The organism is Endothiovibrio diazotrophicus (assembly GCF_054657215.1).
On the sequence record NZ_BAAHXB010000014.1, the window covers coordinates 1 to 56,512 of the forward strand.

The 56,512-nt window shown below is 67.0% G+C and carries 49 protein-coding genes and 1 pseudogene (1 of these 50 cut by a window edge); 32 read left to right on the plus strand and 18 right to left on the minus strand.

Annotation, left to right across the window (positions count from 1 at the left end; genetic code table 11):
- Positions 1-164 precede the first annotated feature (164 nt).
- Positions 165-1,316 (minus strand): EAL domain-containing protein, encoded by a 1,152-nt coding sequence (locus ACYQ2W_RS05820; protein WP_459864171.1) that lies wholly within the window; start codon positions 1,314-1,316, stop codon positions 165-167.
- Positions 1,317-1,341: 25 nt separating this feature from the next.
- Positions 1,342-1,620 (minus strand): hypothetical protein, encoded by a 279-nt coding sequence (locus ACYQ2W_RS05825; protein ID WP_459864173.1) that lies wholly within the window; start codon positions 1,618-1,620, stop codon positions 1,342-1,344.
- Between the two features lie 104 nt (positions 1,621-1,724).
- Here ACYQ2W_RS05825 and ACYQ2W_RS05830 point away from each other — a divergent pair, with 104 nt between their 5' ends.
- Together ACYQ2W_RS05830 and ACYQ2W_RS05835 are read left to right on the plus strand one after the other, a co-directional pair.
- Positions 1,725-2,018 (plus strand): SPFH domain-containing protein, encoded by a 294-nt coding sequence (locus ACYQ2W_RS05830; RefSeq protein WP_459864174.1) that lies wholly within the window; start codon positions 1,725-1,727, stop codon positions 2,016-2,018.
- 6 nt (positions 2,019-2,024) lie between these two features.
- Complete coding sequence (locus tag ACYQ2W_RS05835) at positions 2,025-2,555, plus strand: hypothetical protein (RefSeq protein WP_459864176.1); 531 nt, start codon at positions 2,025-2,027, stop codon at positions 2,553-2,555.
- A gap of 48 nt (positions 2,556-2,603) precedes the next feature.
- On the opposite strand, the pseudogene ACYQ2W_RS05840 reads toward ACYQ2W_RS05835, so the two are convergent.
- The 4 genes and pseudogenes from ACYQ2W_RS05840 to ACYQ2W_RS05855 all read right to left on the minus strand — a co-directional run.
- Positions 2,604-2,738 (minus strand): annotated as a pseudogene (locus ACYQ2W_RS05840) (AbrB/MazE/SpoVT family DNA-binding domain-containing protein); the annotation flags it as partial.
- Complete coding sequence (locus ACYQ2W_RS05845) at positions 2,735-3,592, minus strand: PA4780 family RIO1-like protein kinase (protein WP_459864178.1); 858 nt, start codon at positions 3,590-3,592, stop codon at positions 2,735-2,737. The gene ACYQ2W_RS05845 and the pseudogene ACYQ2W_RS05840, both read right to left, overlap by 4 nt.
- A 343-nt stretch (positions 3,593-3,935) precedes the next feature.
- Positions 3,936-6,344, minus strand: a complete 2,409-nt coding sequence (locus tag ACYQ2W_RS05850; protein ID WP_459864180.1) for a DUF3604 domain-containing protein — start codon at positions 6,342-6,344, stop codon at positions 3,936-3,938.
- Positions 6,345-6,742: 398 nt separating this feature from the next.
- Positions 6,743-8,302, minus strand: coding sequence for an SLC13 family permease (locus tag ACYQ2W_RS05855; protein WP_459864182.1), 1,560 nt, complete (start codon positions 8,300-8,302; stop codon positions 6,743-6,745).
- Positions 8,303-8,516: 214 nt separating this feature from the next.
- Between ACYQ2W_RS05855 and ACYQ2W_RS05860 the strand changes: the two genes are divergently transcribed.
- Positions 8,517-9,269 carry a Crp/Fnr family transcriptional regulator gene (locus ACYQ2W_RS05860; protein ID WP_459864184.1) on the plus strand — a complete coding sequence of 251 codons (753 nt, stop codon included), beginning with the start codon at positions 8,517-8,519 and terminating at the stop codon, positions 9,267-9,269.
- A 32-nt stretch (positions 9,270-9,301) separates the two neighbouring features.
- Here the strand turns inward: ACYQ2W_RS05860 and ACYQ2W_RS05865 are convergent, their stop codons facing one another.
- A complete protein-coding gene (locus ACYQ2W_RS05865; RefSeq protein ID WP_459864186.1) occupies positions 9,302-10,378 on the minus strand; it encodes a sulfotransferase in 1,077 nt (358 codons plus the stop codon).
- Positions 10,379-10,471: 93 nt separating this feature from the next.
- A complete protein-coding gene (cysC, locus tag ACYQ2W_RS05870) occupies positions 10,472-11,194 on the minus strand; it encodes an adenylyl-sulfate kinase (RefSeq protein ID WP_459864188.1) in 723 nt (240 codons plus the stop codon).
- Positions 11,195-12,179: 985 nt separating this feature from the next.
- Between cysC and ACYQ2W_RS05875 the strand changes: the two genes are divergently transcribed.
- From ACYQ2W_RS05875 to ACYQ2W_RS05885, 3 genes are all read left to right on the plus strand, one after another.
- Positions 12,180-13,061 (plus strand): phosphate/phosphite/phosphonate ABC transporter substrate-binding protein, encoded by an 882-nt coding sequence (locus ACYQ2W_RS05875; RefSeq protein WP_459864190.1) that lies wholly within the window; start codon positions 12,180-12,182, stop codon positions 13,059-13,061.
- A 102-nt stretch (positions 13,062-13,163) separates the two neighbouring features.
- On the plus strand, positions 13,164-14,822 hold the full coding sequence (locus ACYQ2W_RS05880) for a methyl-accepting chemotaxis protein (RefSeq protein WP_459864192.1): 1,659 nt from the start codon (positions 13,164-13,166) through the stop codon (positions 14,820-14,822).
- A 182-nt stretch (positions 14,823-15,004) separates the two neighbouring features.
- A complete protein-coding gene (locus ACYQ2W_RS05885; RefSeq protein ID WP_459864194.1) occupies positions 15,005-17,245 on the plus strand; it encodes a hybrid sensor histidine kinase/response regulator in 2,241 nt (746 codons plus the stop codon).
- Positions 17,246-17,509: 264 nt separating this feature from the next.
- Here the strand turns inward: ACYQ2W_RS05885 and ACYQ2W_RS05890 are convergent, their stop codons facing one another.
- Positions 17,510-18,199 (minus strand): MlaC/ttg2D family ABC transporter substrate-binding protein, encoded by a 690-nt coding sequence (locus ACYQ2W_RS05890; RefSeq protein ID WP_459864196.1) that lies wholly within the window; start codon positions 18,197-18,199, stop codon positions 17,510-17,512.
- A 283-nt stretch (positions 18,200-18,482) separates the two neighbouring features.
- Here ACYQ2W_RS05890 and ACYQ2W_RS05895 point away from each other — a divergent pair, with 283 nt between their 5' ends.
- Positions 18,483-19,661: a flagella assembly protein FlgT middle domain-containing protein gene (locus tag ACYQ2W_RS05895; protein WP_459864198.1), complete on the plus strand. Its 1,179-nt coding sequence runs from the start codon at positions 18,483-18,485 to the stop codon at positions 19,659-19,661.
- Positions 19,662-19,812: 151 nt separating this feature from the next.
- Here the strand turns inward: ACYQ2W_RS05895 and ACYQ2W_RS05900 are convergent, their stop codons facing one another.
- Both ACYQ2W_RS05900 and ACYQ2W_RS05905 read right to left on the minus strand, forming a co-directional pair.
- Positions 19,813-20,334 carry a nitroreductase family protein gene (locus ACYQ2W_RS05900; RefSeq protein WP_459864200.1) on the minus strand — a complete coding sequence of 174 codons (522 nt, stop codon included), beginning with the start codon at positions 20,332-20,334 and terminating at the stop codon, positions 19,813-19,815.
- A gap of 46 nt (positions 20,335-20,380) precedes the next feature.
- The gene (locus ACYQ2W_RS05905) at positions 20,381-21,205 is read right to left on the minus strand and encodes an outer membrane protein assembly factor BamD (RefSeq protein ID WP_459864202.1); all 825 of its coding nucleotides are present in this window, start codon (positions 21,203-21,205) and stop codon (positions 20,381-20,383) included.
- A 155-nt stretch (positions 21,206-21,360) separates the two neighbouring features.
- Between ACYQ2W_RS05905 and rluD the strand changes: the two genes are divergently transcribed.
- From rluD to def, 4 genes are all read left to right on the plus strand, one after another.
- On the plus strand, positions 21,361-22,335 hold the full coding sequence (gene rluD, locus ACYQ2W_RS05910) for a 23S rRNA pseudouridine(1911/1915/1917) synthase RluD (protein WP_459864204.1): 975 nt from the start codon (positions 21,361-21,363) through the stop codon (positions 22,333-22,335).
- Between the two features lie 493 nt (positions 22,336-22,828).
- Positions 22,829-23,566 (plus strand): peptidoglycan editing factor PgeF, encoded by a 738-nt coding sequence (gene pgeF / locus ACYQ2W_RS05915; protein WP_459864206.1) that lies wholly within the window; start codon positions 22,829-22,831, stop codon positions 23,564-23,566.
- 194 nt (positions 23,567-23,760) lie between these two features.
- Entirely contained in the window at positions 23,761-24,285 is a 525-nt protein-coding gene (locus ACYQ2W_RS05920; RefSeq protein WP_459864208.1) for a glycine cleavage system transcriptional repressor, read from the plus strand.
- 40 nt (positions 24,286-24,325) lie between these two features.
- Complete coding sequence (gene def, locus ACYQ2W_RS05925; protein WP_459864210.1) at positions 24,326-24,829, plus strand: peptide deformylase; 504 nt, start codon at positions 24,326-24,328, stop codon at positions 24,827-24,829.
- A 165-nt stretch (positions 24,830-24,994) separates the two neighbouring features.
- Here the strand turns inward: def and ACYQ2W_RS05930 are convergent, their stop codons facing one another.
- The 3 genes from ACYQ2W_RS05930 to ACYQ2W_RS05940 form a co-directional block, all read right to left on the minus strand.
- Positions 24,995-26,140, minus strand: coding sequence for an HD-GYP domain-containing protein (locus ACYQ2W_RS05930; protein WP_459864212.1), 1,146 nt, complete (start codon positions 26,138-26,140; stop codon positions 24,995-24,997).
- Positions 26,141-26,374: 234 nt separating this feature from the next.
- Positions 26,375-28,009, minus strand: coding sequence for a methyl-accepting chemotaxis protein (locus ACYQ2W_RS05935; RefSeq protein WP_459864214.1), 1,635 nt, complete (start codon positions 28,007-28,009; stop codon positions 26,375-26,377).
- 230 nt (positions 28,010-28,239) lie between these two features.
- Positions 28,240-30,039: an ABCB family ABC transporter ATP-binding protein/permease gene (locus tag ACYQ2W_RS05940; RefSeq protein WP_459864216.1), complete on the minus strand. Its 1,800-nt coding sequence runs from the start codon at positions 30,037-30,039 to the stop codon at positions 28,240-28,242.
- A gap of 288 nt (positions 30,040-30,327) precedes the next feature.
- Here ACYQ2W_RS05940 and ACYQ2W_RS05945 point away from each other — a divergent pair, with 288 nt between their 5' ends.
- Positions 30,328-31,917 carry a CAP domain-containing protein gene (locus tag ACYQ2W_RS05945; RefSeq protein WP_459864218.1) on the plus strand — a complete coding sequence of 530 codons (1,590 nt, stop codon included), beginning with the start codon at positions 30,328-30,330 and terminating at the stop codon, positions 31,915-31,917.
- On the opposite strand, the gene ACYQ2W_RS05950 is transcribed toward ACYQ2W_RS05945, so the two are convergent.
- Positions 31,863-33,482 (minus strand): hypothetical protein, encoded by a 1,620-nt coding sequence (locus ACYQ2W_RS05950; protein WP_459864220.1) that lies wholly within the window; start codon positions 33,480-33,482, stop codon positions 31,863-31,865. The two genes, ACYQ2W_RS05945 and ACYQ2W_RS05950, sit on opposite strands and share 55 nt — an antisense overlap.
- Before the next feature lie 36 nt (positions 33,483-33,518).
- The gene (locus tag ACYQ2W_RS05955; protein ID WP_459864222.1) at positions 33,519-34,895 is read right to left on the minus strand and encodes a DUF4139 domain-containing protein; all 1,377 of its coding nucleotides are present in this window, start codon (positions 34,893-34,895) and stop codon (positions 33,519-33,521) included.
- Positions 34,896-35,132: 237 nt separating this feature from the next.
- Here ACYQ2W_RS05955 and ACYQ2W_RS05960 point away from each other — a divergent pair, with 237 nt between their 5' ends.
- The 20 genes from ACYQ2W_RS05960 to ACYQ2W_RS06055 all read left to right on the plus strand — a co-directional run bounded on the left by ACYQ2W_RS05960 (position 35,133) and on the right by ACYQ2W_RS06055 (position 53,584).
- Entirely contained in the window at positions 35,133-35,339 is a 207-nt protein-coding gene (locus ACYQ2W_RS05960; RefSeq protein ID WP_459864224.1) for a hypothetical protein, read from the plus strand.
- 67 nt (positions 35,340-35,406) lie between these two features.
- Complete coding sequence (gene trmJ / locus ACYQ2W_RS05965; protein WP_459864226.1) at positions 35,407-36,162, plus strand: tRNA (cytosine(32)/uridine(32)-2'-O)-methyltransferase TrmJ; 756 nt, start codon at positions 35,407-35,409, stop codon at positions 36,160-36,162.
- 220 nt (positions 36,163-36,382) lie between these two features.
- Positions 36,383-37,204, plus strand: a complete 822-nt coding sequence (cysE, locus tag ACYQ2W_RS05970; RefSeq protein WP_459864228.1) for a serine O-acetyltransferase — start codon at positions 36,383-36,385, stop codon at positions 37,202-37,204.
- A gap of 57 nt (positions 37,205-37,261) precedes the next feature.
- On the plus strand, positions 37,262-37,735 hold the full coding sequence (iscR, locus tag ACYQ2W_RS05975) for a Fe-S cluster assembly transcriptional regulator IscR (protein WP_459864230.1): 474 nt from the start codon (positions 37,262-37,264) through the stop codon (positions 37,733-37,735).
- 17 nt (positions 37,736-37,752) lie between these two features.
- Positions 37,753-38,871 (plus strand): cysteine desulfurase family protein, encoded by a 1,119-nt coding sequence (locus ACYQ2W_RS05980; RefSeq protein ID WP_459864232.1) that lies wholly within the window; start codon positions 37,753-37,755, stop codon positions 38,869-38,871.
- 48 nt (positions 38,872-38,919) lie between these two features.
- A complete protein-coding gene (locus ACYQ2W_RS05985; protein WP_459864234.1) occupies positions 38,920-40,134 on the plus strand; it encodes an IscS subfamily cysteine desulfurase in 1,215 nt (404 codons plus the stop codon).
- A gap of 102 nt (positions 40,135-40,236) precedes the next feature.
- Positions 40,237-40,617: a Fe-S cluster assembly scaffold IscU gene (gene iscU, locus ACYQ2W_RS05990; RefSeq protein WP_459864236.1), complete on the plus strand. Its 381-nt coding sequence runs from the start codon at positions 40,237-40,239 to the stop codon at positions 40,615-40,617.
- Between the two features lie 12 nt (positions 40,618-40,629).
- Complete coding sequence (iscA, locus tag ACYQ2W_RS05995; protein WP_459864238.1) at positions 40,630-40,953, plus strand: iron-sulfur cluster assembly protein IscA; 324 nt, start codon at positions 40,630-40,632, stop codon at positions 40,951-40,953.
- Positions 40,954-41,103: 150 nt separating this feature from the next.
- The gene (gene hscB / locus ACYQ2W_RS06000) at positions 41,104-41,631 is read left to right on the plus strand and encodes a Fe-S protein assembly co-chaperone HscB (RefSeq protein ID WP_459864240.1); all 528 of its coding nucleotides are present in this window, start codon (positions 41,104-41,106) and stop codon (positions 41,629-41,631) included.
- Positions 41,632-41,939: 308 nt separating this feature from the next.
- On the plus strand, positions 41,940-43,811 hold the full coding sequence (gene hscA, locus ACYQ2W_RS06005; protein ID WP_459864242.1) for a Fe-S protein assembly chaperone HscA: 1,872 nt from the start codon (positions 41,940-41,942) through the stop codon (positions 43,809-43,811).
- 134 nt (positions 43,812-43,945) lie between these two features.
- On the plus strand, positions 43,946-44,287 hold the full coding sequence (gene fdx / locus ACYQ2W_RS06010) for an ISC system 2Fe-2S type ferredoxin (protein WP_459864244.1): 342 nt from the start codon (positions 43,946-43,948) through the stop codon (positions 44,285-44,287).
- 133 nt (positions 44,288-44,420) lie between these two features.
- Positions 44,421-44,615 (plus strand): Fe-S cluster assembly protein IscX, encoded by a 195-nt coding sequence (iscX, locus tag ACYQ2W_RS06015; protein WP_459864305.1) that lies wholly within the window; start codon positions 44,421-44,423, stop codon positions 44,613-44,615.
- A gap of 248 nt (positions 44,616-44,863) precedes the next feature.
- A complete protein-coding gene (rlmN, locus tag ACYQ2W_RS06020; protein WP_459864246.1) occupies positions 44,864-45,964 on the plus strand; it encodes a dual-specificity RNA methyltransferase RlmN in 1,101 nt (366 codons plus the stop codon).
- Positions 45,961-46,746 carry a type IV pilus biogenesis/stability protein PilW gene (gene pilW / locus ACYQ2W_RS06025; protein WP_459864248.1) on the plus strand — a complete coding sequence of 262 codons (786 nt, stop codon included), beginning with the start codon at positions 45,961-45,963 and terminating at the stop codon, positions 46,744-46,746. The genes rlmN and pilW overlap by 4 nt, the downstream gene beginning before the upstream one ends.
- Positions 46,736-47,779: a RodZ domain-containing protein gene (locus ACYQ2W_RS06030; protein ID WP_459864250.1), complete on the plus strand. Its 1,044-nt coding sequence runs from the start codon at positions 46,736-46,738 to the stop codon at positions 47,777-47,779. The genes pilW and ACYQ2W_RS06030 overlap by 11 nt, the downstream gene beginning before the upstream one ends.
- A gap of 32 nt (positions 47,780-47,811) precedes the next feature.
- Positions 47,812-48,900 (plus strand): flavodoxin-dependent (E)-4-hydroxy-3-methylbut-2-enyl-diphosphate synthase, encoded by a 1,089-nt coding sequence (ispG, locus tag ACYQ2W_RS06035; protein ID WP_459864253.1) that lies wholly within the window; start codon positions 47,812-47,814, stop codon positions 48,898-48,900.
- 93 nt (positions 48,901-48,993) lie between these two features.
- Positions 48,994-50,259, plus strand: a complete 1,266-nt coding sequence (gene hisS / locus ACYQ2W_RS06040) for a histidine--tRNA ligase (RefSeq protein ID WP_459864255.1) — start codon at positions 48,994-48,996, stop codon at positions 50,257-50,259.
- Positions 50,260-50,428: 169 nt separating this feature from the next.
- A complete protein-coding gene (locus ACYQ2W_RS06045) occupies positions 50,429-51,079 on the plus strand; it encodes a YfgM family protein (RefSeq protein WP_459864257.1) in 651 nt (216 codons plus the stop codon).
- 5 nt (positions 51,080-51,084) lie between these two features.
- The gene (gene bamB, locus ACYQ2W_RS06050; protein WP_459864259.1) at positions 51,085-52,287 is read left to right on the plus strand and encodes an outer membrane protein assembly factor BamB; all 1,203 of its coding nucleotides are present in this window, start codon (positions 51,085-51,087) and stop codon (positions 52,285-52,287) included.
- A gap of 88 nt (positions 52,288-52,375) precedes the next feature.
- Positions 52,376-53,584, plus strand: coding sequence for an SPOR domain-containing protein (locus tag ACYQ2W_RS06055; protein WP_459864262.1), 1,209 nt, complete (start codon positions 52,376-52,378; stop codon positions 53,582-53,584).
- A 258-nt stretch (positions 53,585-53,842) separates the two neighbouring features.
- Here the strand turns inward: ACYQ2W_RS06055 and ACYQ2W_RS06060 are convergent, their stop codons facing one another.
- Positions 53,843-55,222: an HlyD family type I secretion periplasmic adaptor subunit gene (locus ACYQ2W_RS06060; RefSeq protein ID WP_459864264.1), complete on the minus strand. Its 1,380-nt coding sequence runs from the start codon at positions 55,220-55,222 to the stop codon at positions 53,843-53,845.
- A 163-nt stretch (positions 55,223-55,385) separates the two neighbouring features.
- Positions 55,386-56,512: the 3' portion of an ABC transporter transmembrane domain-containing protein gene (locus tag ACYQ2W_RS06065; protein ID WP_459864266.1), read on the minus strand. Its footprint extends 1,495 nt past the window's final position; only the last 1,127 of its 2,622 coding nucleotides appear in the window; its start codon lies beyond the right edge, outside the window; its stop codon occupies positions 55,386-55,388.

A 56,512-nucleotide genomic window follows, 5' to 3' on the forward strand; every position in this document is an offset into this window, starting at 1 on the left:
TTAAGTTAAGAGCAGCTCTCTGAATGTAGGGCGTATTAGCGATCGCGTAATCCGCCAGATCGGAGCCGATTCCGGCGTAAGTGCCTTCGTTTCCGGCGGATTACGCTATCGCTAAGCCGCGGGCGCGGTTGTCGGCCGCCTGATTCACCTGTTCCGCAGTCGCCCTAAAGCACCTCGTCGACCGGAGCCGGCCTCCCGTAGAGCCACCCCTGGGCGAGCTCGATCGGGCACTCCGCCAGCGGGGTGTGCTGCGCCTCGGTCTCGACCCCTTCGGCCAGCACCCGGCAGCCCAGGTCGACCAGTTGCTGCGCGGTCTCCTGGATCGGCGCGATGAACATGGTGCCCTTGTCGGCGTTGCGGACCACGGTGATGCAGAGTTTGACGATCTCCGGGTGGAGTATCCGCGCGGTGTCCAGGTCGGCGAAGCCGCAGCCGGTGTCGTCGAGGGCCAACCTGATCCCCAATGCCCGTAGCCGTGCCACCGCCTCGGCCAGCCCCTCGGCCTGGTTCAGCGGCAGGTGTTCGGTGAGTTCGAACAGCACTTCGTTTCGACCGGTCAGGGGGAGGGTGTCGGCGGCCAGGGCCAGTGCCTCGGGTCCCAGGTTGATGGTCAGGAAGGTGTTATCCGGCAGTCGGTCGCGGGTGCGCTCCAGCGCCAGTTCGGCGCACAGCAGCTCCATCTCGATGGTGCGGCCGGCGGCGTGGGCCGCTTCGAACAGACGATCGGGGTACTCCAGGGATGATCCCACGGGGCCGCGGGTGAGGGCCTCGTAGCCGGCCACCGCCCGGTCGCTCAGGCGCACGATCGGTTGCAGCACGGTGCGTACCGAGCGTTGGGCGAGGATCGTTTCCACTTCCGGGGACTCCGTGGCCTGTTCGTGCAGCGCCCGGTGGCTGCGCGAGGCCAGTTGGGCCTCGATCCAGGGGAGTGGGCAGTCGTCACCGATCTGCGCGTCGGGTTCCAGCGGCAGGACCGCCAGCAGGATCGGCACGCGCATCCCGGTGCCGGCGCCGAACACCTGGTTGAGCCGGTCGTGGACCAGTTTGCGGCCCGCCTCCTCGATTGCCGTGCAGGTCTCCGCGGCGTCCCGCGGCAGGCCGCCGGCGACCACCCGGAAACGGGCCGACCAGCGCCCTTCGGCGTCCCGTCGGTTGCGGCCGAGGAGCTCGTGCTGGGCCAGCAGGCGGTCGATCAGCCCGTCGGCGGCGTCGCCGAAATCGCTCAGCGCGCGATCGACCGCGGTGTCGCCGAAGATCTCCACCAGCCGGTCGTGGGTAAGGATGTCGATGGTCAGGATGGCGACGGTGTCGGTCATGGGGAGGAGTCCGGTTGGGGAGGGTTCAGTGATGGTAGCGCAGTGCCTCGCCGAGCGAGTGGGCCTCGGGCGCGTGGGATTGCAGGATCATTCCGCCGAGGCTGGAGATCAGCACCGTCAGGGCGAACGGCCAGAAGGTGCGCATCACCGTGGTGGCCAGCCAGTGTAGCGTTTCGAGGCCGCGCAGCTTGCGGTAGAGGCTCGCCGAGAGCACGCCGTCGACCGGCAGCTCGGCGAACAGCGTCGGCGCGGTATAGACGATCCACAGCGACGAGAAGAGCAGCGCGCCGACGATTAATAGCATTGCGAGCGGGATCGCGAACTCCCCCGCGGAGGGGATTTCGTGGAGAATGGGGACTGCGCCGGCACCTGAACGCCTCGTTCCACCGAATCGATCGGCAAGGAGTAATGACTATGGGTTTGTTCGACAAGCTGCGGGGAGAGTTCGTCGATATCGTCGAGTGGGTCGACGACAACCACCGCACGCTGGTGTGGCGCTTCCCGCGCTACCACAATCAGATCGAGCAGGGCGCGCAGCTGATCGTGCGGCCCGGACAGCTCGCCGTGCTGGTCTACCACGGCCAGCTCGCCGATCTCTTCGAGCCGGGGACGCACCTACTGAATACCGGCAACGTTCCGGTGCTGTCGACGCTCGCCGGGTGGATGCACGGCTTCGACAGTCCCATCCAGTGCGAGGTCTAGGAGGATGTGCATACCGCGGACGACCGTGTCCCGGTCGACGGCGTATTGCCGTTCAAGACCGCCTCGGGTCGTTTCCGGCGTTTCTTCGACGACGTACTCGTCGTCGCCGCGGCGGGACTGCCGGCGAAGCTCGTGGAAAAGCTGGAACCGTGGCCCCTCGCCGAGGTCGTGCCGTTCGATCAGCGCTATCTCGCGGGATACCTGGCGCAGACCTACGACTTCGAACTTCACGACGGATTTCTCGCCGGAAAGCGGCGGATCGACCGGGCACTCCACGACGACGTGATCAACGATATCGGCGGGGATGAGCAGCGGGTGAAATGGGTCCATACCACCTACGACCCGATCACCTACAAGCATCTGCTGCTGCCGGTGTGGATCCTCGCCTATCGGTACGGGGAGAAGAGCTATCGCGTGCTGGTCAACGCCGGCACTGGCGAGGTGCAGGGGGAGCGGCCTTGGAGCTGGTGGAAGATCGGCGCGACCGTCCTGGTGATCGCCGCCGCGGCTGCGGCGGTGCTCTACTGGAACCGCTGACGGCACCACTCTGCGGCGCCGGCGGCCATCGGCGATGGCCGTCTTGTCGCCCGCGTGCAGGTGGAGATGGTCGCGGATCTCTTTGGGAATGGTGGTCTGTCCCTTCCGGCTGCGGACGGGCGGTAAAAAGGGCGTTTCGGCCGGGGAGGAGGAGGAGGGCGCCGGTTGATGGCCGGCAATCAGTCCAGTGCAGCGGCTTCCCGCAGCCGCTCGCGGCGCGCCTGTTCCTCAGCGAAGGCGGCCTTGATCTCCTCCAGCACGAGGTCCACGTCGGCCTCTTCGAGCGTCTCCTCGAATTGGCCGGTGAGTTCCATCTCGGGGTGCAGTGTGCCTTCCTCGAAGAGCGCCCAAATCTCCTGGGCGTAGCGGCTTTCGCTGAGTTCCGGGGCGTAGAGGGCGTAGTAGGCGGTGATGTTGGCGACGTCCCGTTCGAGCATCCAGCGGGCGTGGTTGTTGGCGGCGGCGTCCACCGCCTGGGGCAGGTCGATGATCACCGGGCCGTAGTCGTCGACCAGCACGTTGAACTCCGACAGGTCGCCGTGGACCAGGCCGGCGCAGAGCATGCGCATCACGTAGTGCATCATCACCGCATGGTCTTCCCGCGCCTGTTCGGCGGACATGGAGACGTCGTTGAGGCGCGGGGCGACTTGGCCTTCGTCGTCGGTAATGAGCTCCATCAGCAGCACGCCGTCGAAGCAGCCGTAGGGCTGGGGTACGCGTACCCCGGCGTCGGCCAGGCGGTAGAGGGCGTCCACTTCGGCGTTGTGCCACACCTCCTCCTGTTGGCGGCGGCCGAAGTTGGAGCCCTTCTCCATGGCGCGGGCGCGGCGGCTGTTGCGCACCTTGCGCCCTTCGCGGTACTGCACCGCCTGCTTGAAGCTGCGTTTTCCGGCCTCCTTGTAGACCTTGGCGCAGCGGATCTCCTCGCCGCAGCGGACCACGTAGACGGCGGCCTCCTTGCCGCTCATCAGCGGGCGGATCACCTCGTCGACCAGGCCGTCCTCGACCAGCGGTTGAATTCGTTTGGGAATTTTCATGGTCACCCTTATACCGGAGTCGAAGAGACGTTGGAATCACCGTGTGGGTTGGCACGGGGATTCCCCAAAAAACCGCACCTCACAACGAGAACGGCGGCCCGCAGGGCCGCCGTTCACTTTGCCAACAAATAGGCTATGCCTGAATTACGTGTTGCGATCGATAGCTAGCGCCGCGATTCATTGTAGGAAGGGCGTTTAGGTCGAGAGTGATGCACCTCGACTTGGCAAGTGGTAGGAACGGACACGGCGCCATCGCGGCCTAGGGGCCGCTCCTACATTCGACGGATGTCGCTACAGGCAACTCAGACATAGCCACGCAATACTCGTAAAAAGCGCCAGCTTTTTACGAGAAGGTGATGAACATCGCGGAGGTCCACACCTTGCCGTCGTCCACCTGCCGCCCCGCCAGATAGACCGGCCGGAAACCATGGGGCCCGTTCTCCGGGGTCACCTCGATGCTGCCGTCCACATCCCGCGGCATCGGCTGGTCGCTCATCCGCTCCAGGGCGAGGAACAGCTCGGTGCCGCCCAGCTCCTTGCGCAGCGCGCCGCCCTTCAACAGTTCCTCACCGGTGATCGTCCACTCGAACTCGGGGCAGTGGACGAAGGGGTTGCCGTCGAGCGGGTTGCCCACCTTGACGTAGCCGTCGATGGTCCCCTTGATGGTGATGGTGGCGTGGGCCAGGTTGCTGACGTCGACCTCCACTGTGTCGGCGTCGCCGTAGGTGTCGGACTTGAAGCCGATGGTGGTCGGGCCGTGGCGCCAGCAGGTCTCTTCGGTGTGTTCGAAGCCCTGGCCGCTGAACTGGTTGATCACCCCGTTCCTGATCTCGATGGTGCCCTTCCAGGCGGCCCAGCGGTAGCGGTCCTTGATCCGCGCGCCGCCCCAGCGCAGGCGGATCCGGCGCTCGCTGTAGCCGTGCTCCTCCTGCAGGTTGCGCTGCCAGATCATGCCGTTGTGGTCGAAGGCGGCGATCTCGTCCCAGCCGGCGTCGCCGAGGAAACGGTAGTGGATGGTGGCGTTGCCCTGGTGGCCGAATTCGTCGCCTTGGACGTTGTCGCCGCTCCAGGTGAGGCCGACCAGCCGCTCGCCGGTGGTGGCGTAGGTGTGGCGGGCGCGCAGCGCCTTGCCGATGGCGTCGCGGGTAAGCTCGGGGGCGATGATGCCGGTGACCCCGCCCTTGGTGCCGAATACAGCGGTGCCGGGGACGCCGCCGCCGCAGCGGCCGCGGTGCTCGTCGCCGTTGGCCGAGGCGCCGAGCTTGTAGCCGCGGGCCATGGTCTCCTGGTAGAGCCAGGGGAAGTGGCCCCAGGCCGATTCGATCTCCACCAGCCGCTCCAGTACCGGGTGGTGCCAGTCGAGGTTGCAGCGGCGGCCGCCGACGTGGGGCATCAAGAGGTGCCCCTCGGGGTCGTGGATGTAGGTGGCGTAGAGTTCGTCCAGCGGCCAGGCGCCGGACTGGATGGTGTCGCCGACCATGTCTTCGTTCCACTCGAAGCTGCGGCAGACGTTGCCCTCCTTGTCGAAGGGGAACTCGGGGGTGTTGCCGTGGAGGAAGACCACGTTGTGGTCGCCGCCGGCGCAGGAGTTGCCGCACCACTCGGTGCCGGGGAAGCAGACGAATTCGTGATCCTTGGTGAGCTGGTTGTTGATCAGCTCGACCGCGGCGTCCCAGCGCGCCTTGGTGATCTGGAAGTCGTTGGCGGTGTAGCCGAGGACGTCGAGGCCGGCGACGTCGCGGCCGTAGGTGAGGTTGTAGACGGTGTCGTTGGTGCCGACGGTGTCGTCGGAGTGGACGTGGAGGTCGCCGAAGTACGGCCGGCCGAGGTCTGGGGCGTGCGGGGTGCCGGCGGGGTGTTCGTCGAGGGTGATGTAGTAGTGGGCCGGGGGCACGGCGGGGTGGTCGGGGAGGGTGGCGGTGATTGCCAGCTCGCCTTCCTGGTCGGTGGGCAGGTCGTCGATCTTGACCACTGCCCACCCTTCGGCGTCGAGGGTGGTCTCGCGCTCGAAGACGGGGCTGCCGCCGCGGGTGGCGCTGAGGTGGATCTTCTCGCCGCGGTCGAAGCAGGTGTTGCCCCAGGCGTCCTCGGCGCGGGCGCGCAGGGTGATCGATTCATTGGTGCGGGCCAGCCGCGGGCCGGTCATCTCGATCTTGGCCGGGGCGCCGGGGACCACGTCCATGACGATGTCGCCGGGGATTGGGGCGAAGCGCGAGGTGCCGAGCGGGTCGATGTAGCAGCGGAAGCGGAAACCCTTCTCGACGAAGGTCTGCACGCGGGTGCCGGGGCCGCCGTGGCGGCGGTCGCCGAGGCGGATGATGATGTGGTCGCCGGGCTTGAGGAAGCCGTCGACGGTGTCGACGATCACCGCCTTCTGGAACGGGCGCTCGTGGCCCTTCTGGTCGAAGCGCACCTTCAGCGACTGGACGGTGGCGGGGCTCTGCCCCTCGGCCAGGGGGCCGGCCTGGTATTCGGCGGAGACGTAGTTGGCCCCCATCGGGTCGACGGTCTGGAACAGCGCCCAGTCGGAGTAGAACTTGAAGGTGGCCTTGATCCAGGCGCCGTCGGCGATGCCGGAGGCGCCCACCTCGTAGTCGAGGACGATCTCCTGCCAGGAGCCGGCCTCCAGCTCCTCGATGTTGCAGGTGACGTGGCCGAGGAAGGACATCGCCTTGGTCTTCGCGTAGAGCCCCTTCGGCGCGATGTAGTCGCCGAGCTTTTCCTTCAACTCTTCGGGGGTCATGGTCTTCATTCTTCGGTTCTCCAAGCTTGGGTGTGAATAACGCGGAGGACGCGGAGGCGCAGAGAACGCGGAGAAGCGGGTCTCTTCATTCATTGCGTCCCGGGCCTTCGTGCCGCTGCTTGTCCGCGTTGGTAGGAAGGGTTTTCATATAGGAAACGCCGTACGCGCCGCGGGCGTGTCACTTCGTCGATACGGCGTCGGCGGGCACAGCCCGCCCTATAGTTCTTTGCGTCCTCTGCGCCTTTGCGTTCTCTGCGTTGAACACGGGCGGTTGAGAGGGGCTCCGGTATAGGGCGTGTCGGTTCGTCGACGTGACGTCAGCGGGCACGGTCCGCCCTATCGTCTTTCTCCGCGCCTTTGCGTCTCCGCGTCCTTCGCGTTGATCACGAGCGCGTCGTTTATGGTACTCAGAACGGCCACGGGGCGGCGGGGTCCCACACCGGCAGGCCGAGGAAGGCGTACCACGGGGCCATCACCAGCAGGCCGTAGGCCATGGCGATGAGGATGCAGGCCCAGCCCGCCTTGGCGTAGTCGGTCACCGAGAAGACGCCGGAGCCGTAGGCGATCACCGCCGCGGTGATCTGGGTCGGCAGCAGGTAGGCGTAGGTGTCGGTGTCGCATACCAGCAGGGTGAAGGCGACGGGGTGGAGGCCCAGGTTCGGCGCCATGGCGAAGACCACCGGCGCGAGCATCGCCACCGCGGCGACGTTGGAGAGCATGCCGATGCGGATCAGGTGGGTGCCGGCCATCAGGGCGAGGATCGCGCCCCACCAGGGCATGCCGACCACCGCGCCGTGGATGCCGTCGGCGAGCCAGTCGGCGAGCCCCGATTTGGTCATCGCCGCGGTCAGGGTGATGGCGCCGCCGAGCAGCAGGAAGGTGCCCCACATGGTGTGGGACTGGATCTCGTTCCACTTGAAGGGGAACAGGCCGGGGATGAACAGCAGCAGGATGCCGACCAGGCCGATGATGCCGAGCTGGAACTTGTGCAGTTCGTAGATCGGGCTCCCCTTGCCCATCATGAAGAGCAGGGCGACGATGGCGAAGATGGCGATCAGCGTCCATTCGGTCCGCCCCATCGGGGGCAGTTCCATGTGCTGCTCATGGATCGCCTGGTGACCGCCCTGGATCACCACGCTGCGGGTCTTGAAGTGGTAGCGGACCCACCACTGGGTGAGCACGAACATCCCCAGGTAGGGGAACTGGAGCAGCATCCAGTCGAGGTAGCCGAGCCCTTCGAAGCCGTTGCTGTTGAACAGTCCGACCATGATCAGGTTGGGCAGGTGGGCGGTCATGATGAAGACGCCGCAGATCATGGTGCCGTAGACCAGCGACTGGATGATGATCGCCTTCTTCGCCTCGTTCTCCGCGTCGGAGTCGCCGAGCAGGTCGGTGATCCCCTTGACCACCGGCAGCAGGGTGGCGGCGCGGGCGTTGGCCGCGGGGATCAGGAAGGCGAGGATGACGTTGACGCCGAACATGCCCCAGATCACCCGGCCGACGTTGGAGGCCTTGATCTTGTCGAGCATGCCGAGCGCGATGCGCCGGTCGAGCTTCATCAGCTGCATGATCGCGCCGACCAGGAAGGCGAACAGGCAGAGCCACACCACATGCTTGGTGAAGCCGGCGAAGACCGTCTCCATCGGCGGCACCAGCTTGCCCTTCTTCTCCACCCAGGGGATGCCCTCGGTGAGGATCAGCAGCGTCGGTACCGAGATGCCGGTGATGCCCACCGGCATCGCCTCGGTGACCCACATGATGCTGGCCCAGACCACCACGGCGAGCACCGCCATGCCGTTGGGGTTGAGACCCTCCGGTATCGGCAAGAGCCAGAGTATCGAGAAAAAGGCCAGCCAGGCCCCGATGAAGCCGCCGAGAACCCGTCCCGGCGAGCGGCCGGAGGCGCGGATGTTCCCGGTCAGGGTTGCAATGAGTCCGTTGCCGTCGGACTGCGCGACTGTTTCCATGGGCGTCCCCTCCGCATTGGTGATGGGTGGGTCAAGTCCCTTCCTGGGTCGCTGTCCGTTGCCGCTGGGGGTTTGTTTCCCTCTCCGACCGCGCTCGGCCTTCCGGTGGCCGCATGACGGTTTCGTTATAGTGGGAGGCGTTGCGCGAAATCTGTCGCCTGGGCGACAATCCGGCTACAACGACCGTTTGGACAAGTAAGGGAGTGTGCCCGGGATGGGCGAACGATGGGACGAGACGAGTGGCCGGCTCGAGCCACTACCACTGCCGACGCGGGACTTCTTCGCCGCGTTGACCGCCGCCGAACAGCGGGGCCTGATGGTGCTCGGTCGCCCGCGCGCCTTCAACAAGGGAGAGCAGATCTTTCGCGCCGGGGACGGTTGCACCAACCTCTACCTGTTGATGCATGGCAAGGTGAAGATCTACAAGCTCTCACCCACCGGGCGGGAGCTGACCCTCTGGTACTGTTTCCCCGGCGAGGTGTTCGGTCTCGCCGAGATGACCGGGGCGGGGCGGCGCCAGGTGAGTGCCCAGGCGTGTGCCGATACCCGCCTGATCGCCCTTGGCCACTCCGCGTTCAAGACCTTCCTGGCCGCCAATCCCAGCGTCTCCCTGCGCTTCATCGAGATCCTCTCCCGGCGCATGCGGCTGCTCTCGGAGGTGCTCGCCGACATGGTGGCGGACACCGTTTCGCAGCGCCTGTGCAAGCTGCTGTTGCGTCTTGCGGAGACCTACGGCCGGCCGGAGGCAGTGGGGGTCTCGCTGGAGATCGTGCTGACCCACCAGGAGCTGGCGGACATGGTCGGCGCCTCGCGTCAGAGCGTCAGCGGCCACATGAGCCGGTTGCGCCGGCTGGGACTGCTTTCGGTGCGCCGCCGCCGTCTGTGGCTCCACGATCCGGCGCGCCTCCACGGGTTGAGCGCCGAAGCGGTATTGCCGCCGGTCCCGCGGATGACGACCCGCCGCTGATCTGCGGTATCGGCGGGCGGGCCGTCGCCGACTCAGCTGGCCGCCCGCAGGGGCTGCGCCGCGCTCTTCCAGGGACGGTTCTCCAGCCGCTCCTTGACCATGTTGATGTAGTCGGCACGGAAGGTGCGCAGGATGAAGTCCCGGGGCTGGGTCTCCTTCAGCGTGGTCCACGCCGCGCGCTTGTTCTCCGCGCTGCGCTTCTCGGCAGCCGCGACCATCTCCTCGGTGATCTCCAGGTCGGCGTCGGTCATGAACTCGTAGCCGTAGTGCTGCATGTGATCCTTGGCGATCGACTCGATCATACGGATGTCGTCGTCGGTCATGTTCTTGCGGAACTTGTCGGCATTGGCGGCGATCGGCGCGGAGAAGTTGGACTCCCACAGGCTGGAGAGGTGGGAGAGCTTGCGCGCCTCGCTGGAGTCGGAGATGTCGCACATGGAGTCGAGGAACTCGATGCCCATGAACTCGCAGATCTTGCGCAGCACCACCTCCTGATTGCTGAGGAAGTCCTCGAAACGCACGGTGAGCACGCGCTCGGGGTACTGCTCGGCCACCTCGCGCATCTTGTCGAAGGCGGCGACCCAGCGCTGGGCGTTCAGCAGGTAGTCGAAGTCGTAGATGATCGCGCGGTTCATGCTGTCGACCTGGGCGCGGGGGTCGCGCACCACGTTGAGGAACAGCATGTCGGGGCGGGTCTCGATCAGTTCGGCGGCGTAGTGGATGTTGTCCAGCGACTTGTCCATGACGATCGAGGCGTCGTGCTGCTCGCCGGCCTGGCTGAGCATCTCCCAGGCGATGGTGTGGACCGAGCGGTTGGGCACGTCCTTGGTCGCATTGAAGATGTCGACCGGGTCGAAGTTGACGTCCTTCCACTTCACCATCAGCGCATCCTGGAAGCCGATCACGTCGCGGATCAGCTGGAAGTAGAGGTTGTCGTCGGAGAGGTCGCCGTAGTGCTGGTCCACCAGCGGCATGAAGTCGCACAGATGCAGCGGGTAGGGGGAGTAGAACTCCGGGCTCTTGTTCAGGCGCAGGCGCAGGGCATGGCTGCCGCAGCGGCGCAGCGGGACCATGGTGATGGCGCGGGGACGGTTGGGGGTGGTGGTCATGGCGTCATTCCTTTGGGGCAAGGCGGATCGGGGGCGAAACGAAAGGGGCGGGCTCACCGCTTCACGCGGGGCCCGCCCGGGACGTCTGGAGGGTCAGTTGGCGTAGGCTTGCGGCCGGCCCGGGGCGATCTCCTCCTGGGGCAGCGGGGCAAGGGCGACGCACTGATCTTCGGCGGGCTGCAGATAGCCGTTGGCGATCAGGTAGTCGATCACCTGATCGACGCACTCGTTGAGCGGCTTGGCGCCGGTGTCGACGGCGATCTCGGGGTTCTCCGGGGTCTCGTAGGGAGAGGAGATGCCGGTGAAGTGGGGGATCTCACCCTTGCGGGCACGGGCGTAGAGGCCCTTCACGTCGCGGCTCTCGCACACCGACAGGTCGGCGTGGCAGAAGACCTCGATGAAGTCGCCCTCGCCCATGATGTCGCGGGCACGCTGGCGGTCGGAGCGGAAGGGAGAGATGAAGGCGGTGAGCACCATCACGCCGGCATCGACCATCAGCTTGGAGACTTCGCCGACGCGACGGACGTTCTCCACCCGGTCCTCGTCGGAGAAGGAGAGGTCGGAGCAGAGGCCGTGGCGCACGTTGTCGCCGTCCAGCACGTGGGTGCGGCAGTTCATCTGATGGAGGCGCTCCTCGACGGCGTTGGCCAGGGTGGACTTGCCAGCGCCGGAGAGACCGGTGAACCAGAGGACGGCACTGCCGTGGGAGTTCAGTCGCTCGCGGTCCTTGCGGGTGACGGTGGCGTTGTGCCACACGGTGTTGGAACTCTTCTCGGCGGTGTCGACGACGGTGTAGGGGGTGGTGGGCTTGGACATGGAACAAACTCCTTTTGCTAAAGGTGGCTTCGATTGGCCCGCAACGGACGGGCGGCAAAAATTCGGGGTGGCTCGGTTTCAGGAGAGTGTCAGTAATTTTCGTGCAACCACCTAAGGGATATTCGGTAGTCTGCGTAAGAACAATCTCCTGATGCGTGGGAATTATATTACACAGCAGGGGGGGGTGTTGTAGGAAAATTCTTAGGAATTTTCGGATTTTTACGAATCATTGATCGCTTGATGGCGAACTCTTGAAGTTTTCTTGACGGAATCGATCCATGGGTTGGCGATTTTTTTACCGCTGCTTATATAAAGTATAGATTGCGGTATTTGGGGTGCTACGGAGCGGTCAGGGAGGAATTTTCCGGTTGGACTAAGTGATTACGCGTAGTTCTTCGTCACGACGTCAGAAGGCGAGGCGATTTTCGTCGATTTGAAGTCGGGTGATTTTCCCTATGGCAAAATTCGGAAATCGAATGGACTATTTCTGACTCAGTGTAGGATAAATATTACAATCAATATATCCATTATATTAATCATCGGTTGCGTATTTTTTTCTATTTTATTGATTTTAATCTATTTTATGTTCTGTGCGGTTGTCGGCGATTCTGTTGGAAGCGGTTCTCATCCCCCGCGTGCCGGCTTGTCCGGTGGCGGGGGGTTGTTTGACGTTCCGGGGGCCACTATTCATACTCGTTGCCAAGTTGTTTGACAGAACAGTGACGTACTTCGGGGTGTCCGAAAATGTCGCAAAACTACTCATGCATACAAGGACTTGATGAGGTGCGACGGATCGATCGGGGTGGTGGTGCGGAGGCGCCGTTTTGCGCGGCGGAGGTTGGCAGCATCCCGAAGCAACGGGTTGTATGTTTACACGATATGTGCAGGCCGTTCTATTATGTTTCGATCGCCTGACGCGTTCAGGATCACAAACCAGGTTTTCTTGACGACCACATCAATTCACAAACGATAGGAAGGAGAAAGAATGAAGCGCGTATCCATGCTGATTGCCGCCGGTGCGATGTCGCTGAGCATGATGGCCGGTGTCGCCCAGGCGGCCGACGTCAACTTCGGTGTGCAGGCATCCCGCGGCGCCGACAAGGCGAAGGCCCAGTGGGAGGAGCTCGGCAAGTATCTCGCCGGCAAGCTGGGCAAATCGGTGGAGATCGTTCCGCTCAAGCCCGACCAGACCGAGTCGGCGTTCAACGGCGGTGACGTCCACTTCGTCCTCAGCAACCCGACCATTGCGGTGATCCTCGAGGAGAAGTCCGGCGCCAAGCCGCTGGCGACCATGAAGACCAAGTCGGGTGCCCAGTTCGCCGGCGTGATTATGTGCAACAAGGGTAAGGGGATCACCGACGCCGCCGGCATGAAGGGCAAGAAGGTGATGGCCTACAAGTTCAAGAAGTCGGCGGCCGCCTATGTCTTCCAGGTGGCCCACCTGAAGGAGAAGGGGGTCGATCCCCACGCCGATTTCGCGGTGTTCAAGGAGGCCAAGAAGCAGGACGACATCGCGCTGGCGGTGAAGGCCGGGGTGATGGATTGCGGCTTCGTCAAGTCGGGCCTGCTGGAGACCTTGGAGAAGGAGGGCAAGGTCAAGATCGCCGACTACGCCATCATCGATCAGCAGAGCGGTGACGGCTACGCGCCGGTACATAGCACCGTGCTCTATCCGTCGTGGACCGTGATGGCGGGCGCGAACGCCGATCCCGCCGTTGCCGATGCGGTGAAGTCCGCGCTGCTCGGCCTCGGTGCCGATGACCCGGCGGCGAAGAAGGCGAAGCTGGTCGGTTTCGTCGAACCGCTCAGCCTCGAGGGCCTGAAGAAGGCGCTGAAGGACCTGGGGCTTCCCCCCTACGGCGGCTGATCCGCAGGGGCCGGGGCCTGGAGACGCGTCCGTCGCCCGTTGTGGCGGCGGGCGCTTGTCCGTTTCGGAATCGGCAGGCTAACGACGAGACACCAACAACCTATGAACAACAGCAGCTCCAAGCAGACCGGAAAGGGCCTTTTTTCGTCGATGGACATCGAGGGCAAGTTCACCCTCGCCCTGGTCTTGACGCTCGCCGCCTCTTTCGTCATCGCCGCGGCGATCCTGCTCGGCCAGCAGAAGTCCTCCTTTCACCAGATGGGTGACGACACCGAGGAGATGATCGGCGAGCTCACCCGGACCCAGACGTCGCGTGCCGAGGCGACCACCAAATTCAAGATCACCCGTCTGGGCAGCATCCTCAGTTCCATTGCGCCGACGGCGATCGCCGAGTACGACTTCGGCGCGTTGCTTCAGTATGCCACCGTGGTACTGGAGGATCCGGACGTCTCCTACGTCGGTTTTTTCTCTACCGAGGGTGAAACGCTGGTGGAGTCCGGCGACCAGGCGGCGGTGCCTGACGAACTTTTCGTCACTGCGCCGATTGCTACCGATGGGGTGGCGATGGGCTCGGTGAAGATCGGATTCAACAACAACCAGACCAAGCAGGCGGTGGCCCAGCTGGAGGGAGACAACGAGAAGCGCCTCCAGTCCATGCAGGGCTCCATCGCCGATGCGCTGTCGGCCGCGACCCTGAGCATGGCGGTGATCCTGGTGATCATCGCGATCGTGGTGGCGAGCCTGGTGTTCGTGCTGTTCAACGTCATGGTGAAGGTGCGGCTGGCGCACATGGAGGAGCGCTTCCGGGATGTGGCGGCCGGCGACGGTGACCTGACCCACCGTGTCCCGGTCAACGGGAACGATCGGATCGATCGGTTGGCGAGCTACTTCAACGAGTTCCTCGACAAGATCCACTCCAGCATCACTCAGGTCTCCGGGGCCACCACCCAACTGGCGGCGGCGTCGGAGCAGATGTCGACGATCGCCGAGCAGGGGAGCGCGGGGATCAGCCGGCTGCAGGCCGAGACCGATCAGGTTGCGACGGCGATGAACCAGATGACCGCCACCGTGCAGGAGGTGTCGCGCAATGCCACCGTCGCCTCGGAGGCGGCGAGCAACGCCAGCGGCGAGGCGGCGGCCGGCAAGGAGGTGGTGGTGCAGGCGACCCGTTCGATCAACGCGCTGGCGAGCGAGGTGGAGCGGGCCTCCGAGGTGATCAAGCGGGTCGAACACGACAGCGAGAACATCGGCATGGTGCTGGAGGTGATCAAGGGCATCTCCGATCAGACCAACCTGTTGGCGCTCAATGCGGCGATCGAGGCGGCGCGGGCCGGCGAGCAGGGGCGCGGCTTCGCGGTGGTCTCGGACGAGGTGCGCACGCTGGCCCAGCGTACCCATCAGTCCACCGAGGAGATCAAGGAGATCATCACCAAGCTCCAGGCCGGCACCCGGGAGACGGTGGCGGTGATGGAAGAGGGGCGCACCCGTGCCCAGCAGAGTGTGACCGAGGCGGAGCGGGCGGTTGAGTCGCTCACCAACATCACCAAGGCGGTTGGGGCGATCACCGACATGAACCTGCAGATCGCCTCGGCGGCGGAGGAGCAGACCGCAGTGGCCGAGGAGATCAATCGCAACGTCGTGAACATCAACGAGATCGCGACCGAGACCGCCGAGGGCGGAAAACAGACGGCGACCTCCAGTGGCGACCTGGCGAAACTGGCCGCGGAGCTGCAGGGGGTCATGGCGCAATTCAAGATTTAGTACGCCAGAGGCCGATTATCGACAACATCCGCCGATATTCGGCTGCGGGCGTGCTAGCCGAAGAGGTTGGATTGTGCGGGCCCCGGGTGATCGCCTCGGTAGTGGCGGTCGGTCGGGGTCCGTTGCGTTAGGGCCCGGGAAAAACGTTTGGTTGGGAAGGTAGGCGTTATGGGACACGGGCGATGAGAAGGCACAACCTCCTGAGCAGCATGCAGCGGACCATTACGATTTCCGCTGCGGTAGGGATCCTGCTGACCGGCTCCATCGTTGCCGTCATCAGCATCTATCCGCTCTACCTGAGCATGAAGTCGATGGAGGAGCGCACCCTGCTGTTCGCCGCCAACACCCGTGCGGTGGCGGTGCAGACCTATTTGGCGGGCCTCTCCGACGTCTCCGCCCAGATTGCCAGCCGCACGCGGGCCCGTGAAATCCTCGATGCCTACAACCGGGGGACCCTTTCGGTCGAGGCATTCCATGGTGAATTGGCGCCAATTCTCGGTGATGCGCTGAACAACTCCGAGCATGTGATCGGGATCACCCGGTTGGATGCACGGGGGCGCAAGGCGTTGAGCGTCGGTACGCCGATTCCCGAAGAGTTGTGGCGGCGCGGTCTGGAGCCCCGGGTGCGGGTGTCCGGTCCGGTCCGGGTGGAGGGCGAGGATCTGCTGCTCGGGAGTGCTCCCATCCTCGGGCGGCAGCATCGTCGGGTCGGTACCGATCTGGTACTGTTTCGTATGAACGGCCTGCGTTCCGTGTTGAGGGACAACGACGGCCTCGGCCGCACCGGTTCGGTGGAGATCTATGTCGACCGCGGCGAAGGGGATGGCCGCTATCTGCGTTCCGCCGAGGGCACCCCGGCGGGGGTGTCGCTGGGGTCGGTGGATAGTGGGTTCGAGGCCAGTGCCCGCACGATGGTCGGCAGTGGGCGGGAATCGGTGGCTCGGATCGACTCCGACCGGGGGCGGTATGTGGTCGCTTCCGTTCGCATCGGGGGGCTCCCCTGGCATCTGGTGGTGCGGATGGAGGCGCAGGAGCTCTACGGGAAGGTGGCGGATCAGGTTTGGTGGATCATCGGCGCGATCTCGGCGCTGATCCTCCTGGGGACTTTCGGTACCTATTTCCGTTTGCGCCCCCTCTCCGGCCGGATCCTGGTGCAGGCCCACAAGTTGACCGAGGAGATCGAGCAGCGCAAGAAGGCGCAGCGGGAGCTCAAGATCGCCAAGGAGTTCGCCGAGGCGGCGAACCAGGCGAAGAGTGAATTCCTCGCGGTGATGAGCCACGAGATCCGTACGCCCCTCAATGCGATCATCGGCATGAGCGAACTGCTGGGGGAGGCGGAACTCGGCGGTGAGCACCGGCGCTACGTCGAGATCATGCACCACGCCGGGAACACGCTGCTGGATCTGATCAGCGACGTGCTCGATCTGGCGAAGATGGAGGCCGGCCAACTGCTCCTCACTGCCAAGCCGTTCGACCTGTACGAACTGATCGCCACCACCAACGAGGTGTTGGGGGCCGGTGCCGGGCGCAAGCGCCTCCACCTCGGCTACGAGATCGATCCGCGGGCGCCGCGCTACGTGGAGGGGGATGCCCGCTGGGTTCGACAGATCCTGGTCAATCTGGTCGGCAACGCCATCAAGTTCACCGAGGAGGGGGGGGTCACCACCCGCCTCTCGGTGGCCGACGGGGAGGACGGGCGGCAGCGCTTGCTGCTGAGCGTTCAGGACAGTGGCGTGGGCATCCCCGACGATCAGCAGCAGCGGATCTTCGAGAGCTTCACCCAGGTCGACGGTTCCCATACCCGCCGCCACGGCGGGACCGGGCTCGGCTTGGCGATCACCCGCGAGCTGGTGGAGCGGATGGGGGGGCGTATCTGGGTGGAGAGCCGCGAGGGGGAAGGGAGCACCTTCCATCTCACCCTCGATCTGGCGGTCGCCGAGGCGCCGCTGGAGGAGACGCCCGTCGCGGCGCCCGTCGCCGCGCCTGCGGCGAGCGGCGATGACCCGTGGGAGGGGCGCCGGGCGGACGGTCATCCACTCAGCATCCTGTTGGTGGAGGATGCCGAGGACAACGTCATCCTGCTGCAGTCGTTTCTCCGTTCGACGCCCCACCAGGTGGAGGTGGCGCGCAACGGTCATGAGGCGGTGGAGATGCGCAAGCGGGCCTGTTTCGATCTGGTGCTGATGGATATCCAGATGCCGGTGATGGACGGCTATACGGCGACCCGGGTGATTCGCCAGTGGGAGCGGGAGCAGGGGATCGACCCGGTTCCGATTTATGCGTTGACCGCCTACGCGTTGAACGGCGATGCGGAGAAGAGCTTTGCGGCTGGATGCAACGCGCACCTGAGCAAACCGATCAGCAAGAAGACCTTACTCGAGAGCATCAACCAAGTCGCCAGAGGAACGCTCGCGGCCGCCTGAACGATGATGGCGCGAAGGAAAAAGGTCTTGGTGCGTCATGTGGGGAGTTCGGACGCCGATCTCATCCTTTTCGTGCTTCTTTTTCCGTGTTTAGGTTAAGGGCTCGCGAAAGAATAACTTCCTGTTTTGGGGCGTCGAGACACCCGTCCGGCAAGGCGCGCAAAGGGGCGCTACCCGTTGTATGCAGCGCTTTGCGCAACGCCGCCGGGGGGCGCGGATCGGCGTCCCAAAACAGGGAGTTATTCCTTCGCGGGCGCTAAGTCCTCAGAGCGAGGCGATGCGCTCGAGCATGCCCTGGACGCCCGCCTGACGGGTCAGGTTGGCGAGCAGATTGCGGTAGTGGACCACCGCGCTGCGGCCGTTGGCCTGGACGTCGAACACCTTCCAGCCATCGTCGCTGCGATACATCCGGAAGTCGATCCGTATCGGCGGGCGATCCGTCCCGCCCACCTGGACGCGCACCGTAGTCTCTCCGCTACGGGGATCGGCGCCCGGGAGGTAGTGGATCTCGCCGCCCTGATAGCCGGCCAGATGGGTGGCCATGTTGCGGAAGAACAGTTCGCCGATTCCCTTCGCCAGGGTCACTCGCTGTTCGGGTGACAGGCGGTGGTAGAGGGGGCCGGCGGCCCACCGGCTCATGTAGGCCAGATCGAAATAGGGGGCGATCTCGCGGGCCAGGTAGGTCTCCACCACGGCCGGGTCGCCCGCTTCCCCGCTGCGCAGGAAGGCGTCGAGTTTTCCCAGCCCTTCGCGGACGATCCAGGCCGGCGCCTGTTCCGCGGAGCGTCGCTGGAAAGCCGGTGCCGCGGGGGAGGCGAACGGAGCCGGGCGATAGCCTGCCGACGGGGCGGGCTGGAAGTAGGGGCCGGGGTTTCCGGCGGGGTAGGGGTTGGCGGACAGGGCCATGGAGGCGCAGAGCAGGGGAAGTGCCAGGGCGCGGGCGGTGGGTCTCATCGGTGAACTCCTGTCGAGGGTGAGTCGTTGTTCGGTTGGGTGAGAGCCGATGGTAAACAATCGTTGGAGCGGCTTGTAGGTTTGGATATATCAATATAATCAATTGCTTATCGTTGGCGTGTCCAGGGTGGCGCGGCTTCGGCTCCGCGGGGTGGGGGATGTCGGGTGCGCAGGGGGTGAGGGTCGGGCCCGCTTTCGGGATATCTCCCGTTAAAGCATACTTCCCCACGGTCGAATCTTTGGTACATAGGGCCCGCCCCGGGTCCGTCGTTCGGGTCACGCCATGTCACGTCTCTTTCTGCACCTGTTTTTTCTGTTGTCGTTGATGCTGCCGGCCATGGTGTCTCGCGCGGCGCTGGTGGAGATCGGGGGGGAGGCACCGGTGCACTCCTGGGACCTGGAGCAGGCGCGGCGGGCGGCGCTGAAGGACGCCGTGGTACGGGCCTCGGAGCTGGGGCCGGTTAGCGGCGCGGCGCGGCTGATGCAGGTGACGCGGGGCTCCGGCGAGTTGCCGATGGAAGGGACCGGGTATCGGATCGTCTCCCAGGAGGTGGCCGGCGACTGGGTCTACCTGGTGGTGGAGCTGGACGTGGGCACTGGGGTGCAGTGTGAGCAGCTCTCCCACTACCGCAAGAAGGTGGCGGTGACCGCCTTCCCGATGGTGCGCGTCGCCCAGGGGCGGCGGCGGGAGGTGAGCTTCCTGGAACAGGGGGTGCCGCGGGAGCTGGGTCGGCGGCTGGAGGAGCAGCGGCTCTACCGGGTGACGGAGCTGGCGCCGCGCCACCCCTTCACGGGGGTGGTGGATGGCAGTCGTGCCCTCAACCGCGCCGCCGTGGATCCGGCGGTGATTGCCGCCATCGGCGAGGAGCAGGGGGTGCAGGCGGTGGTCGCCGGGATCATCCGCGACGCCGCCATCGAATACGGTACCCACTACGAATACGAGACCCCGATCGGCGACAAGCCATTCTCCACCGGGGACGACGCGCGGACGATCGAGCTCGAGGTGATGGTCTACGATGCGGCCAGCGGCGCCCTGTTGGAGGACCGGACCTTTCGCGAAAAAGCGGCGGGGGAGGTGCTGCTGGAGACGGATTCACCGAGCGGACTGAGTCGCGCCTTCCTCGACAGCGACTTCGGCCGGGCGGTGGACCGTCTGTTGCGCCACGCCGCCCTGACGGTCGACTTCGCCCTGGCCTGCCGCCCGTTCATGGCGCGGGTGGTGCGGGTGGAGGGGGACGACATCTACATCGACGCCGGCCTCGACGCAGCGGTGAAGAAGGGGGATCGGTTCAACGCGCTGATCACCACCCGCGACGCCTTCGCCGCGGGCGCCGGTGCCCCGACGCTGCAGGAGGTCCCCGCCGGCACCCTGACGGTGGTGAAAAGCGAACCGGGGTTCAGCATCGGGCGAATCCGCCAGGAGAACGCCATCCGCCCCGGCGACCTGGTCCGCGAACCCTGATTGGACGCGCGCCGGACGGAGCGCTGCCGATGTGCCGGCCCGGTGGGTTACGGGGATCGCCAATTCCAGCTTTCCCATCCACATACTGAATTTTCCCCCCGCCGACAAAAAACGGCCCGGAAGGGCCGCTTTTTGTCGGCGGGGGGAAAATTCAGCGGCGGTGCACGACGTCGTCCATGGGGCGTCGCGGTGTCGGCTCCGGCAGCTCGGCGGAGTACCCCACGGCGAGCATCGCCACCGGCTCCAGTCCCGGCTCCAGCTCCAGCAGCTCGGCCACCTCGGCGTTGTCGAAGTAGCCGACCCAGGTGGAGGCCATGCCGGCGGCGACCACTGCCAGTTGGGCGTAGGCGGCGGCGATGGTGGCATCCTGTACGGCATAGAGTTTCTCGCCCCGCTCGCCGTAGCGCTCGCCGGAACGGGCCGCGTCGGTGCAGAAGACCAGGGTCACCGGGGCCTGGGAGAGGAAGGGCTGGTCGCCGGCGACCCGGGCCAGCCGCTGACGCTCCTCGTCACGGGTCACCACGATGATCCGGTAGGCCTGCAGGTCCCCGGCGGAGGGCGCGGCACAGGCGGCCTCCAGGACCGCATGGAGCTTCTCCGCCTCCACCGGCATGTCGGATTGGTAGAGGCGTACGGAGTGGCGGTGACGGACGGTTTCAAAAAAGTCCCACATCGTTGGTCCCCTTCTGCCGGATCGCCGGCCTTGTTATTACGATTGTTTAGAGCTGCCACCAGGGGTGGTCTTCGGTCGTCTGATAGCGCTCGCCCGGCTGGGCCGCCTCCGCTTCGGCAATGCCGGGGCTGTCCGGGTAGTTGAGCTTGAGCACGCGCATCGCGTCCTCGGCCAGCTCCGGCAGTTCCATCAGGCGATAGGCAATCACCAGGGCGGTGAGCGCCTCGGGCATGGCGTCGGCCCCCTGATAGTTCTCGATCACGTATTTGGCGCGGTTGGCGGCGGCCACGTAGGCGCCGCGGCGCAGGTAGTAGCGGGCGACGTGGACCTCGTAACGGGCGACGCTGTTGCGCAGGAAGATCATCCGCTGGCGGGCGTCTTCGGCGTACTTGCTACTCGGAAACTGCTTCACCAGGGTCTGGAAATCGAAGAACGACTGGCGGGCGGCAGCCTGGTCGCGCTGGGAGGAGTCCATCGGCAGGTAGCGCTCGATCAGGCCATAGTTGCGGTTGAAGTTGACCAACCCCTTCATGTAGTAGACGTAGTCGACGTGGGGGTGGCGGGGGTGCATCTTGATGAAACGGTCCGCCTCGGCGACGGCCAGTTCCGGCTCGCCGTCCTTGTAGTAGGCGTAGATCAGCTCGACCTGGGACTGCTGGGCGTAGACGCCGAAGGGGAAGCGGGCCTGCAGCAGCTCGTAGTATTTGACCGCCTGTTCGTAGTCCCCCTCGTCCAGTGACGCCTTCGCCTCGGAATAGAGTTTGCGCACCGACCAGTCCTTGGTCTTGTCGACCTCCTCCGGCAGCAGGGAGCAGCCGGCGGCGGCGGCGAGGGTGACGATCAGCAGCAGGTTTCTGAACCAGGTGGTCACGTTGGGGTATCCTGTTCCGTTCAATTTTTACCGCTCGGGATGGTAACAGGTTCCCGGGCGGTGGGCAGCCCCCGCGGGCTTCCGCCGCGGGCCGAGCCGGTGCCGGACGGGTGCCGGACGGGTGCCGGGCGCCACCCCCTTTGCCGAGGAGCACGATGTCTGAATCTTCCGAGACCCGAGTGGTCCATGTTCCCGCGGAGGCCGCCGGTCGCCGCTTCGACCAGGTGCTGACCGAGCTGTTCGGCGACTTTTCCCGCAGCCGCCTCCAGCAGTGGATCAAAGAGGGGGCGGTGACCCTTGATGGGCAGGTGGCGCGGCCCCGTGACAAGGTGTACGGCGGCGAGGCGGTGGCGCTGACCGTGCGGCTGGAGGAGGAGACGCGCTGCACTGCACAGCCGATCGAGCTGGATGTTCGTTACCGGGACGAGTCGATCCTGGTGATCCACAAGCCCGCCGGGCTGGTGGTCCATCCGGCTGCGGGGAACCCCGACGGCACCCTGCAGAACGGTCTGCTCCATCTCGATCCGGCGCTCGCCGCGGTGCCGCGGGCGGGGATCGTCCACCGTCTGGACAAGGAGACCTCCGGACTGATGGTTGTGGCGCGCACGCTGCGAGCCCACAAGGACCTGGTGGAGCAGCTCCAGGCGCGCACCGTCAAGCGCCAGTACGAGGCGGTGGTGGTGGGCGGCTTCAGCGGCGGTGGACGGGTGGAGGCGCCGATCGGCCGCCATCCGGTGGACCGCAAGCGGATGGCGGTGCTGCCGGAGGGGGCGGCGGGGGCGAAGCCGGCGGTGACCCACTACCGGGTCACCGAGCGGTTCCGCGGGCATACCTGGCTCACCCTCCATCTGGAGACCGGGCGGACCCACCAGATTCGCGTCCACATGGCCCACCTGCACCATCCGCTGGTGGGGGACCCGGTCTACGGTGGGCGGCTGAAGCTCCCCGCCGGCTGTTCGGAGGCGTTGAAGGGGGTGTTGCGCGGGTTCAAGCGCCAGGCGCTGCATGCTGCCCGTCTCGGGCTGATTCATCCGCGCAGCGGTGAGGCGATGGAGTGGGTGGCGGAGTTGCCGGCGGACATGGTGGCGCTGATCGAGGCGCTGCGGGCCGACGCCGGGGAGCATGACTGAGACGGTAGGCTGGTGCTACTGCGGCGGCGTATACAGGGGCGGCGGGGTCGGGGCGGCGAGGATTCTGGTTACGACGCTCTGCGTCGCAATATTCTGGTTATTCTGGTTACGACGCTCTGCGTCGTAACCGGCGACCTTGGACGCTCTGCGTCCTGACTTGAGCCATGGTGGTTGCGGTGACGGCGTCGACGCGGAGCGTCCAGGCTAGGAGCCTGTCGGACTATGGATGAATCGGCCGCGAAAGCGGGATGGCAGCCCCACTTTTTCGAAAATCCTCGTCAAATAGCTCACTATTCTCCTCGAATTTTCGAAAAATTGGGGCCGCCCTCCCACTCCCGCGACTCGATCCCCCATAGTCCGACAGGCTCCTAGGCTCCGCTGCCGGCGTGGAGGCCGAGGTTACCACGCAGAGCGTGGTAACCAGGGGTGGCTCCGGTTGAAGTCGGCAGGGCGCCGGATCTAACTCACCCTGATATTCTGACATCTGACACCGATGAACGACTTCCTGCTCCCCAATTGGCCGGCCCCCGCCACCGTGCGGGCCGCGGTGACCACCCGCCTCGGCGGGGTCAGCGCGCGCCCCTACGATTCGTTCAATCTGGCCACCCACGTGGAGGACGATCCGCGGGCGGTGGCGGTCAATCGGGCACGGTTGCGCGAGGCGCTGGGGCTGCCGGCGGAGCCGTGTTGGCTCAACCAGATCCACGGTACCGGTATCGTTGATGCGGCCGCCGCGGCGCCGGGGTGCGAGGCCGACGGCGCCTTCGCCACCGTTTCCGGGGTGGTCTGCGTGGTGATGACCGCCGACTGCCTGCCGGTGCTGCTGTGCGACCTTCGGGGGCGACGGGTGGCGGCGGTTCACGCCGGCTGGCGCGGCCTGCTCGACGGAGTGGTCGAGGCGGCGGTGGCCCGTCTGGAACGCCCTGGGGAGGGATTGATGGCGTGGCTCGGGCCGGCGATCGGGCCCGCCGCCTTCGAGGTGGGCGACGAGGTGCGCGACGCCTTCCTCGCCGACGATCCCGGTTGCGTGGGGGCGTTCCGCCCGTCGCCCGCGGGGCGCTGGCTGGCCGATCTCTACCACCTGGCCTGCCGCCGGCTGGCGCGCATCGGCATCGATGAGGTCTACGGCGGCGGGCTGTGCACCTATCGTGACGCCGGGCGGTTCTACTCCTACCGTCGCGACGGCCGCACCGGTCGGATGGCGAGCCTGATCTGGCTGGAGTCGCGTTGATCGTTGTTTTTTTAACCACGGAGGTCGTTGGGGCTTGGGCCGTGCCTCTTTCTCCGTGCCCTTCGTGTCGAATCGCGGGCGATCCGGCCGGCGATGACGGGCTGCACGGCACCCGACGGAACCTTGTGTTTCGCACCACCCGCCCCAATTTTCCGTGGTCAAACGGGTAGACCTCCAAGTTGAAGGAGTGATCGGTGAGCAAGAAGTGGTACATGTTGACCCTGGTCGGTGAGGATCGGCCGGGGATCGTGGCGAAGGTGGCCCATGCCCTGTTCGAGGGGGGGTGCAACCTCGGTGAGGCCTCCATGGCGCGGCTCGGTGGCAGTTTCACCATTCTGATGATGGTCCGTCCGGAGGATGGAGCCCTTTCGGTGGAGGAGGCGGTGCGACCGGTGGCCCACTCCCTTGGTCTGCATATCCATCTCGACGCCATGGCCGGTGGTCTCCACCGCCACATCGAACCCGATGTACGGATCACCGTCCACGGCGCCGATCGTGCCGGGATCGTCGCCCAGGTGACCGGCGCGCTGGCCGAGAGCGGGCTCAATATCACCGATCTGGAGTCCGACGTCGCCGGCAGCGAGGAGAAGCCGGTCTACGTACTGCACATCGAGGGGGTGGCCGGCGAGGGGATCGAGCCGCTGCGTTCGGCCCTGGAGACCGTCAAGCACGGCGGCATCGAGGCGAGCATCTACGAGATCGACACCCTGATCGGTTGAGGAACGGAGAACCGCCGGGCTCCCCGGCGGGTGAATCATCATGGCTATTTTGCAAATCCTGACCGTCCCCGATCCGCGGCTAAAACAGGTCTCGGAGCGGGTGGAGCGGTTCGACGACGAATTTCGCCGGCGGCTCGCCGACCTGGAGGAGACCCGCCTGGCGGGACCCGGCGCGGTGGGCATCGCCGCCCCCCAGGTGGGGTGGTTCCAGCGGGTGGCGATCGTCGACGTGAGCGGCCACAAGAAGGTGAAGAAGCACCACGGGCGGATGGTGCTGGTCAACCCCGAGATCGTCGAATACGAGGGGTGGCAGAAGGGGCGTGAGGGGTGCCTGTCGGTGCCCGAATATACCGGCAACGTGATGCGCGCCAGCGCCATCGTGCTGGAGGCGCTGGACGAGCACGGCGAGCCGCAGCGCTACGAGATGGAGGGTTTCGAGGCGCGCGCGGTGCAGCACGAGCTCGATCACCTCGACGGCATCGTCTTCCTCGACCGTCTGGTCTCCCGCCGCAGCGACCTGTTCCAGCGAAAGGTCTACCAGTAGCCCTTTCCGCAACGGTTCAGCACTGAATCAGCAAGAGCAGATGAACCGCAGATTAACGCAGATGGGCGCAGATAAGATGGAAATAATCTGCGCCCATCTGCGTTAATCTGCGGTTGATGATGATTTCAGGGGAGTGTTACTCCCCGGTGCGGCGGCGCCGGTCGCTCAGCCGATCGGGTCTTCCGCGAAGGTCTGCTGGATCGACTCGACCTCTTCGCGGTGGCGGATGAGGGCGGCGACGCAGTCGCGGTCGAGCTTCTCGTCGGCCATCTCCAACAGCGTGGCGAAGGCGCGGTCGATCTCCCATGCCTCCTTGTAGGGGCGCTTGCTGGTCAGTGCGTCGAAGACGTCGGCCACCGCGATGATCCGCGCCTCCATGGGGATGTTCTCGCCGCTCAATCCGGCCGGATAGCCGCTGCCGTTGAGTGCCTCGTGGTGGTGGACGGCGATGTTGCGCAGCAGCTCGGCGTGGGGCGAGCGGTCGAGGTCGAAGTTGCGCATCATCTGGTCGATGATCTCGCGTCCGCGCAGGGTGTGGGTCTGCATCACCTTGAATTCCTCGCCGTCGAGCCGGCCCGGCTTGAGCAGGATACTGTCTGGGATGGCGATCTTGCCCACGTCGTGCAGCGGGGCGAAGAGGAACAGGTGTTCCACGTACTCGTCGTCGAAGCCGTAGCGTGGGGCCAGGTCGCGGGCGATCAATTGGGCGTAGCGGGCCATCCGGTCGAGGTGGGTGCCGGTCTCGTTGTCGCGGTGGCGGGTCAGGTCGCTGGTGGTCTTCAGCGCAGCGGTCAGGGTCTGCAGGCTGTTCAGCTCGCTCACCACCACCACCGCCAGCAGGCGCAGGATCGGGTCGATGTGGGAGAGCACCCGGTCGCTGAAGCACCCCCTGCGGTAGGAGTTGATGAAGATGAAGCCGAAGAACGTCCCCTGGTAGTACATCGGCCACGTGTAGCTGGCGCCGTAGCCCTGTTCGCTGATCTTGCGGGCGTGTTCGTGGCCGCTGGCGGCGAAGATGGAGAGGTCGTTGACCACCCGCGGGGTACCCCGTTCGAGGATCTCGCGCAGCGATGGGGCATCGCTCAGGCGGGTGTGGTAGTGGCTTAGCGGGCGGTCTTCGCCGCTGGAGTGGATGAAGGTCTTGAGCAGGTCGGTATCGCGCTCGTGCAGGGCGATGGCGATACGGTCGACGAAGTCGTAGTGCGCGCGCAGATGGCGGTGGATGAACTCCACCTTGCGTGCCAGCGGGAGATTGCCGTCCAGCGCCTTGAGCGGATCGCGGTGGGCGAACATGTCGACCGGGGTGTCCATGAAAGGGTGGTGCAATCCGCGAGTGGTGGGGAGGCGTCCATTAGTACCAAATCGGGCGAGGCGGACACAAGCGGCGTCGTCCGGCGGGGCCTGAAGCGGGTTTGACGTGAGAAGAGATTTCAACGCAAAGGCGCGAAGGCGCAAACGGCGCAAAGAGGATGAAGGCATTTTCGCCTTTTCAACCTTTGCGCACTTTGCGCCTTCGCCCCATTGCGTTGGATGGTCCTCTTCAGACTAAATCTTGTAGCGCTCCACCATTTCGTGCAGGGTGCCGGCGAGGCGTCCCAACTCGGTGCTGGAGGCGGAGGTCTGCTGGGCACCTGCGGCGGTCTGATCGGCCACCTGGCTGATGCTGACCACGCTGCGGTTGACCTCCTCGGCCACCGCCGACTGCTCCTCGGCGGCGGAGGCGATCTGGGTATTCATGTCGCTGATGCGGGTCACCGCCTCGGTGATCGCGTTCAGCGACTCCCCCGCCTTGGCCGCCTGCTCGACGCTCGCCCGGGCCTGATTGCGCCCCTCCTCCATCACCGATACCGCGTCGCGCGCGCCGCCTTGCAGGGTGGTGATCATCTGCTGGATCTCCTCGGTGGACTGCTGGGTGCGGGTGGCCAGCGTGCGCACCTCGTCGGCGACCACGGCGAAGCCGCGTCCCTGCTCGCCCGCCCTGGCCGCCTCGATGGCCGCGTTCAGTGCCAGCAGGTTGGTCTGCTCGGCGATGCCGCGGATCACCTCGAGCACGGTGCCGATGGCGTCGGTGTCCTCCTCCAGCTTGTGGATCACCTGCGAGGCCTTCTCCACCTCGCCGGCGAGGTTGTCGATGGCGTCGATGGTGGTGCTCACCACCCGCTTGCCGTTGTTCGCCTCCCGGTCGGCGCTGCGGGCGGCGTCGGCCGCCTCGCTGGCGTTGCGCGCCACCTCCTGGACGGTAGCCGACATCTCGTTCATGGCGGTGGCGGCCTGATCGGTCTGGCTGCGCTGGGTCATCACCCCCCGGCTGGTCTGCTCGGTGACCGCGGCCATCTGGTGGGCGGAGGCGGAGAGCTGCTCGATGCCCTGTCTCACCTCGCCGACGAAGCGGTTGAGGTGGTCGAGCATGCCGTTGAAGGCGCTGCCCATGTGGCCCACCTCGTCATGCTGGTCGAGGCGGGCGCGGACGGTAAGGTTGCCGTGGTCGGCCACCTCGCCCATCACCCGCTGCAGCTCGCCGAGCGGACGGGTGATGCTGCGCACGACGAACGAGGCGAAGACGATCACCAGCAGCAGCAGCAGGCCGAACAGCCCGGAGGAGCGCAGCGCCTCGGCGTAGAAGCGGGCGTCGACGTCGTCGATGTAGATGCCCGAGCCGATGATCCAGCCCCACGGCTGGAAGCCCTTGACGTAGGAGGTCTTCGGCACCGGCCGGTCGCTGCCGGGTTTCGGCCAGAGGTAGTCGACGAAGCCGGCGCCGTTGCGCTTGACCTCATCGGCGAAGGCGACGAAGAGCCGCTTGCCGTTGGGATCCTTGATCCCGGAGGCGTCCTGGCCGTCGAGCTGCGGCTTGATCGGGTGCATCAGCACCTTCGGCTGCATGTCGTTGATCCAGAAGTACTCGCTCCCCTCGTAGCGGAGGCCCTTGACCAGCTCCATCGCCTGTCGTTGGGCCTCCTCGCGGGAGACCAGCCCGGAGCTCTCCATATCGTGGAAGTGGCCGAGGATGCTCCACGCGGTCTCGACCACGTGGCGGGTCTTCAACTGCCGGTCCTCGAGCAGGGTTTGGCGGTATTGGAAGAGGTTGTAGGTGGTCAGCGCCCCCAGGCCGACGAGGGCGATCCCCACCACCAGCCACAGTTTGTGCGCGACGCGCATCTGGTTCAGCAGCGCATTCATTTCGTTGAGACTCCCTAGAATCAGGCTGTTTCGAAACGGGACCTCGCTGGTCCTCTCGTCGGGATATCCGTATTTTTTCCAATAATCAATATTGGTTTATCTTTCGAAATACTAATTTATTTCGCTACGTCGAGGTAGGATTTTTCCCCTTTTCCGGGTTGTGGGTGCAACCGCCTGTTTACCAGGGTCCAGCGAAGATTGCGCGGAGGGGGGGCGGCGTTCGGAAGGGCTCAGGCGGCGTCGGCAGGGCGTTCCCGTTCGCGCTGCTGGAGGGTCCACAGGTGGGCATAGGCGCCGCCCCGTTCGAGCAGTCCGTCGTGGCTGCCCCGCTCGACGATCCGCCCTCCTTCCAGCACCAGGATCTGGTCGGCGTCGACGATGGTCGAGAGGCGGTGGGCGATCACCAGGGTGGTGTGGTCTGCGGCCACCTCGCGCAGCGCGTCGAGGATCGCCTGTTCGGATCTGGAGTCGAGGCTCGAGGTGGCCTCGTCGAAGACCAGGATCTTCGGCGCCTTGAGGATCACCCGGGCGATCGCCACCCGCTGCTTCTCGCCGCCGGAGAGCTTCAGGCCGCGCTCGCCGACCACCGTCTCGTAGCCCGCCGGCAGGGTGGCGATGAAGCGGTCGAGATGCGCCATGCGCGCCGCCCGTTCCACCTCTTCGCGGCTCGCCCCGGGGCGGGCGTAGGCGATGTTGTAATAGAGGGTGTCGTTGAACAGCACGGTGTCCTGGGGGACGATGCCGATCGCCGCGCGTAGGCTCGCCTGGGTCACCTCGCGCAGATCGCGGCCGTTGACCGTGATCCGTCCGCCGTTGACCTCGTAGAAGCGGAACAGCAGTCGTGAGAGGGTCGACTTGCCGGCGCCGCTGGCACCGACCACCGCCACCTTCTGGCCCGGCGCGATGGTGAAGGAGAGGTCGTGGAGGATCGGCCGGTCGGGCTCGTAGGCGAAGGAGACGTTCTCGAAGCGCACCTCGCCGCCGCCCACCGCCAGCACTGGCGCGCCCTCGCGGTCGCGGATCTCCGGTTCCCGCTCCAGCAGCTTGAACAGCTGCTCCATGTCGGAGAGCGCGTGCTTCACCTGACTGTAGACCACCCCGAGGAAGCCCAGCGGGATGAACAGTTGGAGCAGGAAGGTGTTGACCAGCACCAGATCGCCGAGGCTCATGGTTCCCGCCACCACCTCGCGGCCGGCGAGCAGCATCACCAGGGTGAGCCCCGCGGCGATGATCGCCCCCTGGCCGAAGTTGAGCGCCGACATGGAGGTCTGGCTCTTCACCGCCGCCTCCTCCCACGCCCGCATCGAGCGTCCGTAGCGCTCCAGCTCCAGCCCCTCGTTGTTGAAGTATTTGACCGTCTCGTAGTTGAGCAGCCCGTCCACCGCGTGGCCGCTGGCCTTGGAGTCCTCGGCGTTCATGGTCACCCGGTACTTCATCCGCCACTCAGTGACGAAGAAGGTGAAGGCGACGTAGAGGCCCACCGTGCCGAGGGTGATCAGGGTGAAGCGGACGTCGTAGTTGGCGAGCAGGATGGCGGTGATCAGCCCCACCTCGACGAAGGTGGGGAGGATGCTGAAGACCAGGTAGTTGAGCAAGGAGGCTGCACTGCGCGAGCCGCGCTCGATGTCGCGGGCCACCCCGCCGGTGCGGCGGTCGAGGTGGAAGCGCAGCGACAGGGTATGCAGGTGGCCGAGCGCCCGGGTGGAGATCTCGCGGGTCACCCCATGGCGCACCCGGGCGAAGATCGAGTCGCGCAGTTCGTTGAACAGCGAGGAGGCCATGCGCAGCAGGCCGTAGGCGACGAGCAGCGTCAGCGGTAGCACGGTGACCGGGCTGAGCGAGGGGTCGAGGGCGTCGACGATCTCCTTCAGCGCCAGCGGCACGCCGACGTTGGCCCCCTTTGCCGCGAGCAGGGATGCGAGCGCCAGCCCCACCCGCCAGCGGAAGCGCCACAGGAAGGGGAGCAGCTTGCGCACCGTCTGCCAGTCGTTGCGGTCGCGCGAGGGGAGGGTGGTTCGGGTCTGATGCACTGGTTTTCGCCGGCGTGGGTTGGGGGAGGGTGCGGTGGTCGGTTGGGGGTGGTGCCGGTTCCGGGGGCGGTGGCTCCGTGCGGGGCCGGCGAAAACCAGAATATGGGGCGGGAGAGCGAAGAGTGCAATCCTAACCGGCGGTGGTCTTGGGGCAGCGTAGGGTGTGCCGAGGTTACGAGGCGCACCAGTCTCTACGGAGTGGGGCCCAGAGTGCCGTCACGACCGGTTGGGGCGGTTTACCCACGCCCGTCGGTGTAGACTGCCCGAATGATGTTATTGGAGATTGCCATGAACCGCGCCCGCCACGCCCTGCTGCTCGCCGCCGTGCTGCTCCCGCTGCCCGCGCTGGCAGCGCTCGATTCGGCCCAGGCCGACACCGCCTTCAGCTATGTCAACTCCCTGCGTCTGCTCGCCGGGATGACCTCGTTCAGCACCAACAGCCAGTTGGAGACGGCGGCCCGCGGCCACGCCAACTACCTGGAGGTCAACAACCTGGGCGGTGGCCACTACCAGAGCGCCTCGGATTCGTCCTTCACCGGGGTGAGTGTCTCGGATCGGGTGGTCGCCGCTGGCTACTCCACCACCTACGTGCTGGAGAACGTCTCCGGCGGACAGGACGACGCCTACGCCTCGGTGGACGGCCTGATGGGGGCGATCTACCACCGCTTCGGCTTCCTCAACTTCTCCGTCGACCAGCTCGGCATCGGCATCGCCAGCGGCAGCTACGGGCGCTACGTCTACAACATGGGCAACGCCGGCATCGAGTCGGCCTGCAACAACGGCTTCAGCGGTGGCGGGAGCTATTACGTCGCCTGCGCCAACGACGGGCGGGTCGCCTCGTCGGACTACGAGGGGGCGTTGGCGGTGGTGCGCGACGCCAACCCGGCACGGGTGGTGTGGCCCTCCGACGGCAACGGCGACATCCCGCCGGCCTTCTTCGAGGAGAGTCCCGATCCGCTGCCCGACTACAGCGTCTCCGGCTATCCGCTGTCGATCGGCTTCAACGAGGAGAAGGTCAGCCAGGTGCAGCTGCTCGATCTGGCGGTGCGCAAGGCGAGCGACGGCACGCGCCTGACCAATGTCCGCCTGCTGGACGCCTCCAGCGACCCCAACGGCGAGTTCAGCGACAAGGAGTTCGCCCTCTTTCCGCTGGAACGGCTGGAGTGGGATACCCAATACCGGGCCGACGCCGATCTGGTGGTGGATGGTGAGCGCACCTTCCTGCGCTGGTCCTTCCAGACCCGCGACCTCGGCGTCAACGTCTTTACCCTCGACGGTACCGGCGAGACCCTCTCGGTGGGCTCCGGCTCGCAGTTTGCGGTCTATTTCCCCCCCGCCTCGGGGAGCGACGTGCTCGGCTCGCTGCAGTGGTCCTACAGTGGCGGCACCACGGTGGATGCCTCGTTCATCGATCAGAATACGCTGCGCGTCTCGATCAGCGGTTCGGTGGGCGGTTACGCCACCTTCACCGCCGGTTCGCGCAGCTTCACCGTCACCATCGATCGCAGCACGGCGCTCGGCGCCACCGGCGGCAACAGCCACCAGGCCGGTTGCACCGGCGGGGTCGAACTGCCGCGCTTCGATCCGACCAGCGGCAGCCTGACCCTGCCGGTGGTGGAGGTGGGCGGGCTCTACTACCGGGCGACCCTGCAACAGGCGGGAGGCTACGACTTCACCCTCGGCGGGATCCGGGCGGTGAGTACCGAAGCCGCCTGCGTTTCGGCCTCCTTCGACGCGTCCAGCGGGCAGATCGACATCCCCACAGTGATGGTGGCCGCCGGTACCAGCGGCAGCGCCAGTGGCTACCACGTCCAGCTCGCGCTTCAGTCCGACTTCGCGTCGATCCGCTTTTCGCTGGCCTCCGCCGCCGCCGAGTGAGCGCAGGCGGCGGCGAGTTCCGGCCGCGCGGCGAGGGTGAAGACGCTGACGGTTCGCGGTCCGGAGTAGCCGGCGATGGCCCAGTGATCGACGTGGGCGATGTCCATCCGCTGCATCTTGAATCCGCGCAGTAGCGTCGGTCCCCACTCGTCGGGGACCGCGGCCAGCGACGCCCCACGTTCGCGCATTGCGCAGAGCACCTTCATCGCGTGCTCCGGGGCGTGGGTCGCCGGCAGGTCGCTGAGTCCGGTCAAGCCGGCGGGGGAGCGGGTCGCCCGCACCAGCCGGTGGTCGTTGAGGCCGACCAGGTCGATGATCGGACGATCGGCGAAGTAGCGCATGGCGCCGGCACCCTCCACCGCAATCACCGCATCCGCCGGGGCCCGTTCGGCGAGACGCTGCGCGAGCAGCGCATGCAGCCAGTGGGTGTGCAGGCAGTAGTCCTGGTAGAGGCGGGCGGTGAGCCACCAGTCGGGCAGTCGTGGGGCGAGGGCAATCAGCGCCACCAGTACCGCCACCGTGTGGCGCAGCGGGCGGTTGTCGATGCGCGATGCGACCGCGCGCGCTGCAGCCCACCCGCCGATGCCGACGAAGAGCAGGGCCAGCGGAATGAAGGGGTGGAAATAGCGTTCGACGTAGTAGCCGAGACTGAGGGATCGGGTGAGGCCGGTGGCGACCACGCTGCCGAGGAGGACGATCAGCATTGCCCCGGTGGTCTGCCAGCCGACCCGTCGCCACAGGGCGGTCATCCCGACGGCGAAGAGCAGCGTCGACGAAATCAGCACGTCCAGCCCGTCGCGCGGCAGCAGCACTCGCCAGTAGAGCAGCAGATCGCCGGCCCGCTCGCCGAGGGAGATCCACGGTGACGATTTGATCAGGAAGGTGGAGGGCAGCGGATAGCCGGTCGCCCAGAGCGTGTAGCCGATCCAGCCCAGGCCGAGGAGCAGCGAGGGGGCGAAGAGGGCGACCAGACGTTTGCCGCCTTCGCCGCGGGGAGCGGCGATGAGGATGAACGGGGCCAGCAGCAGCGGCACCATCGCCGCCTCCGGCCGGGCGAGCATCGCCAGCGCGGCGTAGAAGCCGCAGCGGCCGACCCGTTCGTCCTGCGAGGCGGAGAGGGTGAGCATGACCAGCCAGGCCGCCAGGGTCACCTCCATGCCGCTGAGCATGGAGAAGGTGAAGTCGGGGTGGAGCAGCGGCAGGGCGGCGGTGAGCCGTGCCGCCCACTTCGAACCGCTCAGCCGGCCGGCGAGCGTGCCGAGGGAGAGTGCGGTGAGCAGGCCGAAGAGCCACGACGCGAACTTCACGCCGACCGCCGGTGGCAGCCCGAGGGCCTCGCCGGCGAGGTGGAAGGGCATCACCGCGAAGAGCCACAAGGGACTGCTGAAGCCGGCCTCCGGCACGCCGGGATTGTAGGTCGGGAGTCCGTCTCTGAGCAGACCGCGGACATAGTCCAGGTGGATCCAGGCGTCGTCGATTGGAAAACCGATCCACACCGCGCCCCCGCGGTCGCTCAACAGCCACCCCAGCTGGGCGAGGGCGATCAGCAGGGCCAGCGGGATCAACAGCCGGTCGGTGGGGTGGTATGGGGGGGCATCGGATCACTTTTCGCGGACGCGATAGGTGAGCAGGGTCGAACCCTTCGCCGGGACGTGGAGCTGCCAGCGGGCAGTGGCCGCATCCGCCCGCTCGTGGGGGAGGCTCTCCTCGACGATCTGCCAGTCGCCGGCCATCGGTTCCAGCAGCTCCACGGTCACATCATGGGCCTTGGCGTTGAACACCTCCACCCGCCACGCCGTCTCCCGCTCGCTGCCGTAAAGCTTCCTGGCGTCGGTCTGGCGCCGTTTGGCGGTGATGTCGAAGGCGTTGCCGACCCGCTGCTCCACCTCCCGCCCCTCCGGGGTGTGGTCGATGCGGTTCTCGCCGATGAACTGCAGGCGCCCATCGCCGTCGCGGGTGTAGAAGCGCATCCCCCCCTTGGGCAGCGGGCGGCCGAGGGTGGGGCGGTCGTTGCGGAAGGTGAGCTGGACCTCCGCCTTCAGCTCCTGGTCGACCCCCGGTTGGGCGTAGCGCGGGGCGCGGATGCGGTAGTGACGGGTCACCGGGATGCCGTCGGCCTGCAACAGCAGCACCTGCTTGGTCTGGTTGTCGGCCAGGGTGGTGGGGCGCCCCAGGGTGTAGAGGTGGTACTCGAACAGCCCCTCCTCCCGGGGCAGGGGGGCCGCCGCCTCCATCATCACCTTGGCCATCCGCCGGGTGTCCGCCGCTGGCCGCTCCTGGTGAACGTCCCCGGCCATCAGCTGCACCTCGGCATCGGGGTAGGCGGTGCCGCTGCGGTTGGTGAGGGTGACCCAGCCGGTGAGGTCCATCTTGCCGTTGCCCTCGTCGAGTGCCGCCACGTAGTCGGCGCGCCAGTCGATGCCGCCGGTGAGATAGGCCAGCTCCAGCGGGAGTTCGCTCGACTGCTCGCTTTCCACGGTCATCGACAGGGTGGGCCGCTCGCGCAGGTTCTCCGGTACCTCGTTGAAGACGAAGCGCCACGGCGAGTCGGCGCCGCCGGTCTCGATCCGGTCGCCGATGCGGAACACCACGCCGCCGTCGCTCACCGATAGCAGGGTGCCGCTCTCCTCGCGCTCCTGGTCGGTCTGCGGGTGGATGCGCACCAGATTGACCTTCTTGCCGACGTATTTCTCCAGCAGGCTGCGCGGGGTGAGCAGATCGAAATCGAAGTTCTGCTCCAGCACCGTCGCCGCGCCGAACAGCCGTGCCGTCTCCGGGCGGATGCGGGCGGCGACGTCGGCGAAGGCGAGGCGGTTCTCGCCGCGCTCGAGGCGCACGCTGCGGTGGTCGCGGACCAGCGCCAGGTCGTTGTTGTAGAGGGTCAGCGAGAGACCGTCGCGGTCTTTCCCCGTGGTCTCGATCTCGGCGGTGGCAGGCAGTGCCGTGGCGAGCAGCAGCAGGGCGGGCAGGATGCGCATGGGGGGTCTCCTCGGCGGTGATGGGATGTAGAGTGGAGAGGGGCGCGTGGCCGGGCGATCCGGATGAATTCGGGGGCGCGGGGAAAAGCATTGTCAACCGCAGATTAACGCAGATCGACGCAGATCAGATGGAAAAAATCTGCGCCAATCTGCATTAATCTGCGGTTCAGTCTGCCCTTATGATCGGGTGCTGAATCGTTACCGGCAGTTTTTTTATATCACAGTGGGAAAGGCTCTATGGAAAGTACGTCGCAACTGGTTTGGGGCATGGTGTTCGGGGTGATCGGACTGGGCTTCTTCTCCTATGGCAGGAAGCAGCAGGCGATCGTCCCGCTGTTGAGCGGCATGGGGCTGTTCGTTTTTCCCTATTTCATTTCGAACGTCTACCTGCTGGTGGCGGTCGGGGCGGGATTGGTGGCGCTGCCCTATTTCGTGCGGATCTGACGCGCGGCGCGACCGGTGCGCCCTTTTCTGCTGAAATACCCCGTTTTCGCGCAGGACGAGGTTCCCGATGAGTTCCAATATTCGCGTCGTGCTGGTGGAGACCAGCCACTCCGGCAACATCGGGGCGGCGGCCCGGGCCATGAGGACCATGGGGCTGCACGAGCTGGTGCTGGTCTCGCCGCGCTGCTTTCCCGCGGAGGAGGCCACGGCGATGGCCTCGGGAGCGGATGACGTGCTGGCCGCGGCGCGGGTCTGCGGAACGCTGGCCGAGGCGTTGGAGGGATGCACGCTGGTGCTCGGGGCGAGCGCCCGGCCGCGCAGCCTCCACTGGCCGGTGGTCGACGGCCGCGAGGCGGGGCGGCTGGCGGTGGCGGAGGAGGGGCAGGCGGCGCTGGTCTTCGGGCGGGAGCGCTCGGGACTGACCAACGAGGAACTGGAGCTGTGCCACCAACTGGTCCATCTGCCGGCCGATCCGGAGTACTCCTCGCTCAACGTGGCGGCGGCGGTCCAGGTGCTCGCCTACGAGGTGCGCATGGCGGGGCTGGAGCGCAGTCCGGCGGAGGTGCGGGCGGTGAAGGAGGCGCCGGCCCCGGCGGAGGAGGTGGAGCGCTATTTCGAGCACCTGGAGCGGGTGCTCACCCTGACCGGCTTCCACGACCCGGCCAATCCCCGCCAGCTGCTGCGCCGACTCCGCCTGCTGTATGCTCGGGCACGTCCAACACCTAATGAGATCAACATCCTGCGCGGTTTCCTCACCTCCATCGAGCAACACCAATACTGGCCTTCGTCGAAAGACGAAGGCCAAGGGCTCGCGAAAGAATAATTTCCTGTTTTGGAACGCCGATCCGCCCTCCGCCCGGCGGCGTTGCGCAAAGGGTTGCATACAACGAGTATGCGCCCCTTTGCGCGCCTTACCGGACGGGCGTCTCGACGCCCCGAAACAGGAAGTTATTTTTTCGCGAGCGCCAAGAACCCGCAATTGGTCAATTCCTGATACAATCGCTACGAATTGCCCGTTCCCCCCCCGGTATCCGTCCGTTCCCATGTTCAAACGGCTTCGCGAAGATGTCTGCTGCGTGTTCGAGCGCGACCCCTCGGCGCGCAACACCTTCGAGATCCTGACCACCTTCCCGGGCGTCCACGCCGTGCTCTTCCACCGCTTCAGCCACGCCCTATGGTGTTGGGGGTTGAAGTGGCTCGCCCGCGTCCTCTCCACATTCGCCCGCTGGGTCACCGGCATCGAGATCCACCCCGGGGCGCGGATCGGCCGGCGCTTCTTCATCGACCACGGCATGGGGGTGGTGATCGGCGAGACCGCGGAGATCGGTGACGACTGCACCCTCTATCACGGCGTGACCCTCGGCGGCACCAGTTGGAACAAGGGTAAGCGCCATCCCACCCTGGGCAACGGGGTGGTGATCGGCGCGGGGGCCAAGGTGCTTGGGCCGATCACCCTGGGAGACAACAGCCGGGTCGGCTCCAATGCGGTGGTATTGAAGGACGTGCCGGAGGGGGCGACGGTGGTGGGTGTCCCCGGCCGGGTGGTGGGTAAGCGCCCCGAAGTGCCGGCCCACCGCAAGGCGTTCGCCGAGCGGATCGGCTTCGACGCCTACGGCATGAGCCGCGACATGCCCGACCCGGTGGCCCACGCGATCAACTGCATGCTCGACCACATCCACAAGATGGATGAGCGGATGGAGGAGATGTGCGGCACCCTCAAACAGCTGGGGGTGAGCATCGAAGACCTCGACCTGCCGGAGCTGGAGGCCTGCGAGATCGTCACCGGGGACGATCTGTCGGGCGAGCGGCTCGACTCGGCGGAGGAGGGCGAGAGGAATGAGGCGGAGGACGGGAAAAATACTTGACCATTTTTCTCGGATATGTTTTAGTTTCAATTGTATTCACACGGGTGGGATGACGCAATGAGGCTCACGACAAAAGGGCGCTACGCCGTAACGGCGATGTTGGATCTGGCGCTGCACTACACCGATGGCCCGATCACGCTGGCCGACATCTCCGAACGGCAGGGGATCTCCCTTTCCTACCTGGAGCAGCTCTTCTCCCGGCTGCGCAAGCGCGGGCTGGTGGATAGTGCGCGGGGCCCCGGCGGCGGCTACCGGCTGAGCCGTTCGGCCCACGAGATCGCGGTGGCGGAGGTGATCACCGCGGTGGACGAGAGCGTGGACGTGCGCAAGTGCGGCGGGCTCGGCAACTGTCTGGAGGATCGGCCCTGCCTGACCCACGAGCTGTGGACCGATCTGAGTCAGCAGATCCACGATTTCCTCAACGGCATCAGTCTCGGCGACCTGATGGATCGCAAACGCGATCTGCGTGACGAAGACGGGATCCCGGCCCGTGCCGAGGGCAGCGCGGGCGAGCGCATGGCGACTACCTAGTTCGCTGCCTGTTACCGATGCCGGTCTATCTGGACCACAACGCCACCACGCCGCTCGACGAGCGGGTGATGGAGGCGATGCGCCCCTTCCTCGGACGCACCCACGGCAACCCTTCCAGCGTCCACCGCTACGGACGGCTCGTCCGCGGTGCCGTGGACCGGGCGCGGGAGCGGGTGGCGGCGCTGGTCGGGGCCCACCCCTCCCAGGTGCTCTTCACCGGCGGCGGAACCGAGGCCAACAACCTTGCCTTGAAGGGGGTGTTGCGGTCGGGGGAGGGGCTGGCGGTGAGCCGCGTCGAGCACGCCTCGGTGATCGCCCCGGCACAAGCGCTGGCCCGCCACGGCCATCCCCTCGGCTGGGTCGAGGTGGACTGCGAGGGGCGGTTCGACCTGGCGAGCCTGGAGGAGGCGCTGGCGGCGCGGCCGAGGCTGGTCTCGCTGATGCTGGCCAACAACGAGGTCGGCACCCTGCAGGAGCTCGCGCCGCTCGCCGAGCGGGTCATCGCGGCGGGGGCTTGGCTGCATACTGACGCGGTCCAAGCCTGCGGAAAGATTGTGGTTGATTTCGCCGCCGGCGGCGCCCACCTGATGAGCATGTCGGCCCACAAGTTCGGCGGGCCTCAGGGGGTCGGGGCGCTGGTGGTGGACAAGCGATTGGAGATCGAGCCCCTGGTCCACGGCGGCGGTCAGGAGCGGGGGCTGCGCGGCGGCACCGAGAACGTCGCCGGGCTGGTGGGCTTCGGCAAGGCGGCCGAGCTGGCGAAGGGCGAGTTGGCCGAGCGGGCCGTCCGGATGGGGCGGTTGCGCGACCGCCTGGAGGTGGGACTGGCGGCGATCGGCGGGGTCACCCGCTTCGCCGCCGGTGCCGAGCGGTTGCCGAACACGGTGATGTTCGCCGCCCCGGGGATCGACGGCGAGACCCTGCTGATGAGTCTCGACCGCCTCGGGGTGGCCCTCTCCAGCGGCTCCGCCTGCTCCTCCGGCTCCACCGAGCCGAGCCATGTCTTGACCGCCATGGGAGTGGCGCGGGAGACCGCCCTCGGCGCGGTGCGGGCCAGTTTCGGGCCGAACACCGAAGAGGCCGAGGTCGATCAGCTCCTGGCCGCCCTGCAACAGGTTCTCGTGTCGCCGCGTTAGCGGCGGCACGGTGCAAACGATCAACATCCTGAGATGGAGATGTGAATGATGAAATTGCCGATCTACCTCGACTACTCGGCCACCACTCCGGTCGATCCGCGGGTGGCGGAGAAGATGATGGAGTGTCTGACCCTGGAGGGCAACTTCGGCAATCCGGCGTCGCGCTCCCACACCTTCGGCTGGGCCGCGGACGAGGCGGTGACCGTCGCCCGCCGGCAGGTGGCCGAGCTGATCAACGCCGACCCGAAGGAGATCGTCTTCACCTCCGGGGCGACCGAATCGGACAACCTGGCGATCAAGGGCGCCGCCCACTTCTTCCACAAGCAGGGCAAGCACATCGTCACCTGCAAGACCGAGCACAAGGCGGTCCTCGACACCTGCCGCCACTTGGAGGGCGAGGGTTTCGAGGTGACCTATCTCGATCCCGAGCCCAACGGCCTGATCGATCTCGCCAAGCTGGAGGCGGCGCTGCGCGAGGACACCGTGCTGGTCTCGATCATGCACGTCAACAACGAGATCGGGGTGATCCAGGATATCGCCGCCATCGGCGAGCTGACCCGCGCGCGCAAGATCCTCTTTCACGTCGACGCCGCGCAGAGCGCCGGCAAGGTGCCGCTCGACGTGCAGACCCTAAAGGTGGACCTGATCTCCTTCTCCGCCCACAAGATCTACGGCCCCAAGGGGATCGGCGCCCTCTACGTGCGGCGCAAGCCGCGTGCCCGCCTGGAGGCGCAGATGCACGGCGGCGGCCACGAGCGCGGTTTCCGCTCCGGCACCCTGGCGACCCACCAGATCGTCGGCATGGGCGAGGCGTTCCGCCTCGCCAGGGAGGAGATGGCGAGCGAGAACGAACGGGTGGTGACCCTGCGCAACAAGCTGTGGGACGGCATCAAGGACATGGAGGAGGTCTACCTCAACGGCGACCTGGAGCAGCGGGTTGCGGGCAATCTCAACGTCAGTTTCAACTACGTCGAGGGTGAGTCGCTGATCATGGCGCTGAAGGACATCGCGGTCTCCTCCGGCTCCGCCTGCACCTCGGCGAGTCTGGAGCCCTCCTATGTGCTGCGCGCCATCGGCCGTCCCGACGAACTGGCCCACAGCTCGATCCGCTTCACCATCGGCCGTTTCACCACCGCCGAGGAGATCGACTACACCGTCGAGCTGATCCGCAGGCAGGTGAGCAAGCTGCGCGACCTCTCGCCGCTGTGGGAGATGTTCAAGGACGGGGTCGACATCTCCAAGGTGCAGTGGGCGGCGCACTGACGCGGGCGAGCAGGGAGCGGTGAGCGGTTTGGGCGCTTCGCGCCGGGTCATTTACTGAATCGAACGCGGCCCGATCGACAACGGGCGAGAGGAGTACATAGCATGTCTTACAGCGACAAGGTCATCGACCACTACGAGAACCCCCGCAACGTCGGCACCCTGGACAAGGAGGCGACCGACGTCGGCACCGGCATGGTCGGCGCCCCCGCCTGCGGCGACGTGATGAAGCTGCAGATCAAGGTCAACGAGCAGGGGGTGATCGAGGACGCCAAGTTCAAGACCTACGGCTGCGGTTCGGCGATCGCCTCCAGCTCCCTGGTCACCGAGTGGGTGAAGGGCAAGACCCTCGACCAGGCCCGCGAGATCAAGAATCAGGACATCGCCGACGAGCTGGCGCTACCGCCGGTGAAGATCCACTGCTCGGTGCTCGCCGAAGACGCGATCAAGGCGGCCATCGAGGACTATCAGTCGAAGCGTAAATAGGAGGAGCCGACCATGGGCATCACCATGACCGATCAGGCCGCCGAACGGGTGAAGGCGTTTCTGGACAACCGCGGCAAGGGGCTCGGCCTGCGCCTCGGGGTGAAGACCTCCGGCTGTTCCGGGATGGCCTACGTGCTGGAGTTCGTCGACGAGCTGAACGAGGACGACGAGGTGTTCGAGGATCACGGCGTCAAGGTGATCGTCGACGCCAAGAGCATGGTCTACCTCGACGGCACCGAGCTGGACTACGGCAAGGAGGGGCTCAACGAGGGGTTCAAGTTCAACAACCCCAACGCCAAGGCCGCCTGCGGCTGCGGCGAGTCCTTCTCCGTGTAACAGAAGAAAAGATTTGTCCGCAAATGATAAGAAAATGAACGCAAATAAAAGCGCTTCCGCCTTCGGCGCGGAACGCGAAGAAGTCTTCCTCTTATTTGCGTTCATTTTCTTATCATTTGCGGACAATTCTTCTTCTTCAGGAATTTCCCCGTGGATCTGAAACAGAACTACTTCGAGCTGTTCGGGCTGGCGGAGGTCTTCGCGGTCGACAAGGAGGCGTTGGCGGCGCGCTATCGTGAACTCCAGGCGGAGACCCACCCCGACCGTTTCGCCAGCGCCTCCGGCCAGGAGAAGCGCATCGCCCAGCAGCGGGCGAGCCTGGTCAACGACGCCTTCGCGACCCTCAAGTCGTCCCAGCGCCGCGCCCGCTACCTGCTGGAGTTGCGCGGCGTGCCGGTGGACGAGCGCCGTCAACTGCCGCCGGCGTTCCTGATCGAGCAGATGGAGCTCCGCGAGGGGCTGGAGGGGGCGCGTGGCGCCGACGACCCGATGGAGACGGTGGAAGAGGTGCTCGCCGAGGTGCGGCGGGCGCTGAAGGGGATGGATACCGAGCTCGGCGAGGCGTTCGCCGATGGCGGCGTCGAGGCCCTGGAGCACGCCGCCGGGATCACCCTGAAGATGCAGTTCTTCCTCAAGCTGGAAGAGGACGCGCTGAAGCTCGAAGAGGAGTTTTATTGAAGAGTTGTCCGCAAATGAACGCGAATGAACGCGAATGGAAGAGAAGATTGCGTTCCTCGGGTGGGCGTTCGCGGGCAATCGAGGAATCGGGGGAAGAGGGGCACGGGTAGGGCGGATTAGCGTTAGCGTAATCCGCCGGGAACGGGGGTGCCGTCGCTGGAAACCGTTTCGAATTGGCGGATTACGCTGGCGCTAATCCACCCTACGCGGGAAGTGCCCCCCCGAGCCAGGACAAGGATTTCTGCTCATAATTATTCGCGTTCATTCGCGTTCATTTGCGGAAAACAAACGATTTCAAAGGCCTATCGATGTCGCTGCTACAGATCGCCGAACCCGGCCAGTCGGCCGCCCCTCACCAGCACCGCCTGGCGGCGGGGATCGACCTCGGGACCACCAACTCCCTGGTCGCCACCGTTCGCTCCGGCAAGGCCGAGACCCTGCCCGACGGCGAGGGGCGCCACATCCTCCCCTCGGCGGTGCGCTACCTCGGCGGTGCCACGCCGGTGGTGGGCTTCGAGGCGAAGGCCGCCTGCACCGCCGACCCGCTCAACACCATCTGCTCGGTGAAGCGTTTCATGGGGCGCGGGGTGGCCGACGTCAAGCACCTCGGCGGGCGGCTGCCCTACGACTTCGTCGAGACCAGCTCGGCGGTGCCGCGGATCCGCACCGCCGCCGGTGACGTCAGCCCGATCGAGGTCTCCGCCGAGATCCTGCGCTGCCTCAAGTGCCGTGCCGAGCTGAGCCTCGGCGGCGAGCTGACCGGGGTGGTGATCACCGTTCCCGCCTATTTCGACGACGCCCAGCGCCAGGCCACCAAGGACGCCGCGCGGGTCGCCGGCCTCAATGTGCTGCGCCTGCTCAACGAGCCCACGGCGGCGGCGGTGGCCTATGGACTGGATCGCGCCCCGGAGGGGGTGCACGTGGTCTACGACCTGGGCGGCGGCACCTTCGACGTCTCGATCCTGCGTCTCCACCGCGGGGTCTTCGAGGTGCTGGCCACCGCCGGCGACTCCGCCCTCGGCGGCGACGATTTCGATCGCAACGTGGCCCAGTGGATCATGGACCAGGCCGGTATCGAGGAGGATACCGATCATGCCCAGGTACGCCGTCTGATGCGCGAGGCGTGTGCCGCCAAGGAGGCGTTGACCGACAACGAGACCACCGAGATCAAGCTGGAGCTGGCGGATGGCGCCCATTGGCAGGGGACGCTTACCCGCGAGCAGTTCCACGAACTGGTCGATCCGTTGATCAAGAAGACCATCGCCCCCTGCCGCCGGGCGCTGCGCGACGCCGGTCTCGACGCCGACGAGGTGCAGGACGTGGTGATGGTCGGCGGCTCCACCCGGGTGCCGCGGGTGCGCGAGCTGGTGAGCGAGTTTTTCGGCCGCGAGGTGCTGGTCGACATCGACCCCGACCGGGTGGTGGCGATCGGTGCGGCGGTGCAGGCGGATATCCTCGCCGGCAACAAGCCCGACGACGAGATGCTGCTGCTCGACGTCATTCCGCTGTCACTGGGCATCGAGACCATGGGCGAGCTGGTGGAGAAGATCATCCCGCGCAACACCACCCTGCCGGTGGCCCGCGCCCAGGACTTCACCACCTTCAAGGACGGTCAGACGGCGATGGCGGTCCACGTGGTGCAGGGCGAGCGTGACATGGTCAGCGCCTGCCGCTCCCTCGGGCGCTTCGAGCTGCGCGGCATCCCGCCGATGGCCGCCGGCGTGGCGCGCATCCGCGTCACCTATCAGGTGGATGCCGACGGGCTGCTCAGCGTCAACGCCCAGGAGCAGATCTCCGGGGTCCACGCCTCGATCGAGATCAAGCCCTCCTACGGCCTCACCGACTCGGAAGTGGAGCAGATGCTGCGCGACTCGATCGCCCACGCCCACGACGACCTCGACGCCCGTCGCCTGGCGGAGCAGCGGGTCGAGGGCAAGCGGGTGGTGGAGGCGCTGATGTCGGCGCTGGCCGCCGACGGCGACCTGCTCGACCGCGAGGAGCGGGCCCATCTGGACAAGCAGCTGGCCGAGCTGATCGCCGCGGTGGAGGCGAGCGACGCCATCGGCATTCGTTCGGCCATCGAGACCGCCGAGCGCGAGGCGGAGACCTTCGTCTCCCGGCGCATGGACGCCGGCATCAAAAAGGCGCTGGCCGGCCATAAGGTCGATGAGTTCAAATGAGATCCCCTGTAGGAGCGGCCCCGAGGCCGCGATGGCGCCCTTACCGATAACCACCGAAAATCTCCTTGGCCCCGCTGCCTCGGCTCATCGCGGCCTGGGGGCCGCTCCTACGGACACCCAATCAGGAACTGAATATGACCCAGGTAATCATCCTGCCCCACGACGAGCTCTGCCCGGAGGGGGCGGTGCTGGAGGTGGCGCCCGGCACCACCCTGTGCGACGCGATGCTCGCCAATGACATCGAGATCGAGCACGCCTGCGAGAAGTCCTGCGCCTGCACCACCTGCCACGTCTACGTGCGTGAGGGGCTCGACTCCCTGGCGGAGTCCTCCGAGGAGGAGGACGACATGCTCGACAAGGCGTGGGGCCTGGAACCGGACTCCCGCCTCAGTTGTCAGACGGTGGTGACCGAGGCCGAGCTGGTGGTGGAGATCCCCAAGTACACCATCAACATGGTCTCCGAACACCGTGGGTAGAGCATATGAAGAGCGGCCACGGAGCCACGGAGGGCACGGAGCAGACCGATTTTACCGCTCCGTGTTCTCCGTGGCTCCGTGGCAAAATCCGACGCCGTCTGTCACACCCTGTCCGGAGGATTGAATCATGGCACTGAAGTGGACCGATACCCTGGAGATCGCCATCCAGCTGGAAGAGGCGCACCCCGAGGTGGAGCCGCGCGCCGTCCGCTTCACCGATCTGATGGATTGGGTGCTGGCACTGCCCGAGTTCGACGACCACCCCGACCATTGCGGTGAGCGGATCCTGGAGGCGATCCAGATGGCGTGGATCGAGGAGCGGGAGTGACGGTCGTCGGTCCGGCGGGCGCCGCCGTTGCCTGAAATGAGCCGCGGGCGGTAGAATGCCCGCCTCCCGAACGACGCAAAGCCCGCGCCTCGCCGCGGGTTTTCTCCATCCGGCCCGGCTGATTCGATATTCCCTTGATTTATCTGACAGGCTTCCGTATTAACGACGCGTTTGGAGCGTATTCGCGTTCCTTGGACGAACCGGGCGGCGTGATGGTGCGAGCCCCAACCGAGCTGGTGAGCTGAACCGTGAGTGTCGACAGGATCAATCTGCTGAACCTCGATCGCCCGGCGATGGAGGCCTTCTTCGCCGAACTGGGCGAGCGGCCTTTCCGCGCCACCCAGGTGATGAAGTGGATCTACCACCGCGGGGTGGACGATTTCGAGCGGATGACCGACCTCGGCAAGGGGCTGCGCGAGCAACTGGCGGTGCGTGCCGAGGTGGGTTTGCCCGAGGTGGTGGCGGACCAGCCCTCCGCCGACGGCTCGCGCAAATGGGCGCTGCGCCTGGCCGACGGCAACACCATCGAGACGGTCTTCATCCCCGACGGCCAGCGTGGCACGCTGTGCGTCTCCAGCCAGGTGGGCTGCACCCTGGCCTGCACCTTCTGCTCCACCGCCCGTCAGGGGTTCAACCGCAACCTCACCGCCGCCGAGATCGTCGGCCAGGTGGTGGTGGCCCAGCGGCTGGTCGGCCTGCCCGAGCACCCCGGCGACCACGTCATCACCAACGTGGTGATGATGGGCATGGGCGAGCCGCTGCTCAACCTGGAGCAGGTGATCCCCGCCATGGAGGTGATGCAGGAGGACAACGCCTTCGGCATCTCCAAGCGCCGGGTCACCCTCAGCACCGCCGGGGTGGTGCCGGCCATCGACCGGTTGCGCGAGCACTCCGAGGTCTCGCTGGCGGTCTCGCTGCACGCCCCCGACGACGCCCTGCGCGACCGGTTGGTGCCGCTCAACCGCAAATACCCGATCGAGGAGCTGCTCGCCGCCTGCCGCCGCTACCTGGAGGGCAAGCCGCACCGCCGGATCACCTTCGAATACACCATGCTGGCCGACGTCAACGACTCCCCCGAGCACGCCCGCCGGCTGCTCAAGCTGATGCGCAGCGTCCCCTCCAAGGTCAACCTGATCCCTTTCAACGTCTTTCCCGGTTCACCCTACCAGGGCTCCAGCCGACCGGTGATCGACCGCTTTCGCGACATCCTGGTGCAGAGTGGGGTGACTACCATCACCCGCAAGACCCGCGGCGACGACATCGATGCCGCCTGCGGCCAACTGGTCGGAAGGGTGCAGGACCGCACCCGCCGCAGCGAGCGCTTCGCCGTCCGTGGGGTGGGCGCGTGAAGCGGCTGCTGCTCCCCCTGCTGTTGTCGGCGCTGCTGGTGGGCTGCCAGACCCGGGGGGGAGATGGCGGTGTCCGCCCCCTCGACTCGGTCACGCCCCGCGACTACAGCGATAGCCCCGGCATGGCCAACGTCCAGCTGGGGATCGCCTACCTGCGCAAGGGTAATCTGGAGCGCGCCCTCAACAAGCTGCGCAAGGCGGTGGAGCAGGACCCCGACCTGCCTGCCGCGCACAATGCCCTCGGCCTGCTCTACGAACGGCTCGGCGAAACGGAGCGGGCGGAGGAGCACTACCGGCGTGCCGCCAACCTCGATCGCGGTGACTCCATGGCGCAGAACAACTACGGCCAGTTCCTGTGCAAGCAGGGGCGCTTCGAGGAGGGCGAGCAGCGCTTCCTCCAGGCCCTGGCCAACCCGCTCTACCGCACCCCCGAGGTGGCCTACGCCAACGCCGGCCTCTGCCTGCGCAAGGCGGGCGACGGGGAGAAGGCGGAGGAGTACCTGCGCAAGGCCCTGCAGATCGCCCCCACCTACGCACAGGCCCTGCTGGAGATGGCGCGGATCAGCGTCGAGCGCCAGGAGTTCCTCCAGGCCCGCGCCTTCCTCCAGCGCTATCTGGCGGTGGAGAAGCAGAGCGCCGAGACCCTCTGGCTGGGCATCCTCACCGAGCGGGCGCTGGGTGACCGGGATGCCGTTGCCAGCTACCAGTTGCGACTGAAGAATCAATTTCCCCAATCGGAAGAGGCCCGTCTGATGCGACGGATGGAGGACCATGAACGCTAACGCCGTAAATCAGGAGTCGTCGATGGAGGCTGCCGAGATGGGTGCCGGGACGGTGGGACCGGGGTGGGTGCTGCGTCAGGAGCGCGAGCGGATGAACCTCGACGTGCTGTCGGCGGCCAACCGGCTCAACCTGCACCGAAACGTCATCGAGGCGCTGGAGGCGGACGACTTCGCCTCCCTTCCCGAGGCGATCTTCGTGCGCGGATATCTGCGCAACTACGCCCGCCTGCTCGGCCTCGACGCCGAGGCGATGATCACCCGCTACGAGGAGGCCTCCGGCGTCTCGCCGTTGAAGACCACGGCGGCCCAGAGCGATCGGCTGCGCGGGGTCGGCGAACGGGGCTCAAGTGGCAGCGGAGGGGGCGCCGGGTGGCTGGTGGTGGTGGTGCTGTTGCTCGGGTTGGCCGGAGGCGGTCTGGTCTGGTGGCAGCAACAGCAAGCCGGTAACGGTGGGGCAATGCCCATCGCCGATACCTCCTCTCCCGCCGATCCCGCGGTGGTCGGCGAGGGGGATGGCGCGGCGGCGTGGAACGGTCCTGCTGCCGGCGCCCTGCCGGAAGTGGGGGAACCGCCGCCGGCTGCCGCGGAGGTGGCCGCGGAGGACGATGCCGCCGCGATCGAGCCGCCTCCGGCCGAGGAGGAGCCTGCCGCCGTAGAGGTGCCGCCGACGGGGACGACCCCCGCGGCGGAGGCGGCGGTCGAGCCAGCGGAACCGCAGGCCGCCGCCGACCGTGCCCAGCCTGCCGACGCTGGTCGCACCCGATTGGTGGTCCGCTTCAGCCAGGATTGCTGGAGCCAGGTGGTCGACAGCGAGGGGACCAAGCTGCTGTTCCGCATCGCCAAGGCGGGGGAGACCGCGACCGTGGACGGGGTGCCGCCGATCAAGGCGCTGTTCGGTCGGGCCAATGCCGTCACCCTGGAGGTGGATGGGTCGCCCTTCGATCTCGCCCCTTACACCCAGGCCAACATCGCCAAGCTGACCATCGGCGAGATCGACCCCGAGGCGGACGCGGCCGCTGCCGCCGGTCGCTGATCCCGCCCGCCGATCCCGCCCGGAGCGATCCCATGCATGCAGAGAGTCCGATCCGCCGCCGCCGCTCGCGCCAGATCCGCGTCGGCGACGTGGCGGTGGGCGGCGATGCGCCGATCAGCGTGCAGAGCATGACCAACACCGACACCTGCGACGTGGCCGCCACGGTGGCCCAGGTGCAGGCGCTGGAGCGGGCCGGTGCCGACATCGTGCGCGTCTCGGTGCCCTCCATGGAGGCGGCCGAGGCGTTCGGCGAGATCAAGAAGCAGTGCCGGGTACCGCTGGTCACCGACATCCACTTCGACTACCGGATCGCCCTGCGGGTCGCCGAGCTGGGGGCCGACTGCCTGCGCATCAACCCCGGCAACATCGGCCGTGAGGAGCGGATCGCGGCGGTGATCCAGTCCGCCAAGGACCACGGCATCCCGATCCGCATCGGGGTCAACGCCGGCTCCCTGGAGAAGGAGCTGCTGAAGAGCTACGGCGAGCCCACCGCCGATGCCCTGGTGGAGTCCGCCCTGCGCCACATCGAGATCCTCGACCGCCACGACTTCCCCGACTTCAAGGTGAGCCTGAAGGCCTCCGAGGTGTTCATGACCGTGGAGGCGTACCGCAAGCTCGCCGGCCAGATCGAGCAGCCGCTGCACCTCGGCATCACCGAGGCGGGGGGGCTGCGCTCCGGTTCGGTGAAGTCCGCCGTCGGCCTCGGCCTGATGCTCTACGAGGGGATCGGCGACACCCTGCGGGTGTCGCTCGCCGCCGATCCGGTGGAGGAGATCAAGGTCGGCTTCGAGATCCTCAAGAGCCTGCGGCTGCGCGCCAAGGGGATCAACCTGATCGCCTGTCCCACCTGCTCGCGCCAGGAGTTCGACGTGATCGGCACGGTGAACGCCCTGGAGGAGCGGCTGGAGGACGTGCTGGAGCCGCTCGACGTGGCGGTGATCGGCTGCGTGGTCAACGGTCCCGGCGAGGCGCGCGAGGCCAGCGTCGGCCTCACCGGCGGCTCCCCCTGCCTGCTCTACGTCGACGGCAAGCCGGACCACAAGGTGAAGGACAACGCGCAGATCGTCGACGAGCTGGAACAGGCGATCCGCGCCCAACTGAAAGGTAATGCCCCGGCATAGAACGGCCTGAAAAAGGCCAATTTGGATGTTTTTCACATCGGTGGGAGAGCATCCGAGCGACCCGAATACAACGACCCGACCGACGAAGTGCGCATGAAAAACATCCAGGCCGTACGCGGCATGAACGACCTCCTTCCGGAGGAGACCCCCCTTTGGCGCCATCTCGAAGACACCGTCCGTTCCGTGGTGGAGGCCTACGGCTTCGAGGAGATCCGCTTCCCCATCGTCGAGAAGACCGAGCTGTTCAAGCGCACCATCGGCGAGGTGACCGACATCGTCGAGAAGGAGATGTACACCTTCGACGACCGCAACGGCGACAGCCTCACCCTGCGTCCCGAGGGGACCGCCGGCTGCGTGCGCGCCGGCATCGAGCGGGGGCTGCTGTTCAACCAGGTTCGCCGCCTTTGGTACGCCGGCCCGATGTTCCGCCACGAGCGGCCGCAGAAGGGGCGCTACCGCCAGTTCCATCAGATCGGCGTCGAGGTGTTCGGCCTCGACGGCCCCGACATCGACGCCGAGCTGATCCTGATGAGCGCCCGCTTCTGGCGGCTGCTCGGCATCGAGGACGTCACCCTCCAGCTCAACTCCCTGGGCAGCGCCGAGGCGCGGGCCGCCTACCGCGGCACCCTGGTGGAGTATCTGAAAGACCACTTCGAGCTGCTCGACGAGGAGGCCCGCCGCCGCCTCGACAGCAACCCGCTGCGCATCCTCGACAGCAAGAACCCCGAGATGCAGGCGATGATCGAAGCGGCGCCGAAGCTGATGGAGCACCTCGATGCCGAATCGCAGGAACACTTCGCGGGGCTGAAGGCGATCCTCGACGCCGCCGGGGTGGGCTATGCGATCAATCCGCGGCTGGTGCGCGGCCTCGACTACTACGCGAAGACCGTCTTCGAATGGGTCACCGACCGCCTCGGCGCCCAGGGCACGGTGTGCGCCGGCGGCCGCTACGACGGCTTGGTGGGCCAGTTGGGCGGCAAGCCGACCCCGGCGGTGGGTTTCGCCATGGGCCTCGAGCGGCTGGTGGCGATGCTCCAGGAGGGGGGCGTCGAACCCCCGTCCGCCGCGCCCCACGCCTACCTGATGGCGATGGGCGAGGGGGGGCTGCCCGCGGCGATGGCGCTGGCCGAGCGGCTGCGTGATGCCAACCCCGCGCTGCGCCTGATGACCCACTGCGGCGGTGGCGGCTTCAAGGGACAGATGAAGAAGGCGGACAAGAGCGGCGCGCGGGTCGCCCTGATCCTCGGCGACGAGGAGCGGGCCAACGGCACCGTCACGGTCAAGGACCTGCGCGGCGAAGGGGGGCAGCAGAGCCTGGAACAGGGTAAACTGACCGACTATTTGGCGACGCTCCCATAACCGATCCGTCGGTACCGGACTCGGTGGCGTCGCGGCGGGCACGGCCCGCCCTATAGGGCGGCCTGCGGCCGCCGCGGCCTCTCCGTCGGCAGCGACGTCGGTGCGAGCTTCGGCGCTGCGGCGGTGGCGACCCACACCCCAATATTCGGCGCCGGCGGCAGCCGGCGCCGTGATCAACCAAGACGAACGAGAAACGACCCAGGAGAACGCGGTGGAGACCTACAGCTCCGACGAACAGACCGAAGAGGCGATCAAGCAGTGGTGGCGGGAGAACGGCAAGTCGGTCGTCGGCGGCGCGGTGCTCGGTATCGCGGCGGTGCTCGGCTGGCAGGGGTGGCAGGCCCACGTCACCCAGCAGGGGGTGGCGGCCGCCGCCGTCTACGACCAGATGCTCGCCGCCGCCCAGGGCGATCCCACGCAGGCGATGGTGGAGGCCGAGGCCCTCTCCCGGGAGTACGACGCCACCCCCTATTCCGCCCTGGCGGAGCTGACCCTGGCCAAACTCCAGGTGGAGCAGGGGCAGAGCGAGGAGGCGATGGTCCACCTGCGGCTGGCGATGAAGAAGGCCAAGCTGCCGGAGATCCGCGAGGTGGCGGGGCTGCGCCTCGCCCGCCTGCTGGCCGTCGGCGGCAAGCCGGAGGAGGCGCTCAAGCAGCTCGACGAGCTCACCGGTTTCAAGGCCAGCGGCGAGGAGGTGCGCGGCGACATCCTGCTCGCCCAGGGCAAGCGGGATGAGGCCAAGGGCGCCTACCAGCGCGCCCTGGAGGCGGGAGGCAACCGCAACGTCCTGCAGCTGAAACTGGACGACCTGGGAGGTTGATCCCCGTGTACCGCCATCTTCCGATCCGCCCGTTCCGACTCCCCCGGAGCCTCGCCGTCGCCGTCTGCGCCCTGCTGATCGGCGGCTGTTCCACCCTCAGCGACACCGTCGATACCGTCGGCGGCTGGATGGGGCGGGATGCGCCGAAGAGCGCCCCGCTGCCGGAGATCGAGCAGAAGCTCGACGTCACCACCCTGTGGACGCGCCAAATCGGCGACGGTGCCGACGGCCAGTTCGTCAACCTGGTCCCCGACGTCTCCGGCGACCGGATCTATGCCGCCGGGCGTGGCGGCCGGGTGTTCGCCCTCGACGCGGCCTCCGGATCGTCGCTGTGGGAGATCGACCTCGATACCCCGCTCTCCGCCGGTCCCGGCAGCGGTGACGGTCTGGTCGTGGTGGGGGGCGCCGGTGGCGAAGTGATCGCGCTGAACGCCGCCGGCGGCGATGTCGCCTGGCGCAGCTCGGTGAACGCCGAGATCCTCTCGGTGCCGCGGGTCGTCTCCGGTGCGGTGGTGGTGCAGGGGAGCGACGGTTCGCTGCACGCCCTGGAGCAGCTCGACGGCAGCCAGCGCTGGGTCAGCAGCCGCACCCTGCCGGTGCTCACCCTGCGCGGCACCAGCTCGCCGGCGCTGGTCCCCGGCGGGGTGATCGCCGGTTTCGCCAACGGCAAGCTGGTCGCCTATAGCCTGGCCAAGGGGACGATGGTGTGGGAGGCCTCGGTGGGGGTCGCCGGCGGCCGTTCCGAGCTGGAGCGGATGATCGACGTGGATGCCGACCCGCTGGTGGTCGGGCCGGCGCTGTTCGCCGGTGCCTACCAGAGCCGGGTGGTGGCGATGGCGGTGGAGAGCGGCCGGGTCGCCTGGAGCAAGGAGATCTCCACCCATTCCGGCTTCGCGGTCGACCGCAGCCAGCTCTATCTCACCGACGACGAGGGCCGGGTGTGGGCGCTCAGCCCCCGCGACGGCGGCTCGCTGTGGAAGCAGGAGGCGCTGGAGGGGCGGGTGCTGACCGCCCCCGCCGAGTTGGAGGGCTACCTTGCGGTCGGCGACCAGGAGGGCAACCTCCACTGGCTCGACGCCCGCGACGGCTCCCTGGTGGGGAGGGAGAGCCTCGACAAGGAGGGGATCCAGGCGCGGCCGGTGGCCGCCGGCGGTCGCCTCTACGTCCTCGGCCGCGGTGGCGTGCTGACCGCGCTGTCGATCCGCTGAGCGGGCGCGGGTCCGCGTCGCGCCCAACCGGCCCGCCGGGCGTGGGCGGGCGACCCCGCTACGGGGCCGTTGCGGGTAAAATGGCGCGATGACCGAACGAGAGGAATCCGGTGGCGGCTCGCCCTTCGTCTACCTGCTGGTATACGTGGTGTCGGTGTTCGTCGCCTTCGTCCTCGGTCTGGGGATCGGCGTGGGGCTGCGCACCGGCGGTGCCTCGGTGGTCATCTCCTCCCAAGGTGGGGCGACGGTGCCGCTCGGTGAGGCGCGTTACCGTGGTGGCGACGAGAGCGCTGCTTGTCAGAAGGCGGTAGAACCGCCTTCGGCCGTCGCGCCGCCCGCCGCCGCCGTCAAGGCGGTGGGAGGCGATGATCTCCCGCTCGGGTCTCCTGCCGTAGCCATACCCTCTCCCGCGGTTTCGCCGCTCGTCACTTCGCCGATTCCCCATCCGGAACCGGCTCCGACGCCGGTCTCCACCCCTGCCGCTACCCCGACCCCGGTAAGCGCCGCCGATATCGGTGACGTGTCGCCCATACCGGAGCCGGAGCCGACGCCCGTCGATCAGGGGGTGATCGTCATTCCCCCGGCCGCCGCGGAGAAGCCGGCCATCGCTCCCGTATCCATTCCGCAGGGTCCCGCCCTCGAAGGGGAGGGGGCCGCCTCGACGACACCCGTTGCGCCGATACCGGATTTGGAGATGTCGGATAGGGAAGTGGCGGTGGTTGGGACGTCTGTGTCACCAGCGTCTGCCGAGTTCGACACGGAGCCGCCGGAAACCGGGGAGTCGCACGTCGCGGCAGCGTCCGCGGTTGCGGCGGATGAGGATGTCTCGGGGAAGGCGGTCGACGGCACGCGGGCTCCCGCCGCGGGTGAGGTCGATGCGGAGTCGTTGAGCGAGACTTCGTCGTCCGCCGAGCCGGTGCCGACGTCGTCAACCCCCGTCCTGCCATCCATCGGGAAGCCACACGGGGAAACCGCCACCGAGGCGCCTGCCGCCGACCCGGCGGCAGGCGCCTCGGTGGCGGTTTCCCCGTCCCCGACCGTCTACTCCCTCCAGGTGGGCAGCTACCGCGAGCCCGCCAACGCTCGCGCGGTGGTCGAGGCGCTGCGGCGCGCCGGCCTGCACCCCTTCATCTATCGCCCCGCCGGTGGCACCAGTCCCTGGCACACCGTGCGTGTCGGCGGCTACCCCAGCCGGGCGGCGGCCCACGCCGCCGCCGCCGGCCTCAAGGTTCGCAGCGGGCGCGACGCGGTGGTCGCTCCCACCGACGCCGACCGCATCCCGGCGGACGTCCGCTGATGCGCGGTGATTTCCGACGTGAAAGAGGTGGAACGCTGGAGGGCGGCTTGGTATGCACCCGGGTGGGTTTGGCGGTGGCAGTTCCGTTCGACACGGCGCCCGCGGGGCGCCCTATAGGGCGCCCCGCGGGCGCCGTGTCGAACGGAGACAGCGGGCTTGCCGATGCGATGAACTTTCCGAGTGAAACGCGCCATCGGGAAATTTGCCGGAAATCTGCACCCGCAGTGCCTCCGTTCGCGTCGGCGCGGCAGCGCCGACCTACGGCTCGCGCAGGCTCTGGTCGAAACCCTTCATCAGCGGATAGAGAAAGTAGGAGAGCACCGTGCGCCGCCCCACCTTGATCTCCGCGGCGACGCTCATGCCGGGGATCAGGCGGCTCTCCGGCGGCAGCCCCTGGAGCGCCTCGATCTCCTGCTCCAGACCCACCCGGGCGCGGTAGTGGAGGTTCTCCCGCCCGGCGCGCCCCTCCTCGGCGAAGGCGTCCCCGCTTACCGTGCGCACCCGGCCGTCGAGGGTGCCGTGGCGCTGGAAGGGGAAGGCGTCGAACTTGATGCGCACGGCGTCGCCGACCCGCACCAGGCCGATGTCGGCGGCGGCGATCTCCACCTCCAGCTCGAGCGGCGAGTCCAGCGGCACCAGGGTGACCATCGCCTCGGCCTCGCGGACGATGGCGCCGGGGGGGAAGCGCCCCACCTCCAGCACCACCCCGTCGGCGGGGGCGCGCAGCACCACCAGGTCGCTGAGCATGCGCGCCTTCTTCATCTGTTCCTCCAGCCCCTCGCGCCGGCGGTTGAGTTCGCTCAGCCGCTCGGCGTTGTCGCGTGCCCGCTGGTCGAGGTAGCCGTCGCGCTCGGCGACGGCGCGGGCCAGGGCGTGTTCGGCCTCCACCCGCTTGTTGACCAGGTCGTTGACCGTCGCCTCCACCGCCAGCCGCTGGCGCCGCGCCTCCAGGGCCTGCAGGCTGGAGGCGTGCTGCTCCTTGAACAGCGTGGCGTGCATCGCCTCGATCTCGGCGAGCAGCTGCAACTGCTCGGCACTCGCCGCCCGCCGCTCCTCCAGGGAGTCGAGGGCGGCACGGTAGCGGGCGATCCCCTCGTCGAGGGTGCGCAGCCGACTGGCGTGTTCGGCCCGGCGCTGCACCAGCACCGCCCGCTCCAGGGGGTCGAGGTCGTCGCCGTTGCCGCTTCCGGCCTCCAGCTCCAGACGGCGGATCGCCTGGCGGACGGCGTTCAGGTCCACCGCCAACTGGTCCAGGTCGGCCCCGGCGAAGGTGGGGTCGAGGCGCACCAGCGGGTCTCCCGCATGCACCGTGGCGCCGGTCTCGGCGAGCAGCTCGCGGACGATGGAGGTGGCCACCGGCTGGACGATCAGGTTGGGGGCGGTGGTGATCAGCCGGCCGCGGGCGGTCACCACCTTGTCCAGCTCGGCCAGCGCGGACCAGGCGAACAGGGTGGCGAAGAAGGCGACGATGACGTAGAGGGTCCAGCGCGCGCCGCCGGGCAGCGGGCGGTGTTCGATCTCCGCGGCGTCGGGGAGGAAGTCGAGGGCGGCCGGCGGGATCGGCGGGTGGTTCCGTTCGTTCGGTCGCCCCCCGTTTTCCATCTTTCCGGCTCGCTCCCGTTTGCTTGCGTCGGTCATTGTTTTTCCTCTTCACCTCACTCTGGCCACCGTTACGACGGGCGGATCGGCGCGGCGTGATCTGCCGGACCGGGGTCGGTTCCGGCGCAGGTGCCTTCGTTCCCGGCGGATTACGCTGCGCTATTCCGCCCTACGTGTCGTTCGATCCACGAGAATCTGCGGTTCACTTTTCCGGGTTCTGGGTTTCCCACAACTCCCGATAGAGCGGGCAGCCGGCCAACAACTCTTCGTGGCGTCCCATGCCCACCACCCGGCCCTCGTCCAGCACCACGATGGCGTCGAAGCCGCGCAGCGAGGCGAGGCGGTGGCTGATCACCAGCAGGGTGCGCCCCTTGGCGATCAGCGGCAGGTTGCGTTGGATGATCGCCTCGCTCTCGGCGTCCAGGGCGCTGGTCGCCTCGTCGAAGATCAGGATGTCGGGGTCGCGCAGCAGGGCGCGGGCGATCGCCAGCCGCTGTTTCTGGCCGCCCGAGAGGTTGTTGCCGCCCTCCTCCAGCGGGGTCTCGTAGCCCTCCGCCAGGCGCTCGATGAACTCGCTCGCGCCGGCCAGCCGGGCGGCCCGCTCGATCGCCTCCAGGGAGGCGTCGGGGCGGGTGATGGCGAGGTTTTCGCGCAGCGTGCCGCGAAACAGCACGTTCTCCTGGAGCACCACGCCGATGCGCGTGCGCAGGTGGGCCAGATCGAGCCCGCGCAGGTCGTGGCCGGCGATGGTCACCCGCCCGCGCTGGGGCCGGTAGAGCCCCTGGAGCAGGCGGGTGAGGGTGCTCTTGCCGCAGCCGCTGCGCCCGACCACGCCGACGCTCGTCCCGGCGGGCAGCTCCAGGGTCAGTTCGCGCAGCACCGGTGTCGCCGGGTCGTAGCCGAAGACCACCCCCTCGAAGCGGATCGCCCCGCGCAGCGCCGGGCGCAGGCCGCCGGCCGCCTCCTCCTCCGGCGGGTGGTCCATCACGGTGGCCAGCTTGCGCACCGAGAGCAGGGTCTCCTGGAACTCGTGGAGCAGCGAGGCGATGCGCACCAGCGGCCCGCTGACCCGCCCGGCGAGCAACTGGAAGGCGACCAGGGCGCCCACCGACAGGTTTCCCTCGAAGACCATCGAGGCGCCGAGCCAGATCAGCGCCACGCTCATCAGCTTCTCCAGCAGGTTGGAGAGCGCGCGCACCCCGGTGGAGAGGGTGCCGACCCGGTAGTGGGCGTCCACCGCACCGGCCATGCAGCGCTCCCACAGGGCGCGCCGGCGCGGCTCCAGGGCCAGCGACTTCACCGTACGCATGCCGTGGATGGTCTCCACCA

What these genes read in the sequence shown, in the direction of transcription:
- ACYQ2W_RS05820 (WP_459864171.1), bottom strand. Translation starts at nt 1,316, where the DNA reads ATGACCGACACCGTCGCCATCCTGACCATCGACATCCTTACCCACGAC.
- ACYQ2W_RS05825 (WP_459864173.1), bottom strand. Translation starts at nt 1,620, where the DNA reads ATGCTATTAATCGTCGGCGCGCTGCTCTTCTCGTCGCTGTGGATCGTC.
- ACYQ2W_RS05830 (WP_459864174.1), top strand. Translation starts at nt 1,725, where the DNA reads ATGACTATGGGTTTGTTCGACAAGCTGCGGGGAGAGTTCGTCGATATC.
- ACYQ2W_RS05845 (WP_459864178.1), bottom strand. Translation starts at nt 3,592, where the DNA reads ATGAAAATTCCCAAACGAATTCAACCGCTGGTCGAGGACGGCCTGGTC.
- ACYQ2W_RS05850 (WP_459864180.1), bottom strand. Translation starts at nt 6,344, where the DNA reads ATGAAGACCATGACCCCCGAAGAGTTGAAGGAAAAGCTCGGCGACTAC.
- ACYQ2W_RS05855 (WP_459864182.1), bottom strand. Translation starts at nt 8,302, where the DNA reads ATGGAAACAGTCGCGCAGTCCGACGGCAACGGACTCATTGCAACCCTG.
- ACYQ2W_RS05860 (WP_459864184.1), top strand. Translation starts at nt 8,517, where the DNA reads ATGGGCGAACGATGGGACGAGACGAGTGGCCGGCTCGAGCCACTACCA.
- ACYQ2W_RS05865 (WP_459864186.1), bottom strand. Translation starts at nt 10,378, where the DNA reads ATGACCACCACCCCCAACCGTCCCCGCGCCATCACCATGGTCCCGCTG.
- cysC (WP_459864188.1), bottom strand. Translation starts at nt 11,194, where the DNA reads ATGTCCAAGCCCACCACCCCCTACACCGTCGTCGACACCGCCGAGAAG.
- ACYQ2W_RS05875 (WP_459864190.1), top strand. Translation starts at nt 12,180, where the DNA reads ATGAAGCGCGTATCCATGCTGATTGCCGCCGGTGCGATGTCGCTGAGC.
- ACYQ2W_RS05880 (WP_459864192.1), top strand. Translation starts at nt 13,164, where the DNA reads ATGAACAACAGCAGCTCCAAGCAGACCGGAAAGGGCCTTTTTTCGTCG.
- ACYQ2W_RS05885 (WP_459864194.1), top strand. Translation starts at nt 15,005, where the DNA reads ATGAGAAGGCACAACCTCCTGAGCAGCATGCAGCGGACCATTACGATT.
- ACYQ2W_RS05890 (WP_459864196.1), bottom strand. Translation starts at nt 18,199, where the DNA reads ATGAGACCCACCGCCCGCGCCCTGGCACTTCCCCTGCTCTGCGCCTCC.
- ACYQ2W_RS05895 (WP_459864198.1), top strand. Translation starts at nt 18,483, where the DNA reads ATGTCACGTCTCTTTCTGCACCTGTTTTTTCTGTTGTCGTTGATGCTG.
- ACYQ2W_RS05900 (WP_459864200.1), bottom strand. Translation starts at nt 20,334, where the DNA reads ATGTGGGACTTTTTTGAAACCGTCCGTCACCGCCACTCCGTACGCCTC.
- rluD (WP_459864204.1), top strand. Translation starts at nt 21,361, where the DNA reads ATGTCTGAATCTTCCGAGACCCGAGTGGTCCATGTTCCCGCGGAGGCC.
- pgeF (WP_459864206.1), top strand. Translation starts at nt 22,829, where the DNA reads ATGAACGACTTCCTGCTCCCCAATTGGCCGGCCCCCGCCACCGTGCGG.
- def (WP_459864210.1), top strand. Translation starts at nt 24,326, where the DNA reads ATGGCTATTTTGCAAATCCTGACCGTCCCCGATCCGCGGCTAAAACAG.
- ACYQ2W_RS05930 (WP_459864212.1), bottom strand. Translation starts at nt 26,140, where the DNA reads ATGGACACCCCGGTCGACATGTTCGCCCACCGCGATCCGCTCAAGGCG.
- ACYQ2W_RS05935 (WP_459864214.1), bottom strand. Translation starts at nt 28,009, where the DNA reads ATGAATGCGCTGCTGAACCAGATGCGCGTCGCGCACAAACTGTGGCTG.
- ACYQ2W_RS05945 (WP_459864218.1), top strand. Translation starts at nt 30,328, where the DNA reads ATGAACCGCGCCCGCCACGCCCTGCTGCTCGCCGCCGTGCTGCTCCCG.
- ACYQ2W_RS05955 (WP_459864222.1), bottom strand. Translation starts at nt 34,895, where the DNA reads ATGCGCATCCTGCCCGCCCTGCTGCTGCTCGCCACGGCACTGCCTGCC.
- ACYQ2W_RS05960 (WP_459864224.1), top strand. Translation starts at nt 35,133, where the DNA reads ATGGAAAGTACGTCGCAACTGGTTTGGGGCATGGTGTTCGGGGTGATC.
- trmJ (WP_459864226.1), top strand. Translation starts at nt 35,407, where the DNA reads ATGAGTTCCAATATTCGCGTCGTGCTGGTGGAGACCAGCCACTCCGGC.
- cysE (WP_459864228.1), top strand. Translation starts at nt 36,383, where the DNA reads ATGTTCAAACGGCTTCGCGAAGATGTCTGCTGCGTGTTCGAGCGCGAC.
- iscR (WP_459864230.1), top strand. Translation starts at nt 37,262, where the DNA reads ATGAGGCTCACGACAAAAGGGCGCTACGCCGTAACGGCGATGTTGGAT.
- ACYQ2W_RS05980 (WP_459864232.1), top strand. Translation starts at nt 37,753, where the DNA reads ATGCCGGTCTATCTGGACCACAACGCCACCACGCCGCTCGACGAGCGG.
- ACYQ2W_RS05985 (WP_459864234.1), top strand. Translation starts at nt 38,920, where the DNA reads ATGAAATTGCCGATCTACCTCGACTACTCGGCCACCACTCCGGTCGAT.
- iscU (WP_459864236.1), top strand. Translation starts at nt 40,237, where the DNA reads ATGTCTTACAGCGACAAGGTCATCGACCACTACGAGAACCCCCGCAAC.
- iscA (WP_459864238.1), top strand. Translation starts at nt 40,630, where the DNA reads ATGGGCATCACCATGACCGATCAGGCCGCCGAACGGGTGAAGGCGTTT.
- hscA (WP_459864242.1), top strand. Translation starts at nt 41,940, where the DNA reads ATGTCGCTGCTACAGATCGCCGAACCCGGCCAGTCGGCCGCCCCTCAC.
- fdx (WP_459864244.1), top strand. Translation starts at nt 43,946, where the DNA reads ATGACCCAGGTAATCATCCTGCCCCACGACGAGCTCTGCCCGGAGGGG.
- ACYQ2W_RS06030 (WP_459864250.1), top strand. Translation starts at nt 46,736, where the DNA reads ATGAACGCTAACGCCGTAAATCAGGAGTCGTCGATGGAGGCTGCCGAG.
- ispG (WP_459864253.1), top strand. Translation starts at nt 47,812, where the DNA reads ATGCATGCAGAGAGTCCGATCCGCCGCCGCCGCTCGCGCCAGATCCGC.
- hisS (WP_459864255.1), top strand. Translation starts at nt 48,994, where the DNA reads ATGAAAAACATCCAGGCCGTACGCGGCATGAACGACCTCCTTCCGGAG.
- ACYQ2W_RS06055 (WP_459864262.1), top strand. Translation starts at nt 52,376, where the DNA reads ATGACCGAACGAGAGGAATCCGGTGGCGGCTCGCCCTTCGTCTACCTG.
- ACYQ2W_RS06060 (WP_459864264.1), bottom strand. Translation starts at nt 55,222, where the DNA reads ATGACCGACGCAAGCAAACGGGAGCGAGCCGGAAAGATGGAAAACGGG.